Source organism: Micromonospora sp. NPDC023644, from assembly GCF_040640115.1.
GTDB lineage: Bacteria > Actinomycetota > Actinomycetes > Mycobacteriales > Micromonosporaceae > Micromonospora.
In genome coordinates, this window is record NZ_JBFABA010000051.1 from 1 (window position 1) to 40,913 (window position 40,913).

Annotated in this window: 31 protein-coding genes and 1 pseudogene; 12 read left to right on the forward strand and 20 right to left on the reverse strand. The window is 75.6% G+C overall.

From position 1 onward, the window contains the following. Together AB0G08_RS25365 and lipA are read right to left on the reverse strand one after the other, a co-directional pair. On the reverse strand, positions 1–1,489 hold a 1,489-nt coding region (locus AB0G08_RS25365; protein ID WP_358092103.1), incomplete at its 3' end, for a hypothetical protein. Between the two features lie 65 nt (positions 1,490–1,554). Beyond that, positions 1,555–2,604 carry a lipoyl synthase gene (gene lipA / locus AB0G08_RS25370; RefSeq protein ID WP_358092105.1) on the reverse strand — a complete coding sequence of 350 codons (1,050 nt, stop codon included), beginning with the start codon at positions 2,602–2,604 and terminating at the stop codon, positions 1,555–1,557. 379 nt (positions 2,605–2,983) lie between these two features. Between lipA and aspS the strand changes: the two genes are divergently transcribed. Then, complete coding sequence (gene aspS, locus AB0G08_RS25375; RefSeq protein WP_358092106.1) at positions 2,984–4,270, forward strand: aspartate--tRNA(Asn) ligase; 1,287 nt, start codon at positions 2,984–2,986, stop codon at positions 4,268–4,270. A 146-nt stretch (positions 4,271–4,416) separates the two neighbouring features. On the opposite strand, the gene AB0G08_RS25380 is transcribed toward aspS, so the two are convergent. From AB0G08_RS25380 to AB0G08_RS25390, 3 genes are read right to left on the reverse strand one after another with little or no spacing between them, the layout of a single operon-like run. After that, a complete protein-coding gene (locus tag AB0G08_RS25380) occupies positions 4,417–4,809 on the reverse strand; it encodes a VOC family protein (RefSeq protein WP_358092108.1) in 393 nt (130 codons plus the stop codon). 3 nt (positions 4,810–4,812) lie between these two features. Continuing rightward, positions 4,813–5,454 (reverse strand): lipoyl(octanoyl) transferase LipB, encoded by a 642-nt coding sequence (lipB, locus tag AB0G08_RS25385; protein ID WP_358092110.1) that lies wholly within the window; start codon positions 5,452–5,454, stop codon positions 4,813–4,815. A gap of 48 nt (positions 5,455–5,502) precedes the next feature. Beyond that, positions 5,503–7,320: a DUF2079 domain-containing protein gene (locus AB0G08_RS25390; protein WP_358092112.1), complete on the reverse strand. Its 1,818-nt coding sequence runs from the start codon at positions 7,318–7,320 to the stop codon at positions 5,503–5,505. 162 nt (positions 7,321–7,482) lie between these two features. Between AB0G08_RS25390 and AB0G08_RS25395 the strand changes: the two genes are divergently transcribed. Then, positions 7,483–8,712, forward strand: coding sequence for a PHB depolymerase family esterase (locus AB0G08_RS25395; RefSeq protein WP_358092114.1), 1,230 nt, complete (start codon positions 7,483–7,485; stop codon positions 8,710–8,712). Positions 8,713–8,820: 108 nt separating this feature from the next. On the opposite strand, the gene AB0G08_RS25400 is transcribed toward AB0G08_RS25395, so the two are convergent. After that, positions 8,821–9,834, reverse strand: coding sequence for a YafY family protein (locus AB0G08_RS25400; RefSeq protein WP_358092116.1), 1,014 nt, complete (start codon positions 9,832–9,834; stop codon positions 8,821–8,823). 63 nt (positions 9,835–9,897) lie between these two features. On the opposite strand from AB0G08_RS25400, the gene AB0G08_RS25405 reads away from it, so the two are divergent. Both AB0G08_RS25405 and AB0G08_RS25410 read left to right on the forward strand, forming a co-directional pair. Further along, entirely contained in the window at positions 9,898–11,016 is a 1,119-nt protein-coding gene (locus AB0G08_RS25405; protein WP_358092118.1) for an epoxide hydrolase, read from the forward strand. Then, positions 11,013–12,227 (forward strand): winged helix DNA-binding domain-containing protein, encoded by a 1,215-nt coding sequence (locus AB0G08_RS25410; protein ID WP_358092120.1) that lies wholly within the window; start codon positions 11,013–11,015, stop codon positions 12,225–12,227. The genes AB0G08_RS25405 and AB0G08_RS25410 overlap by 4 nt, the downstream gene beginning before the upstream one ends. An 87-nt stretch (positions 12,228–12,314) precedes the next feature. On the opposite strand, the gene AB0G08_RS25415 is transcribed toward AB0G08_RS25410, so the two are convergent. The 6 genes from AB0G08_RS25415 to lpdA all read right to left on the reverse strand — a co-directional run bounded on the left by AB0G08_RS25415 (position 12,315) and on the right by lpdA (position 19,792). Beyond that, complete coding sequence (locus tag AB0G08_RS25415; RefSeq protein WP_358092122.1) at positions 12,315–13,214, reverse strand: TIGR01777 family oxidoreductase; 900 nt, start codon at positions 13,212–13,214, stop codon at positions 12,315–12,317. A gap of 158 nt (positions 13,215–13,372) precedes the next feature. After that, a complete protein-coding gene (locus AB0G08_RS25420; protein WP_358092124.1) occupies positions 13,373–14,296 on the reverse strand; it encodes an LLM class flavin-dependent oxidoreductase in 924 nt (307 codons plus the stop codon). A 67-nt stretch (positions 14,297–14,363) separates the two neighbouring features. After that, entirely contained in the window at positions 14,364–14,843 is a 480-nt protein-coding gene (locus tag AB0G08_RS25425; RefSeq protein WP_358092126.1) for a hemerythrin domain-containing protein, read from the reverse strand. Between the two features lie 129 nt (positions 14,844–14,972). After that, positions 14,973–16,304, reverse strand: a complete 1,332-nt coding sequence (locus tag AB0G08_RS25430; RefSeq protein WP_358092128.1) for a low temperature requirement protein A — start codon at positions 16,302–16,304, stop codon at positions 14,973–14,975. Positions 16,305–16,471: 167 nt separating this feature from the next. Beyond that, the gene (sucB, locus tag AB0G08_RS25435) at positions 16,472–18,334 is read right to left on the reverse strand and encodes a 2-oxoglutarate dehydrogenase, E2 component, dihydrolipoamide succinyltransferase (protein WP_358092130.1); all 1,863 of its coding nucleotides are present in this window, start codon (positions 18,332–18,334) and stop codon (positions 16,472–16,474) included. A gap of 66 nt (positions 18,335–18,400) precedes the next feature. Beyond that, a complete protein-coding gene (gene lpdA / locus AB0G08_RS25440) occupies positions 18,401–19,792 on the reverse strand; it encodes a dihydrolipoyl dehydrogenase (protein ID WP_357880187.1) in 1,392 nt (463 codons plus the stop codon). 178 nt (positions 19,793–19,970) lie between these two features. Here lpdA and AB0G08_RS25445 point away from each other — a divergent pair, with 178 nt between their 5' ends. Continuing rightward, positions 19,971–20,300: a hypothetical protein gene (locus AB0G08_RS25445; RefSeq protein ID WP_358092132.1), complete on the forward strand. Its 330-nt coding sequence runs from the start codon at positions 19,971–19,973 to the stop codon at positions 20,298–20,300. A gap of 68 nt (positions 20,301–20,368) precedes the next feature. Here the strand turns inward: AB0G08_RS25445 and AB0G08_RS25450 are convergent, their stop codons facing one another. Further along, positions 20,369–21,940 (reverse strand): leucyl aminopeptidase, encoded by a 1,572-nt coding sequence (locus AB0G08_RS25450; RefSeq protein WP_358092134.1) that lies wholly within the window; start codon positions 21,938–21,940, stop codon positions 20,369–20,371. Positions 21,941–22,101: 161 nt separating this feature from the next. On the opposite strand from AB0G08_RS25450, the gene gcvT reads away from it, so the two are divergent. Then, positions 22,102–23,226: a glycine cleavage system aminomethyltransferase GcvT gene (gene gcvT, locus AB0G08_RS25455; protein ID WP_358092136.1), complete on the forward strand. Its 1,125-nt coding sequence runs from the start codon at positions 22,102–22,104 to the stop codon at positions 23,224–23,226. Between the two features lie 21 nt (positions 23,227–23,247). On the opposite strand, the gene AB0G08_RS25460 is transcribed toward gcvT, so the two are convergent. From AB0G08_RS25460 to AB0G08_RS25480, 5 genes and pseudogenes are all read right to left on the reverse strand, one after another. Continuing rightward, positions 23,248–24,543, reverse strand: a complete 1,296-nt coding sequence (locus tag AB0G08_RS25460; RefSeq protein WP_358092138.1) for a DUF2314 domain-containing protein — start codon at positions 24,541–24,543, stop codon at positions 23,248–23,250. A gap of 66 nt (positions 24,544–24,609) precedes the next feature. Further along, positions 24,610–25,383 carry an adenosylcobinamide-GDP ribazoletransferase gene (gene cobS / locus AB0G08_RS25465; RefSeq protein WP_358092140.1) on the reverse strand — a complete coding sequence of 258 codons (774 nt, stop codon included), beginning with the start codon at positions 25,381–25,383 and terminating at the stop codon, positions 24,610–24,612. After that, complete coding sequence (locus AB0G08_RS25470; protein WP_358092142.1) at positions 25,373–27,334, reverse strand: bifunctional adenosylcobinamide kinase/adenosylcobinamide-phosphate guanylyltransferase; 1,962 nt, start codon at positions 27,332–27,334, stop codon at positions 25,373–25,375. The genes cobS and AB0G08_RS25470 overlap by 11 nt, the downstream gene beginning before the upstream one ends. A gap of 1,420 nt (positions 27,335–28,754) precedes the next feature. After that, positions 28,755–29,564 (reverse strand): annotated as a pseudogene (locus AB0G08_RS25475) (serine/threonine-protein kinase); the annotation flags it as partial. Between the two features lie 60 nt (positions 29,565–29,624). Continuing rightward, positions 29,625–29,825, reverse strand: coding sequence for a hypothetical protein (locus tag AB0G08_RS25480; protein WP_358092144.1), 201 nt, complete (start codon positions 29,823–29,825; stop codon positions 29,625–29,627). 225 nt (positions 29,826–30,050) lie between these two features. Between AB0G08_RS25480 and AB0G08_RS25485 the strand changes: the two genes are divergently transcribed. Further along, positions 30,051–30,251, forward strand: a complete 201-nt coding sequence (locus tag AB0G08_RS25485) for a hypothetical protein (RefSeq protein WP_132236111.1) — start codon at positions 30,051–30,053, stop codon at positions 30,249–30,251. Next, complete coding sequence (locus AB0G08_RS25490) at positions 30,251–31,048, forward strand: site-2 protease family protein (RefSeq protein ID WP_358092146.1); 798 nt, start codon at positions 30,251–30,253, stop codon at positions 31,046–31,048. The genes AB0G08_RS25485 and AB0G08_RS25490 overlap by 1 nt, the downstream gene beginning before the upstream one ends. 181 nt (positions 31,049–31,229) lie before the next feature. Here AB0G08_RS25490 and AB0G08_RS25495 read toward each other — a convergent pair whose 3' ends face one another. Continuing rightward, a complete protein-coding gene (locus tag AB0G08_RS25495) occupies positions 31,230–32,228 on the reverse strand; it encodes an aldo/keto reductase family protein (protein ID WP_358092148.1) in 999 nt (332 codons plus the stop codon). A gap of 58 nt (positions 32,229–32,286) precedes the next feature. Further along, positions 32,287–33,627, reverse strand: coding sequence for a WG repeat-containing protein (locus AB0G08_RS25500; RefSeq protein WP_358092150.1), 1,341 nt, complete (start codon positions 33,625–33,627; stop codon positions 32,287–32,289). A gap of 109 nt (positions 33,628–33,736) precedes the next feature. Between AB0G08_RS25500 and AB0G08_RS25505 the strand changes: the two genes are divergently transcribed. The 4 genes from AB0G08_RS25505 to AB0G08_RS25520 all read left to right on the forward strand — a co-directional run. Further along, positions 33,737–35,104, forward strand: coding sequence for a hypothetical protein (locus AB0G08_RS25505; protein WP_358092152.1), 1,368 nt, complete (start codon positions 33,737–33,739; stop codon positions 35,102–35,104). A gap of 690 nt (positions 35,105–35,794) precedes the next feature. Further along, positions 35,795–36,076: a hypothetical protein gene (locus tag AB0G08_RS25510; protein ID WP_358092154.1), complete on the forward strand. Its 282-nt coding sequence runs from the start codon at positions 35,795–35,797 to the stop codon at positions 36,074–36,076. 3,239 nt (positions 36,077–39,315) lie between these two features. Then, positions 39,316–40,167 carry an ABC-2 family transporter protein gene (locus tag AB0G08_RS25515; RefSeq protein WP_358092158.1) on the forward strand — a complete coding sequence of 284 codons (852 nt, stop codon included), beginning with the start codon at positions 39,316–39,318 and terminating at the stop codon, positions 40,165–40,167. Beyond that, a partial coding sequence (locus AB0G08_RS25520) for an ABC-2 family transporter protein (protein ID WP_358092156.1) occupies positions 40,160–40,913 on the forward strand: 754 nt, incomplete at its 3' end. The genes AB0G08_RS25515 and AB0G08_RS25520, both read left to right, overlap by 8 nt.

Sequence of the window (40,913 nt, forward strand, 5' to 3'; positions counted from 1 at the left end):
CGCCGACCGCGCCGGCGGTGGCCACGGCGGCGGTGCCCAGCGTGGCCGCGAGCACCACGACCGCCGCGATCCGCGTCGCGGGCTCCCATCGCGCCCCCGCCCCGGTGTCACCGCGCGCCCGGGCCGCCCCCGCTGCGGCCGCGCCCGTTCCGCCGGCCGCGCCCGGTCCTGCGTCCGCCCGTCGCCCGGCCGTGCCCGTTCCGGCCGTGTCCGCCCTGGTCGTGCCCGTTTCGGTCGTGGCCGGTTCGGTCGTGCCCGCCCCGGTCGTGGTTGGTCCGGTCGGGCGGCGGGCGGCCGACCAGAGCGGCCAGAGCAGGGCCGGAACGGAGATGAGCAGGCAGGACAGGTACCGGGAGCTTTCCACCGGGGTACGTCCCGCGGCGCTGCTGGCGGCGTAGACGGCGAGCGTCGCGACGGCGGCGGCCACCAGCGCGAGCCGGAGCGCCCCGCCCACCGTGACCGTCGCCACGACCGATCTTGGACACTTGCCGTCGACCCGGAACGGCAACCGTCCAAGATCTCCGACGGGTGGGCGCAGCGCGCGCCAGGCCGAGAGGGCGGCCGCGGACAGCAGCAGCGGGAGGGCGACCGCCCACCAGAGCTGGCCGGGCGTGCAGTGGCTCGGAGAGCAGAAGCCCATGCCCAGCGGCGGGCCGACCAGCAGCCCTCCGTGCAGCCGCTCCGCCCAGCCGGCGGGCTGCCCGGAGCCGCCGGCGGCGAGCACCGCCGCGAGCGGATTGCGCCCCGTCGCCAGGCTGTGCACCAGCAGCGGCCCGGCCCCGACGAGCGCGGCGGCACCGAGCAGCGCCCCGGCCCGACCGCGCAGCTCCCGCCGCCCGTACGCGACCAGCACCGCGCCGGTCGCCGCCACGTACGGCAGCACCAGCGGGTCCACCCAGAGCATCAGCCCGGCCAGGAAGCCCCACGCCGTCCAGCGCGGCAGCCGGCGTCCCGGCCGGCCGGCCGCCAGGTCGTACGCCAGCACGGCGAGCGCCATCCCGGCCGCGTTCATCTCGGGGTAGCCGCCCCCGGCGATGAGCTGGTTCTTCACCACCCGGTCCGAGCCGAGCGCCAGCAGCGCCACGACGAGCAGGGCGAACCAGCGGTTCCCGGTCAACCGCAGCGTCAGCCGCCAGGCGAGCAGGACGAAGACCGCGTACAGGGCGAGGGTGGGCAGGCGCAGCCCGAGCGTCGACGGGCCGGCCAGCGCGAACACCGGCGCGGCCAGGTACGCCTCCAGCGTCCCCATGTACGCCTGGCCGTAGAACCAGACGGGGAACTCCCGGCCCTGGGCGATGTGCAGCGCGGCCAGCCCCATGGTGGCCTCGTCGCTGTTGGTGGGCGGCGCGTCGTGCAGCAGCAGGCCGAGGCGGTAGCCGGTCCCGGCCAGGACGGCGAGCACGGTCAGGGCGGTCGGCAGCACGGGCCACCGGGCCGGCGGGAGCGCGGGACGCGCGTCGCGCCACCGCTGGCGTACCCCGGCCGTCATGAGTCGATCATGACACCTGGCCGCCGGCCCGCAGTCGAGCGGTGCCGGCGCGTCGGCCGGGTGAATCAGCCGGCGGTGACCGGGGCGCCCTCGCGGGCCTCCAGCGCCTGCCGGTAGAGCCGCCCGGCCCGGTACGACGAGCGCACCAGCGGCCCGCTCATCACGCCGGCGAAGCCGATCTCCTCGGCCTCCTCGCGCAGCTCGACGAACTCGTCCGGCTTGACCCAGCGGGTGACGGGGTGGTGCCGGGGGGTGGGGCGCAGGTACTGCGTGATGGTGATCAGCTCGCACCCGGCGTCGTGCAGGTCGCGCAGCGCCTGGGAGACCTCGGCGCGCTCCTCGCCCATGCCCAGGATCAGGTTGGACTTGGTGACCAGCCCGTCGGCGCGGGCCTGCCGGATCACGTCCAGCGACCGCTCGTAGCGGAAGGCCGGCCGGATCCGCTTGAAGATCCGCGGCACGGTCTCCACGTTGTGCGCGAGCACCTCCGGCCGGGCGCCGAAGACCTCGGCCAGCTGCTCGGGGACCGCGTTGAAGTCGGGGATCAGCAGCTCGACGCCGCAGCCGGGCTGCAGGGCGTGGATCTGTCGGACGGTCTCGGCGTAGAGCCAGGCGCCGCCGTCGGGCAGGTCGTCGCGGGCCACGCCGGTGATGGTCGCGTAGCGCAGGCCCATCGAGACCACCGACTCGGCGACCCGGCGCGGCTCGTCGGCGTCGAACTCGGCCGGCTTGCCGGTGTCGATCTGGCAGAAGTCGCAGCGCCGGGTGCACTGGTCGCCGCCGATGAGGAAGGTGGCCTCCCGGTCCTCCCAGCACTCGTAGATGTTGGGACAGCCGGCCTCCTGGCAGACGGTGTGCAGCCCCTCGCGCGAGACGAGCCCGCGCAGCTGGGTGTACTCCGGCCCCATCTTGGCCTTGACCTTGATCCACGGCGGTTTGCGCTCGATCGGCGTCTCGGCGTTGCGCGCCTCGATTCGCAGGAGGCGCCGCCCCTCAGGGGCGGGCGTCGTCGTGCGCGCTGCCTGGCCGGTCGTCGGCGCGGAGTGCTCGATCGTCACAAAACCGAGCCTACGCCCGACGGTCGCCGTCGATGTAGCTCGGGCGACGGGCGTCACCCCGCCAGTCTTGTGACGCCGGACACCGCGACGGCGGAAAGCCCGTCACAGGGGGTCGGCGGGGGTGCTAGCGTGCCCGGCAGAGCTGTGACGGAGCCGAGTAGCGCCCCGGGCCACCAGTTGAAGAGAGCCGCCGGTTGCTGCGAGGCGGTCTGGCCCCGGCGCGCGAAGACCCTCCCGAGCTGCGGGAAGAACGGCATGTGCCAGGAAGCATCCCTTCCTGGCACGGCCCAGTAGAGCCCGCCCGGCTGGCCCCGGTGAAAAGGCGACGAAACGAGGCCCCCGTCAGCGGGGGCGAAGGTGTGGTGGCACCGCGAGGTTTCCCGCTCGCCCACACCTCCCGGGGATCGCGTTGCGATTGATCGAGGAGGTACCCGCCATGCAACGCATCCTTTCCACCCAGCTCTCCACCCATGTCGGCGCGCCCGTCCGGATCGCCGGCTGGGTGCACCGCCGCCGGCTGCTCAAGTCGGTGGCCTTCCTGATCGTCCGGGACGCCGCCGGCCTCGCCCAGGTGGTGGTCACCGACCCGGCCGTCCGCGCCGAGGTGGAGGAACTCACCGAGGAAACGGTCGTCGAGGTCACCGGCACGGTGGTGGCGAACCCGACGGCCCCCGCCGGGGTCGAGCTGACAACGCCGACGGTACGACCGCTCGGCCCGCCCGCCGTGCCGCCGCCGTTCGACCTGTACCGGCCGGCGCTGACCGCGAGCCTGCCCACCCAGCTCGACCACGCGTCCGTCGCGCTGCGCCATCCGACCCGCGCGGCGGCGCTGCGCGTCTCGGCGGCGGCGGTGTCCGGCTTCCGGGCAGCGCTCGAGGCCCGCGACTTCGTGGAGATCCACACGCCGAAGGTGGTCGGCGCGTCCACCGAGAGCGGGGCGAACGTCTTCGCGCTGGACTGGTTCGGCCGGCCCGCGTACCTGGCCCAGTCGCCGCAGTTCTACAAGCAGCTCATGGTCGGCGTCTTCGAGCGGGTCTACGAGGTCGGGCCGGTGTTCCGGGCCGAGCCGCACGACACCGTCCGGCACCTGGCGCAGTACACCTCGCTCGACGCCGAGCTGGGCTTCGTCGCCGACCACCGGGACGTGATGGCCGTGCTGCGGCACACCGTGGCCGGCATGCTCGACGCGGTGCGCGAACGGGCCGGGGCGGCGCTGGCCATCCTCGGGGTGTCGGCCCCGGACGTGCCGGCCGAGATCCCCGCCGTGCACTTCACCGAGGCCCTCGAGATCGCGGGGGCGCCGGCCGACGAGCCGGACCTCGCCCCGGCGCACGAGCGGGCGCTGGGCGAGTGGGCGCGGCGGGAGCACGGCTCGGAGTTCCTCTTCGTGACCGGCTACCCGATGGCGAAGCGGCCCTTCTACACCCACCCGGACCCGGCGCGGCCCGCGTACTCCAACGGGTTCGACCTGCTCTTCCGGGGGCTGGAGCTGGTGACGGGCGGGCAGCGGCTGCACCGGCACGCCGACTACCTGGCGGCGCTCGCCGCCCGGGGCGAACCGGTCGAGCCGTACGCCGGCTACGTCGACGCGTTCCGGCACGGGATGCCGCCGCACGGTGGCTTCGCCATCGGGCTGGAACGCTTCGTGGCCCGGCTCACCGGCGCGGCCAACGTCCGGGAGGTGACCGCCTTCCCCCGCGACCTCCACCGCCTGACCCCGTAACCACCCACCCCACCCCCCCACCCCGGGGGTCCCCGAGCGCCGATCATGGGGTTGGCGGCGCTGACGGAGATCGACTTCGCCGTCAACCCCATGATCGACAGCGGGAGCCGCAGGGCGGGGCGGGGGCGGGCGGGGTGGGGTGGGGGTCAGGGTGGGCCGAGGAGGTCCCAGAGGTTGCCGGCGATGTCGCGGAAGACGGCGACCCGGCCGTACGGCTCGGTGCGCGGCGGCTTCACGAACTCGACGCCCGCCTCGACCATCCGCCGGTGGACGGCGTCGAAGTCGTCGACCTGGAGGAAGAAACCGACCCGCCCGGCCACCTGGTCGCCGACCGATCGAGCCTGCCGGTCGCCGTCGGCGCGGGCCAGCAGCAGTCCGGTCTGCGCGCCGGGCGGACGGACGACGACCCAGCGCTTCGGCCGGCCGTCGTTGGTCAGCGACGGGGAGTCCTCGACCAGGTCGAAGCCGAGCACCCCGGTGAAGAAGGCGATGGCCGGGTCGTACTCGGCCACGACGACGGTGACCAGGTCGATCCGCACCGGTCAGGTCGTGACGAGGGTGGGCAGGTGGCGCTCGACGACCGGCAGCACGTCGGCCACGGTGACCGGGCGGCCCAGCTCCGCGGTGAGCGAGGTGACCCCGGCGTCGCGGATGCCGCACGGCACGATCCGGTCGAAGTGCCTTAGGTCGCAGTCGCAGTTGATGGAGAAGCCGTGCAGGGTCACGCCGCGGGCGACCCGGATGCCGATGGCCGCCACCTTGCGGGCCGGGCCCCGGTCGTCCTCCGGCACCCAGACCCCGCTGCGCCCCTCGACCCGGCCGGCGGTCAGCCCGAACTCGGCGCAGACGTCGATCAGCAGCTGCTCGGTGCGGCGGACGTAGGCGACCACGTCGACCGGGTCGGGCAGCCGCACGATGGGGTAGCCGACCAGCTGCCCCGGGCCGTGCCAGGTGATCTTGCCGCCCCGGTCCACGTCGACGACCGGGGTGCCGTCCATGGGGCGGTCCCAGGGCTCCGTGCGCTTGCCGGCGGTGTAGACGCTCGGGTGCTCCAGCAGCAGCACGGTGTCGCCGCGCTCACCGGCCACCACCGACTCGTGCAGCCGGCGCTGCTCGTCCCAGGCGGCCTGGTAGTCGAGGACACCGGCGCGGACGGCCGTGAGGCCGGGGGTCGTCGTGGTCACGCCGCCAAGCCTAGACCCGTACCGGCCGGTCACCAGCGGTGACGCGGCTCACGACCGGAGCCGCCACAGCCACACGTCGTCCACCCGCTCGGGCGGGCCGAGCAGCGCGGTCACGGTACGCCGGATCGCCTCCTCGTCGACCGGCCACTTCGCCCCGTGCACCTCGTCGGCCAGCACGATCGTCTCGATCCGCCAGTGCCGCAGGTCGGCGCGGACCTCCTGGATGCTGCCCTCGGTGATGATCGGCACCAGCCCGGTCCGGCCGGCCTGGTCCACCAGCGCGCTGAACGGGCGCGGCGGCGGGCCGATCCGCCCCCGGCCGTCCGGGCCGCCCGGGCCGAGGAAGAAGCCGGAGGGGATGGCGAACTCGCCCTGCCGGTGCGCCAGCGCGTACGCCTGCCAGCGCTGGCCGTCGGGATAGACGTCGAGGGTCAGCGGCAGCGGGGTCAGCACCCCGCCGGGGGAGACGTGCTCCCGCCACGTCCCGGCGGTGACGAAGCGCGGGATCGGCTCGCGTTCGATGGTCAGCAGCGGCGTCGGCACCAGCGGCAGCAGCGCCAGCGCGAACCCCGCCCACCAGGCCAGCCGCGTCCGGCGGCGCCGGGGCGGATCGGCGCGGAGCTGGTCGACGGCGTACGCCAGCAGCACCCCGATCACCGGCGCCACGACCAGCGCCAGCCGGGCGGGCAGGGCGGCGTTCACCACCGGCAGGTGCCCGAGCAGGTCGAACGGCATCGGCAGGTCCGTACGACGCCCGTCGACCTTGGCCTCGGGGCCGAACGACAGCACGGTGAAGACGGCGGCGGTCACGCCCAGCGCCCAGAGCGTCGCCCGGCGGCCCGCGTCGGCCCGGCGCCACAGCGCCACGAAGCAGGCGACGGCGAGCAGCAGCAGCGGGAGGCCGAAGAACGAGTTCTCCTCGGTCGGGTTGGGCGCCAGCCGGGTGCCGAGCCCGACCTCCCCGGCCATCGACCGGCGCGGGTACGCCCCGTAGGCGACGACGTCCTCGGAGTGGATGACCGCGTCGAAGCCGGTGCCGTGGAAGCGCTGCGGGCCGGCGAAGTGCAGCCACAGCGGGTACGCCAGCAGCACCCCCGCGACGGCGGCGGTCACCCCGAGGCCGCGCAGGAAGGTCGGCAGCACCGCGCGGGCCTCGGCGCGGTGGGCCGGGTGCAGCGCCCAGACGGCGACGAAGACGCCCAGCGCCAGCGCGGTGAAGAAGAGCCCCTCGGCGGCGATGGAGAAGGCCACGGCGACGAGCGCGCCGAGGATCGCGCCGTCGCGCAGCGGGTGCCGGGAGCGGCGCAGTGCGAAGGTCCGCCAGACCAGCAGCGGCACCAGCCAGCCGGCCGTCCAGTTCAGGTGGGCGTTGGCGTGCGAGACCATGCCGGGGGAGAAGCCGATGAACAGCCCGCCGACGGCGGCGGCGAGCGGGTTGCGGACCAGGTGCCGGGAGAGCAGCCAGTACCAGGCGAGCGCGGTGGCGGCCAGGTTGAGGGTGAGGATAACCAGGAACGTGGCCGGCGGCCCGATCAGGTACGTCAGCGGCGCGAAGACCACCGCGTACACGGTGATCGAGGTGTTGACCGCGAGGTTCACCCCGTCGGGGACGTTGACCAGGTAGGTGAAGAGGGGGTTGTCGCCGTGGGTCACCGCGTGGCCGCCGAAGGCCAGCAGCCACTCGAAGAGCGCCTGGTCGCTGGAGTTGACGGTGATGGTGCGGGCGTTCGGGTCCCGCCACAGCCCGCTGGTCACCCAGACGGCGAGCGCCAGCGCGACCAGCGCCACGATCAGGTCGGCCCGCCGGTGGCGGACGACGCGGGGCGGCGAGGCCGGCGAAGGCGCCAGGGACGGGGAGGTCGGCACGCAGCGGACGTTACCAACCGCACTCGGGCACGCCGGTCAGGACGCACATCCTCCGGGCGGTGAATGTGTGACCGTGCCCCATGTCACAGCATCGACATATCGACGTAACGTCGCGGCAATTCGCGGGTGACCCAGTTCACACCCCGTCCCCAGGAGGCCCCCGTGCGCCGCTTCCCGTCCCTGCTCACCCGGCTGACCGGCGCGGTCGCCGGGATGGTCCTCGCCGCCGCCGCGGTGGCGACCGTCGCGGCCCCCGCCCAGGCCGCCACCCTCACCCAGGTCACCAACTTCGGCTCCAACCCCGGCAACCTCGCCATGTACGCGTACCGGCCGGACAACCTGCCGGCGGGAGCCCCGGCCGTCGTGCTGCTGCACGGCTGCACCCAGAACGCCCCCGGCTATTTCGCCAACTCCGGCTGGCAGAAGTTCGCCGACCAGTGGAAGTTCGCCCTCATCGTGGCGCAGCAGTCCAGCGCCAACCAGCCGCTGAGCTGCTTCAACTGGTTCGTCGAGCAGGACATCACCCGAGGCTCGGGCGAGGCGCTGTCGATCAAGCAGATGGTCGACCACGCCAGGAACAACTACGGCACCGACGCCCGCCGGGTCTTCGTCAGCGGGCTCTCCGCCGGCGGGGGGATGAGCGCGGTCATGCTGGCCACCTACCCGGACGTCTTCGCCGCCGGCTCGGTCGTCGCCGGCCTGCCGTACCGCTGCTCGCCGCCCGCCTCCACCAACACCTGTCAGTACAGCGGGGTGAACAAGACCCCGCAGCAGTGGGGCGACGTGGTCCGGGCCGCGTACCCCGGGCACACCGGCCCGCGCCCCCGGGTCGCCATCTGGCACGGCACCTCGGACTCCACGGTGGTGCCGGCCAACGCCACCGAGCTGCGTGACCAGTGGACCAACGTCCGGGGCGTCTCGCAGACCCCCACCAGCACCGCGTCGCTGCCCGCCAACACCAGCCTGGAGGTGTACGGCAACAACGACGTCCGCGTCTACCGGGTCTCCGGCATGGGCCACGGCACCCCGGTCGACCCGGGCCCGGGGGCCGAGCAGTGCGGGACCGCCGCCGCGTACATGCTGGACACCATCTGCTCGGCGTACCACGACGCGGTCTTCTTCGGCCTGAACGGCGGAACGGGCCCCAGCCCGACGGCGAGCCCCACCGCGTCCCCCACGGCGAGCCCCACCGCCTCCCCGACCGCGAGCCCGACCACGGCGCCGACCTGCGTGACGGCCAGCAACTACGCGCACGTCGCCGCCGGCCGCGCCTACCAGTCCGGCGGCTACGCCTACGCCAACGGCTCGAACCAGCGGATGGGCCTCTACAACACCTTCTACACGAGCACCCTGAAGCAGACCGGCCCCAACCACTGGGTGATCGGCTGCTGATCCCGCACCACGCCACCGTGGCCGGGCGCCCGACGGGCACCCGGCCACGGCCGGGTCGGCGCCGGGACGCCCGGGTGCGCCGGCGGCGCGGGCGCCCGAGGTGCGCCGCTACGCGCCGTCCGGTCCGCCCGCGGGCGGTGGGGTCCGTCCGGCTCCCGTGGTCGTGGGGCCCGCCGCCCGGCCGGCCCGGCCGCTGATCTCGCGCAGGTACGCGACGAGTTCCGGAGGCTCGTGCACCTCGAACTCGCAGCCGAGGGTCAGCAGCCGCCAGGCCAGCCACTCCAGGGTGTCGGTGTGACCGCTCAGCCGGCAGCTGCCCGCGTCGATCGGCACGAGATCGCCGGGGGAGTCGCCGAGCCGGCCGGCGACCGCCTCGACGGGGGCGTGCAGGGTCGCCACCGCCCGGTGCACCGGGGTCCGTTCGCGCAGCTTCTCCGTCACGTACGCGGCGGCGTCCGGGGCGGGCAACTGCCGTGGCGCGGCGCGCACCCCGACGGAGACCGGCTCGCCGATCCGGTCCACCCGGAAGATCCGCCAGTCGTCCCGGTCGTTGTCGTAGCCGACCAGATACCACCGGCGTCCCGCCGACACCAGCCGGTGCGGCTCCACGCGGCGCTCGGCGGCCACGCCGTCGTGCCGGCGGTAGCTGAACCGCAGCCGCTCGCGGTTGGCGATGGCGGCGGCGAGCCCGGTGAGCTGCTCCGGGCCCACCGTCGGCCGGCTCCAGGTCAGCAGCGGTTCGGTGGCCGCTCCGAGCGCCCCGACCCGGTGCCGCAGCCGGGCGGGCAGCACCTGCTCCAGCTTCGCCAGCGCCCGTACCGACGCCTCCTCGATGCCGGTCACCGCGTGCCCGGCCGCGGTCCGCAGCCCCACCGCGATCGCCACCGCCTCCTCGTCGTCGAGCAGCAGCGGCGGCATGGCCCTGCCGGCGACCAGCCGGTAGCCGCCGACCGCGCCCATCGTGGCCCGCACCGGGTAGCCCAGCTCGCGCAGGCGCTCCACGTCGCGGCGGATGGTCCGCGGGCTCACGCCGAGCCGCGCGGCCAGCTCGCTGCCGGGCCACTCGCGAGGGGTCTGCAACAGCGACAGCAGGGTCAGCAGCCGGCCGGGGGTGTCGGTCACGGGATCGAGGATGCCAGCGATATATGACAGGAGCTGACCTACATGAACCCTAGCGTGGTCGCCATGACGCCCTTCCGGATCGACATCCCGCAAGCGGACCTCGACGACCTGCGTGACCGGCTCGCCCGGACCCGGTGGCCCCGGCAGCTGCCGGGCGACGGCTGGAGCCGCGGGGTCCCGCTGGACTACCTGCGGGACCTGGCCGAGCACTGGGCGACCGGCTACGACTGGCGGGCGCAGGAGGCGCGGCTGAACGGGTTCCCCCAGTTCGTCACCGAGATCGACGGGCTGGACGTGCACTTCCTGCACGTCCGCTCGCCGGAGCCGGACGCGCTGCCGCTGATCCTCACCCACGGCTGGCCGAACTCGTTCGTGGAGTTCACCGACCTGATCGGGCCGCTGACCGACCCGCGGGCGTACGGGGCCGACCCCGCGCACGCCTTCCACGTGGTGGTGCCGTCGGTGCCGGGCTTCGGGTTCTCCCAGGCCCCGCCGCAGACCGGCTGCACGGTCGGACGGGTCGCCCGGATGTGGGCCGCGCTGATGCGCCGGCTCGGCTACGACCGGTACGGCGCCCAGGGCGGCGACCTCGGTGCGTACGTGGCCCCGGAGGTGGCCGTGGCGGCCCCCGGGCACGTCGTCGGGGTGCACGTCGACGGCGGGTTGGGCTTCCCCACCGACGCCGACGTGCCGGACATGAGCGACGGGGAGCGTGCCCTCTACGCCGAGATGCAGCAGTGGACGAGCGGTGGCGTGGACCACCACGCGTTGCTGCGGGCGGCGCCGCAGACCTTCGCGTACGCCTGGAACGACTCGCCGGTCGGGCTGCTGGCCTGGCTGGTCCAGAAGTTCAAGGAGTTCACCCTCACCGCGCCCACGCCCGAGCAGGCCATCGCCCGCGACCTGATCCTGACGAACGCGACCCTGTACTGGCTGACCGGCACCGCCGGCACCTCGTCCTGGTTCATGTACGACAACACCCACTTCGCCTGGCCGAAGGGGCAGGCCCTGGTGCCCAGCGGCGTCTACGGCGGCGGGCCGCCGTTGTTCCGCCGCCTCGCCGAGCGGCACAACAAGATCATCCATTGGCCGGAGGGGAACCCCGGCGGCCACTTCGTCGCCATGGAGGAACCGCAGGCCCACGCGGCCGACATCCGGGCGTTCTTCGGGAAGCTGCGGTGACCGGCCTGACCTGGCCGCAGGTGCACGCCCGGCGGCTGGAGCGGCACGCGCTCGCGGCCCCCGCCGGCCCCCGCACGCCCGCTGGCCCGGTGGCGGCGGACGGCCCCCGTGCGGCGGACGGGGCGCGGCCCGACCCGGCGGCTGGCGTGGTGGCCGACGTGGTGTCGGCGATCTGCGGTGCGCACGCCCAGGTGGCCTCGGCCGCCGAGCTGTCCGTCGGGCTGCGCGTCGCCGGGGCCACCCGGACGACGGTCCGCCAGGCGCTGTGGACGGACCGCACGCTGGTCAAGACGCGCGGGCCGCGCGGCACCGTGCACCTGCTCGCCGCCGCCGACCTGCCGATGTGGATCGGCGCGCTGTCCGCGATGCCGGTCCCGTCCCAGGAACAGAGCCAGGGTCTGCTCACCCCCGCGCAGACCGAACAGGTGGTGGCGGCGATCGCGGACGCGCTGCGCGACGACGAGCTGACCACCGTGGAGCTGACCGAGCAGGTCGTGGCCCGCACCGGTCCGTGGGCCGGCGACCGGGTGATGGAGGCGTTCCAGGACAGGTGGCCACGGTGGATGGCCGCGATGGCGGCGGCGACCCGGCGTGGGGCGATGTGTTCCGGCCCGAACCGGGGCCGCGCCACGACCCACACCAGCCCGGCGCGCTGGCTGCCCGGGTTCGCGCCGATGGCCGGCCCGGCGGCACTCGCCGAGCTGGCGCGCCGCTACCTGTACGCGTACGGGCCGGCCACCCCGGCGCACTTCGCGCAGTGGCTGGCGGCGCCCCGGCGGTGGGCGGCCGAGCTGTTCGGGACGCTGGAGCTGGCACAGGTCACCGTCGAGGGCGTCCAGGCGTGGGTGGCGGCCGGCGACACCGACTTCCCGCCCGACGGTCCCACCGGCGTGCGGCTGCTGCCGTACTTCGACGCCTACCAGGTCGGCTGCCACCCGCGCGAGCTGCTCTTCCCCGGCGCCGCCGGCCCCCGTGCCCTGGCCGGCGGCCAGGCCGGCAACCATCCGGTGCTGCTGGTGGACGGGACGGTCGCCGGGGTGTGGCACCAGCGCCGCTCCGGCCGCAGGATCCACGTCACGGTGGAACCGCTGGCCGAGTTGCGCGCCGACCGGCGGCGGGCCCTGGACGCGCAGGTCGAGCTGGTCGGCCGGATCCTGGAGGGCACGCCGTCGCTGACCATCGGCCCGATCAGCGTCGGCGCGCACGCCTAGCCGGGCCCGCCGCACGCGGGCGGCCTCGACGACGTCGTGCGGCGCACCGGCGCGAGCTGTTCGGCCAGCCGACCGCCCCCGCCGCGGCTAGTCGGTGAGGGCGGCGTGCAGGGCGGCGGCCAGCTCGGGGTGGCGGTAGGTGAAGCCGGCCCCGGTGAGCACACCCGGGAGGACGCGGGTGCTGGTCAGCGCCTCGTGCGCGAAGCCGCCGAGCGCCACCTTCAACGCCAGCGCCGGGATCGGGACGATCGCCGGCCGGTGCAGCTGGCGGGCCAGCTCCCGGGTGAACTCGGCGTTGGTCACCGGAGCCGGCCCGACCAGGTTGACCGGCCCCACGAGGTCGTCGCGGTCCAGCACGAACCGGGCGGCGTCCAGCCAGTCGGCCAGGGAGATCCACGGCAGCCACTGCCGACCGCTGCCGAGCCGGCCGGCGATCCCCAGCCGGAACGGCAGCAGTTGCGGCTTGAGCAGCCCACCGTCGCGGTGCAGCGGCAGCCCGATGCGCATCCGCACGACGCGTACGCCGGCGTCCTCGGCCGGCCGGGTCGCGGCCTCCCAGACCCGGCAGACGTCGGCCAGGAAGCCGTCGCCGGCCGGGGCGTCCTCCTCGACCGCCCGGTCGCCGGTGTTGCCGTACCAGCCGACCGCCGACGAGTTGAGCAGCGCCCTCGGCCGGTCGCCCGGGGGCAGGCCGGCGATGGTGATCGCCAGCGTCGTGGTGGTGTCGACCCGGCTGGACCGGATCAGCTGCCGGTACTCGTCGTTCCACCGCTTGTCGCCCACGCCCGCGCCGGCCAGGTTGACCACCGCGTCCGCCTCCGCCACCACCGCCGGGTCGAGTTGCGCGGCGGACGGGTTCCACTGCCGCTCGTCAGGGGTGCGCGGCGGCCGGCGGACCAGCCGGGTGACCTGGTGCCCGTCCGCCGTGAGCCGGTCGACCAGCCGGGTGCCGAGGAAGCCGGACGCGCCGGCCATGAGGATCCGCATACCTCCATCTTCGGGCACGCGGCCCGGCGCGGATGCGCCGAGCGGTCATCCCCGCGCCGTGACTGAGGCCGGGCGGAGGTCGGCCATGAGCCGTTCGACCTCCGCGAAGGCGCCAGGTGACCTGACCGCGCCTGATCCGTGTCCGACAGGCCGGCGGCTCAGCCGGTGGCGGCCACGCGGGCCAGCACCGGGGTGAGCGGGTCCAGCGCGTCCTCGCGTACGACGAAGCGGGTGACGCCCCAGCGGCGCCGGTGCGCGGCGACCGCCGCGACGATCTCGTCCTCGGTGCCGATCAGCACGAACGGCGTGGCGAGCAGCTCGGCGACGGTCAGGCCGATCCGCTCGGCGGTCGGCGCGGCGGCGGCCTCGGCGTCGTCGGTGACGGCCACGTGCTGCACGAGCGCCTCCAGCACCGGCGGCTCGGCCCGCCCTTCCGCCCCGGCGGCGACGCAGGCCAGTTGCGCCTCGATGTCCGCCTCGCGCCAGCGCACGTCGTGCCGGTGACCGTCGGGCAGCGTGCGCCCCAGGCCGGACAGCCCGACCACGTCGGCGTGCGCGCCGGCCCAGCGCAGCATCGCCGAGTTCGCCGTGCCGAGGGTGAACGGGATCCGCCGCTGCACCGGGCGCGGGGCCTCCAGCCGCGCGCCCCGCACGATGAGGTCGGGGGAGTCGACGGTGACCTCCTCGCCGTCGAGCAGGGCGCGGACGGCCTCGGCCACGGCCAGGCAGCGGCGCACCCGCCCGGCGACGTCGGGCCGCTCTCGGCCGACCGCGAGCCACTCGGCCGGGGTGTGGCCGGCGCCGAGGCCGAACCGGGCCCGGCCGTCGGAGAGCAGGTCGAGGCTGGCCACGTCCGAGGCGAGCAGCATCGGCTCGCGGACGCCGGCGTTGGAGACGTACGAGCCCAGGCCGATCGTCGAGGTCACCGCCGCCGCGGCGGCCAGCGAGACGAAGGGGGACGCCGCCGAACCCGGATGGTCGGCGGTGAACAGGGTGTCGAAGCCGGCCGCCTCGGCCCGCCGGGCCAGGTCCAGCCAGCCCGGGCCGTCGGACGGGACCGCCTGGAGGGAGAAGAAAGCCATGCGCCCACCCTGCCAAGGGCGGGACCGCCGACCAAGCCCGACGGCGGCGATTCTGCTACCGGCAGACCTACCCGTCCTGCGGCGGGAGGGGGACCCCGAGGAGGCCCTCGGTGCTGCCGGCGGTCAGCGCGTTGAGCGCGACGACGAGCTTCTTCTCCTCGTAGACGAAGTGCGTCTCGAGCAGCGCGGCGAGGGTGTCCAGCTCGGCCCGCACCTCGTCGGGCGGCGCGGTCCCGCCGGTGAGTTCCTCGACCCGGTGCAGGGCCTCGGCCACGATGTGGTGGTCGGCCTCCAGTTCGCGCAGCACCGGGACCAGTTCGGGCACCTGCTCGGCCAGCACCCGGAACGCCCCGGCGTCCTCGCCGGTGTGGTGCCGGGTCAGCGCCGCGCAGAAGGCCAGGCAGTGGGTCCGCAGGTCCCTCGGCCGTACGCCGGGGTCGTCCACGCCGTCGCGCAGGCGGGCGAGCTCCTCGCGGAGCCAGAGGTGGATCTCGATCAGTTGGTTGCCGAAGGCCCGCAGGCGCTCGTCCGGCGTGAACGGAGGCATGTGTGTCCCATGCTGTCCCGCGCCTCCATGCCCTCGGCGGTCTCCTTGCCGGGTGCACCGCGACGCTGCGGCCAGCCTACGACAGCAGGCGCGCGAACACGTACCCCGTCAGGGCCGGGCCGGCACGGATCACGTCGACGGCTCCTCCGGGGTGGGCCCGCGCCAGCGGCCGCGCCAGGCGGCCTCGTGCGCCTCGTGGCTGGTCTTCTCCTCGAAGGCCGTCTCGCGCACGGCGCGCCGGGAGTCCGCCATGACCACCGCCTCCAGGGCCACCAGCCCGACGCAGATGGCGGTGAGCAGGGCGAGGGCGGCAAGCCCCGGCAGCCGTTGGCCGACGGGGATGGTGGCGGCGAGCAGGAGCACCGCGCCGACCCTGGTCCAGGAGACGGTGCCCAGGGTGCGCACCTGGAACAGCATGTTCGCGCACAGGTAGCAGATCACCCCGCCGAAGAGCAGCAGGACGCCGGGGCCGTGCGTCGGCTCCGCGACCGGCACCTCGGGATCGGCGACCTGGTGCACGATCCCCTCCGCCCCGAGGGCGAACAGGATGATCCCGGCGATCATCGGCAGGTGGAGGTAGGCGTACGCGTCCCGGGCCATCGCGACCCGGGGCCGGCCCTCGGCGGCGTGCAGGGCGATCCGGGCGGCCGGTGCGATCACGTCGTAGTGCGCCCACCAGAGCGCGGCCGTGAAGAAGATGCCGAGCACCGCCGCGGCGACCGCCGGCCACGTCGGGGGCTGACCGAGCAGGTTGCTGCCCACGCCGACGGAGATGACCGACTCGCCCAGGGCGATGATCAGGATGAGGTCGTAGCGCTCGGTCCAGTGCTCGGCGGAGGTGACCGTCCAGCCCCAGGCGCCGGCGACCAGGCCCATGCCGTACTGGAGCACGACGACGCTGACCCAGAGCCCGTCGCGCAGCATCGCGGCCCGGTCCGGGTCGTCGATCTGCGGCGGGATCAGCGCGGCGGCCGTGAGCAGCATGGTGCTGATCGTCACCTCCGGTGAGTACTTCAGCAGCAGTCGGCGCTCCCCGGGTTTCTCCCGCGCGACGTGCCAGTACAGCGCCAGGTGCACACCCCGGATCACCACGTAGCTGAGCGCGACCACCATCGGCCCGGCGGCCACGTCGGTCGCGTCGCTGAACGCCTGGGGGAGGGACAGCGCGAAGCAGAACAGCGCCGCCATGGCGATGACCATCAGCACCGGGACGAAGCCCTCGCCGAGCCGGACCCGGGTGGCGACCACGCAGTGCACCACCCAGCACCACCAGAGCACGGCGAGCACGAGCATCGCGTGCAGGAGCTGCCAACCGGAGATGTTGGCGGCGGTGGCCCGGGTGATGATGAAGAACGAGAAGACGAAGACCAGGTCGAAGAAGATCTCGAACCGGTCGACCCGGGCGCCGGGGGCGATCGAGACAGCCGGTCCCAGCTGCTCGCGCCACCGGATGCCGCCCACCCCATCCACTCTGGCAGCGCCCTGTCCCCACCGGGCCGGAATAGCGTCAGCCCGGCAGCGGCCCGGCCAGGCGGCGGCCGAGCAGGCGGGGCGGGCCGGTCGGCGGCCGGACGGCGAAAGGGCGCCCCGGTCGGTGACCGGGGCGCCCTTCGGGGCTCGTGCGGGGACTACAGGCCGAGCTCGGCCTCGAAGTTGCCCGCCTCCAGCCGCTCCTTGACCGCGACGAGGAAGCGGGCGGCGTCCGCGCCGTCGATCAGCCGGTGGTCGTACGACAGGGCCAGGTAGACCATCGACCGGACCGCGACGACCTCGCCCAGCTCCGGGTCGTTGATCACGACCGGACGCTTGACCACGGCACCCGTGCCGAGCATCGCCGACTGCGGCGACGGCACGATCGGGGTGTCGAAGAGGGCGCCCCGGCTGCCGGTGTTGGTCAGCGTGAAGGTCGCCCCGGCGATCTCGTCCGGGCTGATCTTGTTGGTCCGGGTGCGCTCGGCCAGGTCGGCGATCCGCTTGGCGATGCCGCCCAGGTTCAGGTCACCGGCGCCGTGGATCACCGGCACCATCAGACCTCGCTCGGTGTCCACGGCGATGCCGAGGTGCTCCGAGTCCGGGTAGGTGATCGTGCCGGCGTCGAGGTCCATGCTGGCGTTGACGATCGGGTACGCCTGCAGCGCCTCGACCGCCGCGAGGGCGAAGAACGGCAGGAACGACAGCTTCACGCCGTGCCGCTGCTGGAACGACTCCTTGGCCTGCGCCCGCAGCTTGGCGATCCTGGTGACGTCCACCTCGACCACGGTGGTCAGCTGCGCCATCTCGTGCAGCGACTGCTGCATCCGCTTGGCGATGGTCGCCCGGATCCGGGGGAGCTTCTCGGTGCTGCCGCGCTTGGCGCTCGGCTGAAGCTTGGCGGCGGGCTTGGCCGGGGCCGCCGCCGCGGCGGGCTGCTGCGCCGGGGCCGGCGCGGCCTTGGCGGCCTTCGCCTTCTCCGCCGCCTCCAGCACGTCCTGCTTGCGGATCCGGCCGCCGACGCCGGTGCCGTTGACCGAGGAGAGGTCGACGCCGTGCTCGCTGGCCAGCTTGCGCACCAGCGGGGTCACGTAGCCGGCGGCCTCCTCGCCGCCGCCCTGGGCGGGCGCCGACGGGCGCTGCGGGGACGGGGTCGGAGCCGACGGCACGGCCTTCTGCTCGGCCTGCGCGGGCTGCGCCGAGGTCTCGGCCTCCGCCGACGGCTCGTTGTACGACATGCCCGGGGTCGGCTCCTCGACCTTGGGCTCCGGCTTGGCCTCGGCCTTCGGCTCGGGCTTCGGCTCCGGCTTGGCCTCGGCCTTCGGCTCGGGCTTCGGCTCCGGCTTGGCCTCGGCCTTCGGCTTGGGCTCGGCCTTCGGCTCCGGCTTGGCCTCGGCAGGGGCGGCGCCGGCGGCACCGATCACGGCCAGGTCGGCGCCGACCGCGGCGGTCTCGTCCTCGGGGACCTTGATCTCCAGGACCGTGCCGGCCACCGGCGACGGGATCTCGGTGTCGACCTTGTCGGTGGAGACCTCCAGCAGCGGCTCGTCCACCTCGACGGTGTCGCCGACCTGCTTGAGCCAGCGGGTGACGGTGCCCTCGGTGACGCTCTCGCCGAGAGCCGGCATCTTGACCGGGGTGCCCTCGCCCGACGGCGCCGGCGCGGCCTGCTCCTGCGGCTCCTCGACGGCCGGCTGCTCCGCCTCGGCCTGCGGCTCCTCGGCGGCCTCCTCGGCCGGCTCCTCCTGCTGCGGGGCGGCCTCGCCGCCGCCGGTGGACTCGCCCTCGCCCGCGATCACGGCCAGCTCGCTGCCGACCTCGGCGGTCTCGTCCTCGCCGACCACGATCCGGCTCAGCACGCCCGCCGCCGGGGACGGGATCTCGGTGTCGACCTTGTCGGTCGACACCTCGAGCAGGGGCTCGTCGACCTCGACGGTGTCGCCCTCCTGCTTGAGCCAGCGCGTGACGGTGCCCTCGGTGACGCTCTCACCGAGCCGGGGCATGGTGACCGATACCGGCATCTTCAAAGACTCCTTTATTCCCCTGGTGGGATCATCGCCCGTCGCCGGACGCCGCGGTTGTCGTGATCAGGCGTGTGCGTGCAGCGGCTTGCCGGCGAGCGCCAGGTGCGCCTCGCCCAGGGCCTCGTTCTGCGTCGGGTGGGCGTGCACGAGCTGCGCCACCTCGGCCGGGTACGCCTCCCAGTTGTAGATGAGCTGCGCCTCGCCGACCATCTCGCCGACCCGGGCGCCGACCATGTGCACGCCGACGACGGGGCCGTCCTCCACCCGGACGAGCTTGACGAAGCCGGCCGTCTTCAGGATCTGGCTCTTGCCGTTGCCGCCCAGGTTGTAGTTGTAGGTCTTGACCTTGTCGGCGCCGTACTGCTCCTTGGCCTTCGCCTCGGTCAGGCCGACCGACGCCAGCTCCGGGTCGGAGTAGGTGACGCGGGGGATGCCGACCTCGTCGATCACGGCCGGGTTCTGCCCGGCGATCTCCTCGGCGACGAAGATGCCCTGCTGGAAGCCCCGGTGGGCGAGCTGGAGACCGGGCACGATGTCGCCGACGGCGTAGACGTTCGGCACGCTGGTGCGCAGCCGCTCGTCGGTCAGCACGTAGCCGCGGTCCATCTTGACGCCCTGCTCCTCGTAGCCGAGGTCGGCGGTGTTCGGGCCGCGGCCGACGGCGACCAGCAGCAGCTCCGCCTCGACGGTGTCACCGCCGGCGATGGTGACCTTGACGCCCTTGTCGGTCTTCTCGACCTTCTCGAACGGCTTGCCGACCTTGAAGTTGATCTTCCGCTTGCGGAACGCCCGCTCCAGCGCCTTCGAGGACTCCTCGTCCTCGGCCGCGACCAGCCGGGGGAGCGCCTCGATGATCGTGACGTCCACCCCGAAGGACTTCCACACGCTGGCGAACTCGACGCCGATCACGCCGCCGCCGAGCACGATGGCCGAGGCCGGGACCCGGTCGAGGGTGAGCGCGTGGTCGCTGGTGATGACCCGCTCGCCGTCGACCTCCAGGCCGGGCAGGCTCTTGGCGTACGAACCGGAGGCCAGCACGACGTTGCGGCCGGTGTAGCGCTTGCCGTCGACCTCGACGACGTTCTTGCCGACCAGCTTGCCGTGGCCCTCGACGATGGTGATCGACTTGTTGCCCTTGAGCATGCCCTGCAGGCCCTTGTAGAGCCGGGAGATCACGCCGTCCTTGTACGCGTTGACCCCCGCCATGTCGATGCCGACCAGCTCGGCCTTCACGCCGAACTGCTCCGACTCGCGGGTCTGGTCGGCGATCTCGGCCGCGTGCAGCAGCGCCTTGGTCGGGATGCAACCGTTGTGCAGGCAGGTGCCGCCGAGCTTGCCCTTCTCGACCAGCGCGACCTTCAGGCCCAGCTGGACGGCGCGCAGGGCGGTCGCGTAGCCGCCGCTGCCACCTCCGAGGATGACGATGTCGAAGGTTGCGTCGTTCGGCTCGCTCACGTCCAACTCCCAGGTCGCGTCACTGCTTCGGGGGTCACGGCGGGGTAACACGGACACACCCCACCTCGGTCATCTTGTCACCACCGCCCGCCGCCCGCGTAGTGAGGTGCCCAACGACACGTCCGTGGCACGTACGCTTGGCACTGGCTTCGATGACGCAGGGAAGGGGAGACGCTCGGTGGGACTGTTCCGGCGACGCAGGAAGACGCGGGCGGTCAGCCTCGACCGGGCCGCCGACCGCGCCGACCTGGAGCACCTCGAGGGCTTCGTCCGCAGCCGGCGCGGGGTCGAGGCGTACATCGAGCCGCGCACCACCGTCACCGAGACCACGGTCATGCTGATCGCCGACGACGGGGAGTGGACCCGCCGCCGCATCGACGGCCCCGACGGCGCCCGGCGCTTCGCGTACCGGATGGGCATCCCGGTCTACGACGTGCGGCTGATGGGCTACCCGCAGCGGATGCGCGACTACAACGAGCGCCGCAAGCGCCGCCCCGAGCTGTTCTGACCCGGCGTCGCGCGCCGGGAACGGAAGAGGGCCCCTCGTCGACGAGGGGCCCTCTTCTTCCGCGTACGTCAGCCGTTGGCGGCGACGTCCTCCACGAGGTGCAGCAGCGTACGCACCGGCACGCCCGTGCCGCCCTTGGTCCAGTAGCCGGTCGGCTCGCCGGAGTGGTAGCTCGGGCCGGCGATGTCGATGTGCGCCCAGTCGACCTCGGAGGTGACGAACTCCCGCAGGAACACCCCGCCCTGGAGCATGTGCCCGGCCCGGTCCATGCCGGCGTTGACCTGGGAGATGTCGGCCACGTCGGAGTCCATGCCCTTGCGCACGTCGTCCGGCAGCGGCATCGGCCAGGCCGGCTCGCCGACCGCGTCGCCCGCGGTGCGGACCCGCTCGCACAGCTCGGGGGTGCCCATCACGCCGGCGATCCGCTTGCCCAGCGCGACGACCTGCCCGCCGGTGAGGGTGGAGGTCTCGAAGAGGTAGTCGCAGCCGTCCTCGCAGGCCCGCGCCAGCGCGTCGGCCAGGATCATCCGGCCCTCGGCGTCGGTGTTGAGCACCTCCACCTTCTTGCCGTTGTACATGCTGATCACGTCACCCGGCCGGTACGACCGCCCGGACGGCATGTTCTCCGCCATCGGCAGGTACGCCGTCACGGCCACCGACGGCTTGAGCGCGGCGATCGCCAGCATGGTCGCGGCCACCGCGGCGGCGCCGCCCATGTCGGACTTCATCTCCCACATGCCCTGCGCCGGCTTGATCGAGATGCCGCCGGTGTCGAACGTGATGCCCTTGCCGACCAGCGCCACGCGCTTGCCGTTGCCGCCGCCGGCCGGGGTGTAGCTGAGCTTCACCAGGCGCGGCGGGGCCTCCGAGCCCTGCCCGACGGCGATGATGCCGCCGTACCCGCCGGCGGCCAGGGCGGCCTCGTCGAGCACCTCGACCGTCAGGCCGGCCTCCCGCGCGGCGTCCGCCACCGAGTCGGCGAAGGTCGGCGGGCGCAGCTCGTTCGGGGCGGTGTTGACCCAGTCCCGGCTGCGCCGGACCGCGCCGCCGACCACCTGGGCGCGGGCGATCTCGGCCTGGGCGCCGGCGTCACCGGCGTCCGGCACGGCGATCAGCACCTCCGCCACCGGCTCGCGCCGCGACGGCTGCGGCCGGGTCTTGTAGCCGGCGAAGCGGTAGCCGCCGAGCAGCGCGCCCTCCGCCACCGCGCGCAGCGCGGCCGGCGCGTCGGCGTCGTCCGGCAGGGGCAGCGCGAGCGCCACGCGCGGTGCGCCCGCGAGCGCCCGTACGGCCCCGCCGGCGGCCCGGCGCAGGGTCTCCGGTGCCGGGGCGGCGCCGGTCGGCTCCGGGCCGAGCCCGACGGCGGCGACCACCGGGGCGGTCACGGTGCCCAGCGTGGCCAGCTTGATCACCTCGCCGGGGGCACCGGTCGCGCCGAGCAGGGCCAGCGTCTCGGTCAGCCTGCCGTCGAAGGCGGCGGCGATGCTCTCCGCGCCGCTGGCCAGCAGCAGGGTCCCGGCCAGGCCGGCGGTGGCGTCCTGCTCTCCGGTCTGGCTGTGCAGGCCGATCACGATCGCGTCGACGGCGAGCTCGGCGGGGTCGGTGTCGACCAGGCTCAGGGTGGTGCTGGGCGATGTCACTGAAGCTACTCCGGGCGGGCCGGGCCGGTCGCGTCGTCGCGTACCGGCGATGGAGGTCTCCGGCGGAACGTACCCGCCGGAGGTCGGGGCTGTCCCGCCGACGGCTTCGACGGGTCCCGCCGATGCTAACCAGCCGCCCAGCTCCCGGTAAGTTCCCACCCATGACCGACGTGACCTCCGCCGCCGCCGCGACCCGGCTGCGCCGTTCTCCGCTGCACGAGCGGCACACCGCTCGCGGCGCCAAGTTCGCCCCGTTCGGTGGCTGGGAGATGCCGCTGGAGTACGCCGGGGGCGGGGTGTTGAAGGAACACACCTCGGTGCGGACCGGGGTGGGCGTGTTCGACGTCTCCCACCTGGGCAAGGCGCGGGTGACCGGGCCGGGCGCGGCGGAGTTCGTCAACGCCTGCCTCAGCAACGACCTGGGCCGGATCGGGCCGGGCCGGGCGCAGTACACCCTCTGCTGCGACGACGCCACCGGCGGCGTGGTGGACGACATCATCGCCTACCTGCACGCCGACGACCACGTCTTCCTCATCCCGAACGCCGCGAACACCGCCGAGGTGGTGCGCCGGCTCCGCGCCGCCGCCCCGGCGTCGGTCACGGTCACCGACGAGCACGAGGCGTACGCCGTCCTCGCCGTGCAGGGTCCGCGCTCGGCGGAGCTGCTCGACGCGCTGGGCCTGCCCACCGGGCACGACTACATGAGCTTCTCCACCGCGACGCTCAACGGGGTGGACCTGACCGTGTGCCGCACCGGCTACACCGGGGAGCTGGGCTACGAGCTGGTGGTGCCGGCGGCCGACGCCGTCGCGGTCTGGGACGCGCTCTTCGCGGCGGGCCCCGACCTGCGCGCCTGCGGGCTGGCCGCCCGGGACACCCTGCGCACCGAGATGGGGTACCCGCTGCACGGCCAGGACCTGTCGCTGGAGATCACCCCGGTGCAGGCCCGCTCCGGCTGGGCGGTCGGCTGGGACAAGTCGGCCTTCTGGGGTCGCGACGCGCTGCTCGCCGAGAAGGCCGCCGGCCCGAGGCGTACGCTGCGCGGCCTGGAGGCGGTCGACCGGGCGATCCCGCGCCCCGGGATGGCGGTGCACGTGGGCGACGCGCAGGTCGGCGCGATCACCAGCGGCACGTTCTCGCCCACCCGGAAGCAGGGCGTCGCCCTGGCGCTGCTGGACACCGCCGCGAACCTCGCCGACGGCGACCTGGTCGAGGTCGACATCCGGGGCCGCCGCGCCCAGATGCGCCTCACCCGACCCCCGTTCGTGACCCCCTCGGTCCGCTGACCCCCGCCCCGGCCCTCCGGTTCAGACCGGGGGGTCGGGGCGTTCGCCGGCGTCGAGGACGGCCTGGGTCCAGCCGCCCTCGATGACGCCGGTGCCGTCGAGCACGGCCCAGTCGACGACGTCGGCGGCCTCCACGACGACCGGTGAGCCGATGCGGACGGTGGGGTCGGTGTTGGCGTCGCTGGCGCTGGCGGCCACGATCCGCTCCGGGGCGTCCCACGAGGTCACCCCGGCCCAGACGTACTCCGGGCCGTCGTCGCCGGGCAGGCCGTACTTGACCACGAGCTGCGTCTCCGGCGGGAGCTGGCCGGCGAGGAACCGGGCCCGGATGTCGCCCAGCCCAGCGCGGGCGGTGGCGACCGCCTTGCTCATCGCGTCGCCCGAGCGGGCGTAGCGCACGTCCGGCTGGATGCCGGCGAAGAGGGTGGCGCAGGCGGCGGCGTAGTAGCGGCCGTCCGGCCCCGGGTGCCCGGCCGGCGGGCGCAGGCTGAGGAACGAGTCGGCGTCGGGGTCGGTGGCCGGGTCCAGCTCCAGCCGCAGCAGCACCGGCGCCGTCGCGCCGTGCTGCTCCGGATTGCCGTACGCCACCGCGATGTCGTGCCCGGTAACCGTGGCCAGCACCGGCAGCTGCACGAACGCGGGCACCTCCTCCCCGGAGAGCCCGTCGGTCCAGTCCCGCAGCAGGCGCCGGGCGGCACCCGTCATCACCGCGCCCCAGGCCCGGGTCAGGTGGTCCGGCACGCCCTGGGTCTGCAACTCCAGCAGCCCGAAGCGGCGCAGCCCCTTCGTGGTGAACCAGAGCCCCTCGGCGTCGGAGGAGTAGGGCACCAGCACCCAGTCGACGAGGCGGATCCGCCCCTGGGCGTCGGGCAGCGAGCGCAGCGCCGTCGCCGGGTCGAGGAACTGGAGGCCGAAGACGTCCACCACGTCGCCGTCGACGGACTCGGCGACGGCGGCGGCCACCGCCCGGGCCGCCCACTCGTGGGCCGGCGGCCAGCCGGGCCGGTATTCCGCCTGCACCACGACCAGGTGGCTCGCGGCGGCCAGCCGGGCCAGCTGCGCCTCGGTGGCGCCGAACGCGGTGAGCAGGTCCGGCGGCAGCTCGGGGAACTCGGCGATCGGCCGGGTGTCCACGCTCATCAGCGGGCTGTCGAGCATGTGCCGCGCCAGCCCGTGCACCGGCTCGGGCAGCCGGCCGCTGAGCCGGGCCACGGCGGTCTTCGCGCTCACCTTCGGCAGCCCCGTCATGGGCACCAGGTAGGTCGCGCTCAGCGACTCCGGAACCGGTACGGGCAGGAAGTCGTCCGTGATGAGCATGTCGTCCCCCGGATGGCCGCGCCGGTGCTGTCGTGGGAGAACGCTACCCGGCGCGGTGTGCCCCGTTCAGCCGGACAGCACCACTCCCAGGTAGACCAGCGTGGTGACCACCTCGACGGTCGCGCCGAGCACGTCGCCGGTGACGCCGCCGAGCCGGCGTACCACGTGCCGTAGCAGCCCCACCGCGACGGCGAGGGCGGCGGCGACGGCGAGCGGCCCCTGCCACGGGCGGCCCGGCACGGCCGCGAGCGCCGGCAGCGCGACGGCCACCGTCCCGGCGGCCAGGGCGACCGGTCCGACGGTGCCCGCGACCAGCGCGCCGAGCCCCTCCGGGCGGGCGGCCGGCACCCCGCGCCGGCAGGCCACCGCCACCCCGAGCCGACCGGCGGCCGTCGCCGCGACCACCGCCGCGAGCGCCGCCGGCCACGACCGTCCCGCCAGCTGCGCGAGGGCGGCCGTCTGCACCAGGAGTACGACCACCAGCGCGACCACGCCGAACGGGCCCACGTCCGGCTTCTTCATGATCTCCAGCGCGGCCGCCCCCCGCCGGTACGACCCCAGCGCGTCCACGGTGTCGGCCAGCCCGTCCAGGTGCAGCCCGCGGGTGAGCAGCGCCCCGGCGCCGACGGTCACCGCCGCCGCGACCAGCGGGGGCGCGAGCGCACCCGGGAGCAGCAGGATCCCGGCGAGGACGACGCCGAGCAGCGCGCCGACCGCCGGGGCGAGCGCCATCGCCGTCCCCGCCACCGACCGGTCGATGCGACCGGCGCGGACCGGCAGGGTGGTGAAGGTGGTCAGCGCCAGCCGGGCCCCGTCGGCGAGCCGCGACTCAGCCGGCACGCCGGCCGGACGGGTCCACCGGTTCCGTCCCCGGCCCGGTGCTGGTGGGTCCCGGGCCGGCCGGTTCCGGCTCGCGGAAGTCGGGTTCGGTGCTGGTCGGTCCGGGGCCGGCGGGTTCCGGTTCGCGGAAGTCGGGCTCGTCGGTCTCCGGCTCGCCGTCCTCGCCGCCGCCGAGCGACGGGTGGGCCGGCAGCGCGGCGGCCAGCGCCAGCACCGAGCGCAGCAGCGGCAGCGCGGCCAGCGCGTTCGCGCCCTCGCCCAGGTCGAGGCGCAGGTCGAGCAGCGGCGTCAGGCCGAGCACGTCAGCGCCGAGCTGCACGGCCGGGTGCCCGCCGTGGTCGGCCAGCAGGCACCAGTGCCGGGCCTGCCCGGCCAGGTCGCGGGTGACCATGGCGGCGGCCACCCCGACCGGCCCGTCGAGCATGACCGGCACCCGGCGGGCGGTGGCGCCGAGCAGGACGCCGGTCGCCACGGCGATGTCCCCGCCGCCCAGCTCGGCCAGCACGTCCTTGGCGCTGCGCGGCGAGTTCCGGGTGCGGTGCAGGGCGTCCCGCACCGCCGCGCACCGCCTCATCCAGGCCGCGTCGTCGATCTCGCCCGAGTCGGTGACCACCCGCCTGAGCACCGCCGGCGCCTCCGCGCCCGCCGTCGCCACCAGCACCGCCGCCGCGGCGGCCTCGGTGCCGGCGCCGCACGCCCCGAGCACCAGCAGGCGTACGCCCGCGTCGGCGGCCTCCTCGGCGAGCCGCCAGCCGTACCGCAGGGCGGCCTCGACCTGCTCCCCGGTCAGCGTCGGCTCGGCCTCCATGGGTGCGGACGCCGGGGCCTGCACCACCTGGAGCTCGGCGCCGCTCTCGGCGGCCAGCCGGGCGAGCGCCCCCTGGCCGGCGCGGGCCTGCCGGGCTCGGCGCGCCGACTCGCCCGCCACGGTGCCGGCGGCGGCGCCACCGAGGTGGTCGCCGTGCAGCAGCAGCACCCGCACCGAGCCCCACGGGGCCGGCGTGACGGTGCCCTGGGTGGCGGCGGCGAACCCGACCGCCCGCTCCAGCACGCCCAGTCCCGCCCCGGGCACGTCCAGGGTGGCGAGCCGCTCGATCGCCTGCGGGCCGGTGTACTCGTCGGGCATGGGCAGTTCCATGCCGGGCTGGATGACCAGGCCGGTGGCGACCATCGGCAGCGCCATGGTCGGGGCGGCCCAGGCGGTGCCGTTCGGCTCGGCACCGGCCGTCGCGGGCGCGGCCGGCGGCGGGGTGTCGGGGGTGAACACGTCCGGGGAGGGTTCCGGCGCGGGCACCGGCCCGCCCGTGCCGACGGTCGCGGCGGCGGGTGCCTGCGGGGGACCGGCCTGCGGGGGACCGGCCTGGGCGGGGCCGGCCTGCGCGGGCACGGTGGCCGGCTGCGGCGCGCCCGGCTTCAGCCAGGCCGCCTGGCCGGCGACCACGAGGACCACGGCGTCGCAGGCGTCGGCGACCGCCCGGTTGGCCGCCCCGAGCGCGTCGGTGAAGGCCCGCCCGAGCGGGGTGGTGGGCACCAGGGAGAGCCCGACCTCGGGGCTGACCAGCACCAGCCGGGCCGCGCAGGAGCGGACCGCCGCCGCCAGTTCGGCGATGGTGGCGGTGTCGTCCGCCGGCTGGTGGGCCGGGTCGAGCAGCACGGTCGCCCAGCCGCCGAGGTCGTCGACGAGCAGCGTCTCGTTCGGCCCGGCGGAGGCGATCACGTCCGCGAGGCGGCGCGGGTCGTCCGCGGTCTCCTCGGTGGTCCAGGTCTCCGGCCGACGGGCGCGGTGCGCCGCCAGCCGGGCCGCCCACTCCGCGTCCTCGGCGGGCGCGTCGGCGGCGGTGGCCACGTAGCGGACCGTCGGCGCGTCGGCGACCAGTGACTCGGCGAACTCGGACTTGCCGGACCGGATACCGCCGAGCACCAGGACCGTGTTCCACCCGTCAACGGACATGCCCGTACTTTAGAGCCAGCGCCCGGGTGCGGCCCCCCGGAGGTGCGGGTGCGACCGGCCCCTCATCGGGTGAGCGGTTCCGACCGGCCGGCGAGCAGCCGGACGCCGGCCCACACCGACCGGCCGACGAGGGACGGGACCAGCACGAGCAGCGACAGAGCGCTGATCGCGAGACTGATCCACCGCAGCGGGGTCAGGGAAAGGGTGCCACCAGGACCACCACGACCGTGAGCAGTCCGGCCCCGGCACACGCCCGAGACCGGCCAGCTCAGCGGCGCGCTCAGCCGCAGTGCTCGAAGCCGCTGCCGTAGCTGGCCCCGCCGGTGGAGCCGCCCCACCTCACGCAGACCCCGGCGGCCCTGGCCCGCACCGGCCCGGCGTAGTACGAGAACGACCCGCTGTCGGTGCTGCGCGCCCGGCCCCGCACCTCCAGCCACGCCGAGGCGGCCGTCGCCGTGCCCACTGCGGTCTCCTTCATCGTGACCACGCAGTTGTTGCCGGTGCCGGCGTGGTAGAGCAGGTAGACCCGGCCCTTCCGGGTGCCCGAGGCGGTCAGCGCAGCCGAGTCGATCACCTTGTACCCGCTGCCGCACGCCTCGACCGGCGTGTACGGGTTCGGCTCCGCCGGTTGGCTGGCCGTCGGTTCGGCGCCGGGCCGTCCCGGAGCGGACGCGGTCGGCTCGCCGCCGCCCGCCGTCGGAACCGGGGAGCGCCCGGGTGGCGACGCCGACGGCCTGTCGGACGCCGACGGAGCCGTCGAGCGGGTGGCGCTCGGCGAGGGCCCGACGCGGAACCGGCCCGTGCCGTCGTCGACCGCCGCGCCGGGCGGGCCCGCCGCCGCGGAGTCGCCGGTCAGCGCCGCCGGCACGTTCCCGCCGGTCGGGCCGTCGTCGGGGGCCAGGACGATCGCGGCCACCCCGACCAGCACCACGAACACGGTGGCCGCCGAGCCGAGCAGCGCGGCCCGGCGCCGCCGGGACGGCGGGGGCGCGACCGGGTCCTCCCGGGTGGGCGGGACCGAGCCCCAGGTGCCGCCCCCGGAATCCGGGCCCGGCGGGCCGGGCGGTCCGCCCGCGGGCAGTGGTCCGGCGGGGCCCGGCGGCACGGCGGCGGGCGGGGGCGCAACCGGCGATCCGGTGGCCGGGAACGGCGGGCGCCGGGCCGGCACGGGCCGCGTACCGCCGGGGGCGCCGGAGACCGGATGCGGCCGTGCCGGGACGACGGGCGGCAGCGGCGCCCACGGATCCGGCGGTGCGACCGGCCCGGCGGAGGCCGGCGACGTGGCGGGGCCGGCCGCCGGGTTGCTGCCGCCCGCCTCCGTCCCCGCGGCGGCCTGCGCCGCCGAGGTCGGGTCGGCGACGGCCCACGGCGGGCGGGCGGACATCGGGACCACGGCCAGGGTCGCGTCGCGTGCCCCGGCCGCCGCGTCGGCCATCGCCGCCGCGTCGGGGAACCGGTCGCCGGGGTGCTTCGCCAACGCCCGCTGCACCAGCGCGCCCACCGCCGGCGGGACGCCGGGCGGCAGCGGCGGCGGCTGCTCCTGGAGGTGCCGCAGGGCCACCTGGAGCGGGTTGTCCCCGTCGAACGGCGGCTGGCCGGCCAGGCAGAAGTACGCGACCGCGCCGAGCGCGTAGACGTCCGTCGCCGGGGAGACCGGCTGGTTCGCGGCCTGCTCCGGCGACATGTACGAGGCGGTGCCGAGCATCACGTTGGCGGCGGTGATGCCCGCCGTGGTGCCGGAGCGGGCGATGCCGAAGTCGACCAGCACCACCCGGCCGTCGGGCTTCACCAGCAGGTTGCCCGGCTTCACGTCGCGGTGCACGATGCCGGCGAGGTGGGCCGTGTGCAGCGCCTCGGCCGCCTGCGTCACCACCGACATGGTCGACGCCGGGTCGAGCCGTCCCGTGCGCCGCAGCCAGGAACTCAGCGGCTGGCCGTCGACGTACTCCATCACCAGGTAGTCGACCCGGCTGCCGTCGGCGAGGACGGAGCGGCCGACGTCGTGCACGGCGACCACGCCAGGGTGGCGCAGCGCCGCCAGCATCCGCGCCTCCGCCCGGAACCGGGCCGCGAACTCGGGATCCGCGCTCAGCGCCGGCAGCAGCACCTTCACCGCTACCGCGCGTTCCAGCATGACGTCGGTGCACCGCCAGACCGCGCCCATGCCGCCGGTCGCCACCCGGTCGTCCAGCCGGTACCGGTCGCTGAGCACCACTCCCCGAGTAAGCACCGCGACACCGTACCGGCCCGGTGGGACGGGGCGGGCCGCCCGGCGGGACGGGCGGGCGCCCTAGCGGGGGGTCTGGTACTGGAAGTCGTTGGGGTTGACCGCCGCCGGCTTCGGGTCCTCCTGCCAGGCGCCCTCGCCGGGCCGGGCGACGAGGGCGTCCAGCAGGTCCTCCCGTTCCATGTGCGCGGCCCCCACGATGCCGCCGCGTACCGCCATCGCCCGCAGCGTCTCGGTGTCCTTGTCGTGCAGCGGTTCGTCCATCGTCGCCCCCTCCAGGCCCGTCGGCGGTCCGCGACCGCCCCCGTCGCGCGTCAGGTGGCCCATACCCGGACCGGGGCCGACGAACCCCGCGCCGCCCGGGCGGCGCGCGGTTCGTCGGCCCCGGCCGTCGCGGCCGCCGGACGGATGTCGGGCCGCCCCGCGCCCGGCCGACTACGCTGGCGGGGGTTCGTCCCACGGGACATCAGCGGCGAGGGGAGACGCGGCATGGCGTGGAGCTGGCGGTACGAGGGCGCGAACGGTGAGTCGGTCGAGGGGCCGGCGGAGTCGTTCAGCAGCCAGGCGGACGCCGAGTCCTGGATCGGTCAGGCCTGGCGGGAGCTCGCGGCGTCCGGCGTCACATCGGTCGCGCTCGTCGAGGACGACCGGGTGGACTACCGCATGAGCCTGCTGCCTCCGGCGGAGTGATGGCCGGCGACCGCCCGGGGGGCGAGCCGCTGGTGCTCGGCATACCCCGGGCGGCGTTCCGGCCCAGCCCGGTCTTCCTCGCGCTGGTCGCGCTCTTCGCGACCAGCGGGGTGCTCACCTGGAACGGGTTCGGCAACGTCCGGCTCGACGTGTTCCTCTTCGTCGTGTCCGGCTGGCTGGTCTCGCTCTGCCTGCACGAGTACGCCCACGCCGTCGTCGCGTTCCGGGCCGGCGACCGCAGCGTCGCCCACCGGGGCTACCTGACGCTCAACCCGCTGAAGTACAGCCACCCGCTGCTGTCGATCGCGCTGCCGGTGGTGGTCGTGCTGCTCGGCGGCATCGGCCTGCCCGGCGGGGCGGTCTGGGTGGACCGGCACGCCATCCCGGGGCGGCTGCGGCACACCCTGGTCAGCCTCGCCGGCCCGGCCACCAACGTGCTGTTCACGCTCGTCCTGGTGCTCGCCGTACGCCTCGGGGCGGCCGGTGGCGGGCCCGTCGAGTTCTGGGCGGCCGTGGCGCTGCTGGCGTTCCTCCAGCTCACCGCGAGCGTGCTCAACCTGCTCCCGGTGCCCGGCCTGGACGGCGGCAACATGATCCAGCCGTGGTTGAACCCGCAGTGGCGCAGGATGTACGACCTGTTCGCCCCGTTCGGCTTCATCCTGCTGTTCGCGCTGCTGTGGAACCCGCGCATCGGCGGCTGGTTCTTCGACGCGGTCTTCGCCGTCGGCGGCTTCCTCGGCCTGCCCCCGTGGCTCTACGCCCTCGGCCTGGACCTGGTCCGCTTCTGGCAGGGCTGACCGACGCCCCCGCCGGCACGATCCGGCGGCGGTGACCGACGCCCCCGCCGGCACGATCCGGCGGCGGTCCGGCACGATCCGGCCTGGCGGCGCGGCCGCTGGCAACGTGGTCCGGTGGCCCTGTGGTGAGCGCGGCCCGGCCCGGCCGGCCGTGTTGCGGGGCCGGCCGGGCCGGGACGCGTCACGGACGCTCGGCGGGAGACTCCGTGCGGGCCGGGTCGCGCTCGACGATCGGGTCGATGATCTCGTCGATCGCCTTGAGCAGCTCGGCGTCGAGCTTCACGCCGGCCGCCTTGACGTTGTCGTGCACCTGCTCCGGGCGGGAGGCGCCGACGATCGCCGAGGAGACGTTCGGGTTCTGCAACACCCAGGCGACGGCGAGCTGCGCCATGCTCAGCCCGGCCTGCTCGGCCAGCGGCTTGAGCCGCTGCACCCGGGACAGGACCTCGTCGGTCATGAACCGGGAGATGAAGCCCGCGCCCGACTTCTCGTCGGTGGCCCGGGAGCCGGCCGGCGGCGGCTGGCCCGGCAGGTACTTGCCGGAGAGGACGCCCTGCGCGATCGGCGACCAGACGATCTGCCCGACGCCCAGCTCCTCGCTGGTGGGGACGACCTCGGACTCGATGACCCGCCAGAGCATCGAGTACTGCGGCTGGTTGGAGACCAGCGGGATGTGCAGCTCCCGGGCGAGCTGGTGGGCCTCGCGGATCTGCGACGCCTTCCACTCGGAGACGCCGATGTAGAGCGCCTTGCCGGAGTGCACGACGTCGGCGAAGGCCTCCATCGTCTCCTCCAACGGCGTGCTGTAGTCGTACCGGTGGGCCTGGTAGAGGTCCACGTAGTCGGTGCGCAGCCGGCGCAGCGAGCCGTTGATCGACTCCATGATGTGCTTGCGGGACAGGCTCCGGTCGTTGCGGCCCGGCCCCGTGGGCCAGTACACCTTGGTGAAGATCTCCAGCCCCTCGCGCCGCTCGCCCTCCAGCGCGCGGCCCAGCACGTCCTCGGCGCGGGTGCCCGCGTACACGTCGGCCGTGTCGAAGGTGGTGATGCCCACGTCCAGGGCGGCCCGGACGCAGGCGAACGCCGCGTCCTCCTCGACCTGCGAGCCGTGGGTGATCCAGTTGCCGTACGAGATCTCGCTGACCATCAGGCCGGAACGGCCCAGGTGACGGAATTCCATGACTCGACCCTAGCCCGTTCGGATCATGCCCACCGCTCGTGGCGGGTCCCGGTGTCGCTCAGAGCACGGGGCTGGTGTCGACGAGCAGCCGCTCGATCTCGGCGACGACCTCGTCGCGGTCGCGGTGCACCGGCTCGATCAGCGGCTCACCCCGGCGGTCGAGCGCCCCCCAGCGGCCCATGCCGTCGCCGACCAGGAACGCGACCGGGTGGATGACCAGCGCCGGATGGGTGGGCGGGACCAGCACCTTGCCGGCCCGGTTCACCACGCCGCGCCGACCGGCCACGTCCACCACGGCCAGCCCCTCCTCGGTGAAGCCGTCGACGTACCGGCCGTCGGCCAGCACGGTGGAGAAGCCGTGGTGCCGGGTGGGCACCACGATCCGGCCGTTGCGGTCGACCGCGCCCCAGCCGTCCCGGCGGACCACGGCCACGCCGCGCTGGAATGGGCGTACGTCCGCGAAGCCGTGCGGCACGACCACCTCGCCGGTGGCGTCGATCGCCACCCAGCCCGCGTCGCCGCCCTCGGACACCCAGGCCAGCCCGTCGGAGAACGAGCGGACCACCGGGTACGACGGTTCGAGCACCGTGGCGCCGGTGCGGTCGACCAGCGACCACCGCTCGGTCTCGGGGCGCCGCACCCAGGCCAGCCCGTCGCGGAACGGCTGCGCCTCCGCGTACTCGGCCGCGATCACCATGTCGCCGTCCGGGTCGGAGAAACCCCACAGGCCGCCGTCGCGGGCCGGCGCCGGGGGCCGGTCACGCTCCAGCACCTCCTCTCGGCTGCGGGGGTACGGCCCGAAGCCCGTCTCCGCGACCCGCTGCGCCACCGAGTCCAGGCTCAGCCGGATCCGGGCCTGCAACTCGGGGTCCTGGGTGCCCCGCAGGTCCAGGGCCCGCTCGAAGTGGTGGCATGCCTCCATCAGCCGGCCCTGGTCGTAGCAGCACCGCCCGGCGTGCTCGTGCAGCACCGCGCGCAGCCGGTCGGGCAACTCGGTGGAGTTGGCCTCGGCGAAGAGCCGGTCGGCCTCGACGAACTCGCCACGCCAGCGCAGCACGTGCGCCAGCCGCGCCTGGGCCACCGCCGTACGCCGCAGCTCCCCGGTGGCCTCGGCGTAGGTGAGCGCGAGCCGACCGTCCGCGAGGGCGTCGTCCAGCTCGCCGAGGATCCGGGACACCACCGCCCGCAGGCTGAGCAGCCGGGCGCGCGACTTGTTGTCCACGGCCGCGCCCAGCTTCTCGGTCAGCCGCCTCCGTACCGTCCGGAACTCGTCCGGCTCCTCGACGATCTCCCGGAGGGTCACCGGATCGAGCCGCCAGCGGTAGCTCGCCAGCAGCTGCTCCGGATCACCCTGCGCCGCCGCACTGGGACGCCCGCCGTCCCGCGACCCGCCGGGCAACCCGCCGGCCCACGACTCGGCGCCGCTCGGTCCGGGGGTGCTTGCTCCGGCACCGCTCGCTCCGGCACCGCTCGCTCCGGCGGCCCGTGGTGCGGTGCCGCTTGCTCCGGTGCCGCTGGTTCCGGCGGCCCGTGGTGCGGTGCCGCTCGTTTCGGCGCTGCTCGGTCCGGAGTTACTCGTTTCGGCGGCGCGGATGCCGGCGATGCTCGGTTCGGCGGTTCTCGGCTCGGGGGTGCGGGGGTCGGCAGTGCCGGGCGCGGTGGCCAGGTCCACGCCCGCCGTCGGCACCTGCCCACCGGCTGGTGCGGCGTCGGGCGGTGCGGCGATGGATGGCGCTGCGACAGGTGGCGCGGACGCCGGCCGCGCCGGTAGGTCGACTGCCGGCGCGGGGGTGGCCTGCGCCGCCGGTGGCGGAACGGGCGGCGCGATGTCGGGCGGCGCGGACGCCGGCCGCGCCGGCTTGTCCACGGGCGGCGCGGAGGTGGCCTGCGTCCATGCCGACGGCACGGGCGGCGCGGAGACCGGCCGCGCCGGCTCGTCCAGGGGCGGCGCGGAGGTGGCCTGCGTCCATGCCGACGGCACGGGCGGCGCGGAGACCGGCCGCGTGGGCGGCTCGGGAACGGCGGGTGCCGGCAACGTGTCCGTAGGCGGCGCCGAGGCTGCCGGTGGCGCGGAAACGGGCCGGGCCGGCACGAGGTCGCTGGCGGGTGCGGGGACAGGCTGCGCCGCCGCGACGGGCGTGGTGGGCGGGGCCGGCGCCGGTGCGGCCTGCGGAGCGGCCTGTGGTGCGGGGACCGACTCGCTCGGCGGTGCCGACACCGGTTCGGCCTGTGGCGCGGTAGCGACAAACGTGTCCTGCCCCGGCGCGTACGAAGGAGGCGTGACGGGCGCTCCGGCGACAGGCGGGACCGCCGGCGTAGGAACTGGCTGGGCCGGTGGCGTGGAGATGGGCTGGGCTGACGGCGCGAAGACAGGCGGGACCGCCTGCGGGGAGGTGGGCTGGGCCGGCGGCGCGGAGACGGGCTGGGCCGGCGGCGGTGTGGAGGTGGGCTGGGCCGGCGGCGCGGAGACGGGCTGGGCCGGCGGCGGTGTGGAGGTGGGCTGGGCTGACGGCGCGGAGGTGGGCTGGGCCGGCGGGGCGGAGACAGGTCGCGCCGGTGGTGCGGCCGGGACCGGCTCGCTCGTCCCGGCCGGCGGCTCGGCGACAGGGCCGGTCCGGAACACCTGCGTCGGTTCCGCCGAAGCGGCGGCGACGGGGGTGGCCGGCGGCGCTGACGCCGATGTCCCGGTGCTGGTGGACGATGCGGCCATCGGAGGCGGATCGGCCGCGACGGGTGGAACACCACGGGTGTCAAAGGTCCTCGGTGACAACCATGGTGTTCCACCGACGGGCTCAGCCGGGGCGTTCGGCACCCGTTCGACCGGTTCGAGCGGGGGAGACGTGGCGGGGGCCGGAGTTCCCGGGCCAGGGAGGTAGGCCGCGGGGGCGTCATGATCGGGGTCGCGTGGGGCCGGGGCGTCCAGGGTCGGCGGGGCGGATGCCGGCCGTGCCGCTGCATCCGGAGCGGTTTCTTCCGCCGCGACGGGGCCGGGCACGGTCGGCCGTGTCTGAACCGCTTCCGCCGATGGGACGGGAACGAGCGGCGCCGACGATGCGGCGGTGGACGGCGCCGACGGCGATGGAGTCGCGGACGGCGGGGGGACAGCCTGCACGGGCAGCCCGGAGACCGGCTGCTCCGGTGGTGCGGCGACCGGCGGCGGCTCCGCCGGGGCCGCCCCCTCAGCGCTCGATGGGACGGGGACGGAAGGCGCAGGGGTCGTTGGGGCGGGCGCGGCGGCTGGGCCGGCGGGCGGGCCGGACACCGGGAGGGGCACGGAGGGCGCCTGCCCAGCGGACGGACCGGACACCGGCTCGAAGAGGGAGGACGCGGACGGTGCCGGCGTGGTGGGCGGGGCCGGTACGACCGCAGGGCCGGACACCGGCGAACCGGCCGGCGAGACCGGGGCAGGCGGTGGGCCGGCGACCGGCGGGCCGGCTGGGGAGACCGGGGCAGGTGCCTCTGGGGTGGCCTCGATCGGCGGTTCGGGGCGGTCGTCAGCGGGCTCGGGCGAGGCGGCACCGTCGTCGGCAGGATTCGGGACGGACGCGTCGCGGCCCAGGGGCGGCATGACGTCCAGGCCCGACGAGTCACCTGGAGCCGCCGCGCTGCTCAAGGCCGCCGCAGTGCCTGGAGCCGACATGGCGCTCGGAGGCGCCGTGCCGTTCGAGGCCGCCATGCTGCTTGGAGTCGACGTGCCGCTTGGGGCCGCTGGGCTGCTCGGCGCCGACGTACCGCTGGGCGTCGCCGTGCTGCTCGAAGCCGACGTGCCGTTCGGGGCCGCCGTGCCGCTCGGAGCCGACGTGCCGCTCGGGGCCGACGTGCCGCTCGGGGCCAACGCACTGCTCTGAGTCGACGTGCTGCTTGGAGTCGACGTGCTGCTTGGAGTCGACGTGCCGGTCGGGGCCGACGGGGTACTCGGGGCCGGCGTAGCGGTCGGGGGAGCGTCAACGTGGCTGGCGGGCCGCGCCTCGTCCGGCGAGGCCGGGGGAGGTGGCGCGGGCCGGGACGGTCGGAACCAGGCGTCCGACCCGCTCGGCGTGGATGACTCGGGACGCGGCGGGGCGGCCGGCCTGGGCGGGTCGCTCGGCGGGGGCGGGACGTACCGCCTGGGCCTGTCGGGCGCGATGGGCAGCTGCGGTGCCGGGGCGTCCTGCCTGGCCGTGCCGGCGGCTTGCGGGCTCTCGGGCGAGCGGGGCGATGCGGTCGGCGGGGTGGCGGACGGCCGCCCGGACGGCGTGGACGTCGAGGGCTGCGCCACGGACCGGGCCTCGCCGAGGCCGGCGCCCGGGTGCGGCGTCGGTGCGTCCGGCTGGGCCGCTCCGGGGGGTGCCGGGGCCGGACCGGGCATGGTGCCGGCCGTCGCCTGCCGGGCCGGACCTGCCGGGTCGGCGGTCGCCTCGGGTGCCAAACCGGACACCCTGCTGGCGGTCGCCTCTGGTGCCGGCAGGAACTCCAGGCGCAGCCGGGCGGCGGGAGGCGCCGAGGTCGGCGTGGCGTCGTCCTCGCGGGTTGGGTGGGGCGTCCGGTCGCTGGGCGGGAACGGTTCGTCGGGAGCCGGGCGGGGCGCGTGGCTGGTGGGCGGGAACGGCTCTCCGGGGGCAGGTCGGGGGCTGGCAGCCGGTGGTCCCTGGACCGGTCCCGGCGGGGGTACGGGCACGGCGGAAACGGGAGCCGGCGGGACCGGGTTCGGCGCGCCAGGGCGACCCGCGACAGGGGCGGGGGAGCCAGGCCGGTCGGTGTCCGGCACCGGTGATCCCGGCCGCCCGGCCGCGGGGCCCGCGGGCGACACCGGCGCACCAGCCACCGGGTCCGCCGGGCGGGCGGCGGCCGGGCTCGCGGGAGACATCGGCCGGCCGGTGCCCGGATCCGCCGGGGCCGTCGTGCGGTCGGGGGCCGACATCGGGCGGCCGACCGCCTGGTCTGCCGGGCCGGCGGGCGACACAGGGCGGCTGACGGCCGGGCCCGCCGGTGACGTCGGGCGGCCGAACGCCTGGTCCGCCGGGCCGGCGGGCGACACAGGGCGGCTGACGGCCGGGCCCGCCGGTGACGTGGGCCGGCCGACCACCTGGTCTGCCGGGCCTGCCGGTGACACCGGGCGGTTGACGGCCGGCCCTGCCGGCGAGATCGGGGTCGGGACGGGGCCCGCCGGCGGCGTCCGCCCGGCGAGGGGGCCGGCGGGCGACACCGGTCCGGTGACCGGACCGGCGGGCGAGACAGGCGCGGCCGGGGGACCGGCGGGCGACACCGGCCGGGGGTGCACCGGCGCGGTCGGGTCGGGCCGGTCGGCGTGCGGCAGGTCGCGGGCCGGCGCGGGGGAGACGGGTCGGCCCTGGGCCGCGACGTCCCCGGCCGGGGTCCGGAAGCCCGCCGGTCCGGGGGCCGCCGGCCCGGAGGCCGGGGCACCGTAGGTCGGGGAGGACCGCCGGTGGTCGTACCCGGGCGGGAGCGGCGGAGTCGCGGCGTCTTCGGGGCGGGGGCGGTCGTCCGGTCGCCGGTGCTCGGGGTGGATCTCGGCGCGTCGCGCCGCGTCCCGGTCGGGACCGGGCCGCACGGGGCCGGGCGGTGGCCAGGGCAGGCCGCCGTCCTGCCGCGGGTGCCCTCCTCGGTACGCCTCGGCCTCCCGATGGGCGTCCGGCCGAGCGGTCCCGTGCGGACCCCGCTCGGGGTACGTCTCGGCACGCGCCGCCTCGTGCGCCCGCCGGTGCTCGTCCGGCTCCTGCTGCCGCCATTGCCCGTCGGGGCGCGGCTGCTGCCCGGCGGGGGTCCGCTCGGGGCGCGGCCAGCCGTCGGCGGGTACGCCGTGCTCGCGGCCCCGCCCGCCGGAGCCGCGCTCCCACTGCTGGTCGCCGGAGCCGCGCTCCCACTGCGGGGCGGCGGAGCGCTCCCACTGCGGGTCGGACGAACGCTCCCACTGGGCGCCCGAGGAGCGTTCCCAGTGGCCGTCGGAGGGGCGCTCCCGCTGCCCGTCGGAGGGGCGGGGCTCCGGGGCCGGGGCGCCGTACTGGTAGCGGGGCCGGCGCCCGTCCCTGCCCGCCTGGCGGTCGTCCACGCTCTCCGGCCGACGGTCGGGTCCGGACGCTGGGGGACGGTCGTGGCCGCGCTCGGCCCGGCGGTCCGGTCCGGACGCTGGGGGACGGTCGTGGCCGCGCTCGGCCCGGCGGTCCGGTTCGGACGCTGGGGGACGGTCGTGGCCGCGCTCGGCCCGGCGGTCGTGGCCCCGGTCTGGTCGTTGGTCGTAGCTGGCGTTCGGGTGCTCGTACGCCGGCGAGCGGCGGGGCGGCGCGTCCTCGTCGGGCTCCGGGAGCCAGCCCGGCTCCGACCTGCCGGCGGGGGAGACGGGGCGGTCCCGCCCGGCCGGCTCGTACCGGGGCGTGCGGGTGTCGTAGCGGTCGGGCCCGGCGTGGTCGCGCTGTCGGGGGGAGTCGACGGGCCGGCCGGGGGCGTCGAATCCGCCCCGGTCGTTGCGGTGCGGCGGCTCCTGCCGGGGCGGCCACTGTCGGTCGTCCTGCCGGCGCGGATCGGCCTGCGGGTGGCGGTACGACTCGTCGCCGTGCCGTCGCGGGTCGGGGTTGTCCGGCCGGCCGTTCCAGGCGTCCTGCCGACTGGGCCGCCCGTCGGGCAGGTCGTCCCACGACCGGCCGATGTAGGTCCCGTCCGGCCGGGTCGGCGCGAGTGGGGGCACCTCGGCCCGGCCGACGGCCGAGCGGCTGCGGGGCGCGGGCGGCGCGTGTCCGACGCCGTTGTCGCCCGCGTAGCGCTGGCCCGGGAACTGCGGGTGCCACTCGGTGGTCGGCTCGATCATCCAGGCCGGCTCGGCGGAGTCGTGCCAGTGGTCGGCGTAGCGGCTCATCCGGTCGACCCGTCGCCACGGAGGGTAGGCGCGACGCCCGCGGGGTGCCGTCCGCGCGTGGGCGCGCCCGGGTGCCCGGCCGGCGTCCGTCCGCTCACGGCGGCGCCCCGGTGCCCGGCCCGCGTCCGCTCGCTCACGGCGATGTCACCTCGTTGCAAAATTGTCGCGCTGGGCGCTCCACGTGCCGGTAGAGTCGCCCCCTCCGGTACGGCTTGGCTGCGGATGGAGGGTAGCGGCGTGGGCTCGGTCACCGCCACTGTGGCACCGCCCACCGTCCCAAACGTTATCCTATGGTTCCGGACATTTAAGGCTATAACCGGATCAGGCTTTCGACGTTACGCCACGTACCGGCAGGCGTCCGTGGCGGGCGTCGTGACCAACACGGTCTTCGGCTTCCTGCGGTGCTACGTCCTGCTCGCGGTGGCCGGCGCGGCCGGCACGGTGGCCGGGTACGACCGGGCGCAGCTCGCCACCTTCGTCTGGGTGGGCCAGGGCCTGCTGGCGGTCGTCCTCCTCTGGGGCTGGACCGAGCTGGCCGACCGGATCCGCACCGGCGACGTCGCCAGCGACCTGCTCCGGCCCGTGCACCCCGTGACCAGCCATCTCGCCGCCGACCTGGGCCGTGCCGGCCACGCCGCGCTGGTCCGGTTCCTGCCGCCGGTGCTGGTCGGGCCGCTCTTCTTCGAGGTCCACGTGCCCCGCCGCTGGTCCACCCTGCCGATCTTCGTGGTCTCCGTCGTCGCCGCCGTGGTCCTCTGCTTCGGTTGCCGGTTCCTGGTCAACGCGACCGCGTACTGGTTGCAGGACGTCCGGGGGCCGTTGATCCTCTGGACCCTCGCCTCGGGTGTGCTCGCCGGGCTCAACTTTCCGCTGCGCTTCCTGCCGGAGTGGCTCCAGCTCGTCCTGTGGCTGGGCACCCCCTTCCCGAGCCTGTTGCAGACCCCGCTCGACGTGCTGGTCGAGCGCGACCCGACCGGCGTCCAGGTCGGGCTGGTCGGCCTCCAGCTCGCCTGGGCGGTGCTGATCCTGGCCGCCTGCCGGCTGGTGCAGCGCCGTGCCGAGCGCCGCCTGGTGGTGCAGGGTGGCTGACGCGTCGGGCGGGGCGCTGGCGGCGTACCGGGCGCTGCTCGGCGCGCAGGCCCGCGCGCAGACGGCGTACCGGACCTCGTTCGCGATCGACCTGGTGGGCAACGTCGGTTCCACCGTCGTCGACGTGCTCACCGTGCTGGTGATCTTCGGGGTCACCCGGGAGCTGGGCGGCTTCACGCTGCGCGAGACGCTGGTGATCGTCGGCCTCTCGGCCTGCGCTTTCGCCGTCGCCGACCTGCTGGTGGGCAACATCGAGCGGCTGCCCGGGTACGTGCGCACCGGGCTCTTCGACGCCGTGCTGGTCCGCCCGCTCGGCGCCCTGCCCCAGCTGCTGCTGATGGACCTGCCGCTGCGCAAGGTGTCGCGCGCGGTCTTCGGGCTCGCCGTGCTGGTCGTCGCCGTCGGCTCGGCCGGTGTCGAGTGGACCCCGGCGCGGGCGCTGCTGGTGGTCCTCGCCCCACTGGCCGGCATGGTCTTCTTCGGGTCGGTCTTCGTGGCCACCGCCACCGTCTCGTTCTGGTGGGTCGACTCCGGCCAGCTGGCCAACTCGGTCACCTACGGCGGCCGGGACTTCACCTCGTACCCGGTCACCGTCTTCGGGAGCTGGTTCCGCGCGCTGTTCGCGTACGGCCTGGGCTTCGCCTTCGTCAGCTACCACCCGGCGCTGACGCTGCTCGGCCGCGCCGACCCGCTCGGCCTGCCGGCGTGGGCCGGCTGGGCCGCGCCGGCCGTCGCGCTGGTCGCGG

What these genes read in the sequence shown, in the direction of transcription:
- AB0G08_RS25425 (WP_358092126.1), bottom strand. Translation starts at nt 14,843, where the DNA reads ATGCCTCCGTTCACGCCGGACGAGCGCCTGCGGGCCTTCGGCAACCAA.
- aspS (WP_358092106.1), top strand. Translation starts at nt 2,984, where the DNA reads ATGCAACGCATCCTTTCCACCCAGCTCTCCACCCATGTCGGCGCGCCC.
- AB0G08_RS25485 (WP_132236111.1), top strand. Translation starts at nt 30,051, where the DNA reads ATGGCGTGGAGCTGGCGGTACGAGGGCGCGAACGGTGAGTCGGTCGAG.
- AB0G08_RS25490 (WP_358092146.1), top strand. Translation starts at nt 30,251, where the DNA reads ATGGCCGGCGACCGCCCGGGGGGCGAGCCGCTGGTGCTCGGCATACCC.
- AB0G08_RS25480 (WP_358092144.1), bottom strand. Translation starts at nt 29,825, where the DNA reads ATGGACGAACCGCTGCACGACAAGGACACCGAGACGCTGCGGGCGATG.
- AB0G08_RS25495 (WP_358092148.1), bottom strand. Translation starts at nt 32,228, where the DNA reads ATGGAATTCCGTCACCTGGGCCGTTCCGGCCTGATGGTCAGCGAGATC.
- AB0G08_RS25415 (WP_358092122.1), bottom strand. Translation starts at nt 13,214, where the DNA reads ATGCGGATCCTCATGGCCGGCGCGTCCGGCTTCCTCGGCACCCGGCTG.
- AB0G08_RS25470 (WP_358092142.1), bottom strand. Translation starts at nt 27,334, where the DNA reads ATGTCCGTTGACGGGTGGAACACGGTCCTGGTGCTCGGCGGTATCCGG.
- AB0G08_RS25460 (WP_358092138.1), bottom strand. Translation starts at nt 24,543, where the DNA reads ATGCTCATCACGGACGACTTCCTGCCCGTACCGGTTCCGGAGTCGCTG.
- sucB (WP_358092130.1), bottom strand. Translation starts at nt 18,334, where the DNA reads ATGCCGGTATCGGTCACCATGCCCCGGCTCGGTGAGAGCGTCACCGAG.
- AB0G08_RS25510 (WP_358092154.1), top strand. Translation starts at nt 35,795, where the DNA reads ATGACGTCCAGGCCCGACGAGTCACCTGGAGCCGCCGCGCTGCTCAAG.
- AB0G08_RS25420 (WP_358092124.1), bottom strand. Translation starts at nt 14,296, where the DNA reads ATGGCTTTCTTCTCCCTCCAGGCGGTCCCGTCCGACGGCCCGGGCTGG.
- gcvT (WP_358092136.1), top strand. Translation starts at nt 22,102, where the DNA reads ATGACCGACGTGACCTCCGCCGCCGCCGCGACCCGGCTGCGCCGTTCT.
- AB0G08_RS25405 (WP_358092118.1), top strand. Translation starts at nt 9,898, where the DNA reads ATGACGCCCTTCCGGATCGACATCCCGCAAGCGGACCTCGACGACCTG.